Source organism: Sphingobium sp. AntQ-1, assembly GCF_028538045.1.
Lineage (GTDB): Bacteria > Pseudomonadota > Alphaproteobacteria > Sphingomonadales > Sphingomonadaceae > Sphingobium > Sphingobium cupriresistens.
Window position 1 is genome coordinate 3,562,408 of record NZ_CP117158.1, and the last position, 56,475, is coordinate 3,618,882.

Here is a 56,475-nt window from a genome sequence, read left to right on the forward strand (position 1 = left end):
ATGGTGAAACAGGCGCCCGGCGGATCAGCGGCATTGGCGGCCTGCGCGGTCGATCCCATGGCCTCGGCGAACCCCTTGACGATGGCGAGGCCCAGGCCGGTGCCATGTTTGGCGCGGTCGTTCCCCTCGATGCGGGTGAAACTGTCGAATAGCCGATATTCGGCGCCCGGCGGGATGCCCGGCCCCTGGTCGATCACCGACAGCCGCAGCGCGTCGGCGGTGCGAGCGCCGCGGATCGTGACGGGCGTGCCGGGATCGCCATAGCGCCCGGCATTGTCGAGCAGGTTGAGGAGGATATGGTGCAGCAACACCGGATCGACCCGGACCAGCGGAATGTCGGGCGGAATGTCGACCTTGACCTCTCGCCCGGCCAGCGTCTGGCGGCTGTCCTGCACCGCACTGGCGACAGCGTCGAACAGGTCGGTCGCCTCGATCCGCATCGGCAGCGCGCCGGCCTCGACCCGCGCCATGTCCAGCAGGTTGGCGACGAAGCGATTGAGCCGCAGCGCTTCCCCTTCGATCAGTTCGGCCAGCGGTAGAGCATGATCCCGGCGCAATTCCTGCGCCGCCGACAATATGGTGGTCAGCGGGGTGCGCAGGTCGTGACTGACCGACGACAGCAGCGCCGCGCGCAGCCGGTCGCGCTCGCGCACATGGCGCACGTCCAGCATCTGTTCTTCCAGCGCCATCCGATCGAGCGCGATCGCCGCCTGGTCGAGCAGGCTGATGAGCAACGGCATCTGGTCCGGGCGCAGCGCGAGGCCAGCATCGTCCCGCGCGATGCCCAGCACGCCCAGCACGCCGCGCTGGGTATGGAGGGGGTGGAACAGCCAGTCGGACGCGGTCAGGGTCGATGATCCGCGGCCCGCGGGCTGGACATTGTCCATTGCCCATTGCGCCGCCGCCTTCTCGATCTGCTCCATCCGGTCTTCGGGCGGAAAGGCGGCGCGCAAGGTCGGCCCAACGGCGGACGAGGTCAGCAGCACGGTGCGCACGTCCAGCAACCGGGCGATTTCGGCGCAGACGCCCTGCATCAATTCCTCTTCGCTGGCCGCGACGGTCAGGTGGCGGGAAAAGCCCGCCAGCGCCGCATTCTGCCGCGCGCTCTCGCCCGCAAGATTGGCTTGCGCCCGCACGCCCGCGGCAAATTGCGCGGTGACGATGGCGACGCCCAGCAGCACCAGGATGGAAATGATGTTTTCCGGGTTGCTGACGGTCAGCGTGCCGGTGGGCGGCAGGAAGAAAAAGTTATAGGCGAGGCTCGACGCCAGTCCGCCGAATAATCCCGCGCGCAAGCCATAGGAGGCCGCCGCGAACATGACGGGGACGAGGTAGAGCAAGGCGATATTGCCCAGGTCGATCGCTTCCACCATCAACCGGCCGATCGCCGTCATCGCCATGACCGCCAGCAAGGTCATGATGTAATCGGCTGGCTTGCTCCAGGGGCTCGCCATCGCCCTGGAACGGACCCGCACCGGCGCATCGTCGTCCGACGGCAGGACATGCACAGCCACCGATCCGGTATCGCGCACCAGCCGATCGACCACCGATCCGTGCCGCAGTTCGAACCACCAGGACCGGCTTGACTTGCCGATCACGATCTGGGTCGCACGCGCGTCGACCGCAAAGCGGCGCAGCCCTTCGACCACGTTGCGTGCGGGAATGCTGGCGGTCGCCGCCCCCAACCGAGACGCCAGCGCCAGCGTTTCAGCCAGGCCCTGCCGCTCCGCGTCGGACAGGATCGCGCTGCGCCGGGTTTCGATATGCACTGCGGTCCAGGGTGCCCGTAACGCATCGGCCAGCCGCTTGGCGGCGCGGACCAGCCCCGGCGCGCTCGGTTGCTCGCTGATCGCAACGACCACCCGCTCCCCCACCGCAAAGCTGCCGGCCAGCGCATGTGCGCGGACATATTCCAGCATCTGCGCATCCACCGCCTGCGCCGCGCGCCGCAGCGCCAGTTCGCGCAGCGCGGTCAGGTTCGATTTGGAAAAGAAATGGGTGAGCGCCCGGCTCGCTTCTTGCGGGATATAGACCTTGCCGTCCTTCAGCCGCTCGATCAGCTCGTCAGGGGGCAGGTCCACCACTTCGATCTCGGCATCCTCCAGAACACTGTCGGGCACCGTCTCGCGCACCCGGACGCGGGTGAAGGAGGCGACGACATCGTTCAGGCTTTCGAGATGCTGGATATTCAGCGTCGAATAGACGTCGATCCCCGCCGCCAGCAGTTCCTGGACATCCTGATAGCGTTTGGGATGACGGCTGCCCGGCGCATTGCTGTGCGCCAGTTCGTCCACCAGCGCCAATTGCGGCTGCCGCGCCAAAATGGCGTCGATGTCCATCTCGGTCAGGCTCTGATTCTGGTGCGGGACGATCCGGCGGGCGATCAGTTCATGCCCATGGACCAGCGCCTCCGTCTCGCGCCGGCCATGCGTCTCGACGATGCCGACCACCACGTCGCTCCCCGCCTTCGCGCGCTGGGCGCCTTCCGTCAGCATCTCATAGGTCTTGCCGACGCCTGGCGCGGAACCCAGGAAGATTTTCAGACGCCCGCGACCTTCCTGCGCGGCGGCGCGCAGAAAGGCTTCGGGGTCCGGGCGCGCTGTCTCGTTCACCGCGCCTGCTTAGCGCCAATCGCGTCCAGCCGTCGATTCAGTTCGAACAGATTGACGCGCGCATCGCCCAGGAAGCCCAGCAGCGGCCGGTCGACGCTGCCCGCTACCAGCGACCGGACCTGCCGTGGGTCCATGCCGCGCACCTTGGCGACGCGATCGACCTGATAAAAAGCCGCCTCTGGTCCGATATGGGGGTCCAGCCCGGAGGCGGAGGCCGTCACCAGATCGGACGGAACGGGGCGATCGGGTGTGGCAGTCTTATAACGGGCGATATCGGTCTTCACCCGGTCGACCAGCGCCTGGCTGGTGGCGCCAAGGTTGGAGCCGGACGAGGCAAGGCCGTCATAGCCCTTGCCCGCCGACGACGGGCGGCTGTGGAAATAGCGGTCCGATGTGAAGGCCTGGCCAATGACGGTGGAGCCGACGACGACGCCCCCATCCCGCACCAGGCTCCCGTTCGCCTGTGCGGGGAAGAGCGCCTGCCCTATCCCTGTCAGTGCCAGCGGATAGGCGATGCCCAGCAACAGCGCGAAGAGCAAGGTCATGACGATTGCCGGACGAACGGCGGATTTGAGATCGGTAAACATCGAAATATCCTTTTTCGATCAGACGAGGCCGAGGGTGTTGACGACCATGTCGATCAGCTTGATCCCCACGAACGGTGCAACCAGTCCGCCCAGACCATAGATGGCCAGGTTGCGCGCCAGCAGCGGCCCCGCGCCGATCGGCCGGTATGTGACGCCCTTGAGCGCCAACGGGACCAGGCAGGGGATGATGAGCGCATTGAAGATGATGGCGGACAGGATCGCGCTCTGCGCCGTGCCCAACGCCATGATGTTGAGCACGCCCAGACCCGGATAGAGCACCACGAACATCGCCGGGATAATCGCGAAATATTTCGCGACGTCATTGGCGACCGAAAAGGTGGTCAGCGCCCCGCGTGTCATCAGCAATTGCTTGCCCAGCCCCACCACCTCGATCAGCTTGGTCGGGTCGCTGTCCAAATCGACCATGTTACCCGCCTCGCGCGCCGCCTGCGTGCCGGTATTCATCGCCACGCCGACATCGGCCTGCGCCAGCGCCGGCGCGTCATTGGTGCCATCGCCGCACATCGCAACCAGCCGTCCGCCCTGCTGTTCCTTGCGGATCAGCGCCAGCTTGTCCTCCGGCGTCGCCTGCGCCAGGAAATCATCCACGCCTGCTTCGGCCGCGATCGATGCGGCGGTCAGTGGATTGTCGCCGGTGATCATGACGGTGCGAATGCCCATCTGCCGTAATTCGCCGAACCGCTCGCGGATGCCCGCCTTGACGATATCCTTCAGGAAGATCGCGCCCAGCAACCGGCCATCCTGCGCCACCGCCAGCGGCGTGCCGCCCGCGCGGGCGATCTCGTCGGTGATGCGGCGCAGTTCCATCTCTTCAGCAACCGGATTGTCGCCCAGAGCCCTGATGACCGAATCCACGGCGCCCTTGATAATCCGTGTGCCGCCTGTCTCGACGCCGGAAATGCGGGTCTGCGCGGTGAAGGGGATGACCTCCGCGCGTTGCGGCAGCGCCTGCGCCGTCTGGCCGAACCGCTCGCGCGCCAGCAGCACGATCGATCGGCCTTCCGGCGTCTCGTCCGCAAGACTGGCGAGCAATGCGGCCTCCGCCAGTTGCGCCTGGCTGGCGCCGCCTACGGTGCGAAACTCGGTCGCCTGGCGGTCCCCTACGGTGATCGTGCCGGTCTTGTCGAGCAGCAGCACATCGATATCGCCCGCCGCTTCGACCGCCCGGCCCGACTTGGCCAGCACGTTGAACCGTACCAGCCGGTCCATGCCGGCAATGCCGATGGCGGACAGCAGCGCCGCGATGGTGGTCGGGATGAGTGTGATGAACAGCGCCGCCAGCACCGCGACCGGGATCGCCCCGCCGGCATAATGGGCAAAGCTGGGGATGGTCGCCACCGCGATCAGGAAGATGATGGTCAGGCCGACCAGCAGCAGCGTCAACGCGATCTCGTTGGGCGTCTTCTGCCGCTCTGCCCCCTCGACCAGCGCGATCATCCGGTCGAGGAAACCCTGCCCCGGATTGACCGTCACCTGCACCTTGATTTGATCGGAAATGACACGGGTGCCCGCCGTTACGGCAGAACGATCGCCGCCCGCCTCGCGGATCACCGGCGCGGACTCGCCGGTGATGGCAGCTTCGTTGACCGAAGCGACGCCCCATATGACCTCGCCATCGGACGGGATCAGGTCGCCAGTCTCGACCAGCACGACGTCGCCCATCCGCAGCGCGCTGGCCGGGACGGCGTCAAAGGCCTCGCCGTCCTTCTTCAGCCGCTTGGCGGTCAGTTCGGCCTTGGTGGCGCGCAGCGAGGCCGCCTGCGCCTTGCCCCGCCCTTCGGCGAGCGCTTCGGCAAAGGTGCCGAACAACACCGTCAGCCATAGCCAGACGACCAGTTGCAGCTTGAAGCCAAGGGACAGGCTGTCCTGCCCCACCGCCAGCAGAATGGTGAGCAGCACCGCGACAATGGCGGTAGTGAACATCACCGGATTGCGAATCAGTTCGCGCGGGACAAGTTTGCGAAAGGCGTCGCCGATCGCAGGCAGGATCAGGTCGGCGGTGAAGAGCGATTTGGACGCGGTGCGTGCCATGAGGATGCTCCGATTCTTTGTTTGACGGATCGCTTGGGCGAAAAACCGGTGCCCACTTTTTCGCGCGATCCTTGTTCAAAACGTCTGGCCGTGGATCATCGCGAGATGATCGGCGACGGGGCCAAGGGCGAGGCTGGGCAGGAAGGTCAGGCCGCCCACCACCAGCACGATGCCGATCAGCAGCCCGGTCCAGAGCGGCCCGGTGGTGGGGAAGCTGCCGGCCGTCTCCGGCGTATGGCTCTTGGCTGCCAGCCCGCCCGCAATCGCCAGCATCGGCACGATGATGAAGAAACGGCCGATCCACATCGCGACCCCCAACAGGCCGTTATAGAAGGGCGTGTTGGCGGTAAGGCCTGTAAAGGCCGACCCGTTATTCCCGACTGCGCTGGTGAAGGCGTAGAGGATTTCGGTAAATCCGTGCGGCCCCTTGTTCAGTGGCCCGGCCAGGCCCGCCTGCGTGACGCTGGCGATCGCGGTCATGCCCAATATGACGAGCGGCAGCACCGCGATGGCCAGCACGGCCAGCTTCACTTCGCGCGCCTCGATCTTCTTGCCGACATATTCGGGCGTCCGCCCGACCATCAGCCCGGCGACGAACACCGCCAGGATGGCGAACAGCAAGAAGCCGTATATGCCCGCGCCGACGCCGCCGACGACGACTTCGCCCAACTGGATGTTGAACAGCGGGATCATGCCGCCCAGCGCTGTGAAACTGTCGTGCATCGCATTGACCGCGCCGCAGCTTGCCGCCGTAGTGACGACCGAGAAGAGCGCCGAGGCGGCGATGCCGAAGCGCACCTCCTTGCCCTCCATATTGCCACCCGTAGCGCCGATGCCATGCAGGATCGGGTTGCCGGCCGCTTCCTGCCAATAGGTGATGGTGACGCCGATCAGAAAGATCGTCAGCATTGCCGCCAATATCGCCCAGCCCTGCCGGGTATTGCCGACCGCCTTGCCGAAAGTGAAGGTCAGGCCCATGCCGATGACCAGGATCGACAGCATCTGGACGAAATTGGTCAGCGCGGTCGGATTTTCGAACGGATGGGCGCTGTTGGCGTTGAAGAAGCCGCCGCCATTGGTGCCCAGCATCTTGATCGCTTCCTGGCTCGCCACCGGGCCGAGCGCCAGCACCTGCTTCACGCCCTCCAGCGTCGTCACATCGACCGACCCGGCCAAAGTCTGCGGCACGCCGCTAGCGATCAGGAACAGCGCGTAGAGGATGCACAGCGGCAGGAGCAGATAGAGCGTCACCCGCGTCATATCGGCCCAGAAACTGCCGATCGTCGTGGCGCTCCGCCGGGCGAAGCCACGAAACAGCGCGAAGGCGAGCGCGATACCGGTCGCCGCCGACAGAAAATTATGGATCGCCAGCCCCAGCATCTGCGACAGGTTCGATAGCGTCGATTCCCCCGCATAACTCTGCCAGTTGGTGTTGGTGGTGAAACTGATGGCGGTGTTGAACGCCAGATGTTCGCTCGTGCCCGCAAAACCCATCGGATTGAGCGGCAGCCACCCCTGCAAGCGCAGCACCGCGTAAGTGAAGAGCGCCAGCACGAGGTTGAACAGCAGCATATGCACGGCATAGCGCCGCCAGCCCTGCTCCTGCGCCGGGTCGATCCCCGCCAGGCGATAAAAGCCCCGCTCGACCGGGCCGAATACCGTATGCAGCGGCGGGCGCCGCCCTTCATACAAAGCGAATAGCCACAGCCCGACCGGCTTCGTGAGCGCCAGCAATATGCCGACAAAGGCCGCGATCAGCAGCCATCCTTGGAGGGTCATGTCGTCCCTCCCCCTAAAAGCGTTCGGGCCGTGCGAGCACGGCGGCGAGATAGGCGAGAAGGCCTAGCGCAGCGATCGCTGCGAACCAGAGGTCGAGGGTCATGATGGCTGTCCCCTCATACATGGTCGCAAAGCGCGACATAGCCAAGGCTCGCCGCCGCCAGCCCCAGGGTGAGGCCGATCCAGAGGATGTCCTGCATGAAAATTCTCCCGCACGCCGTCGCCGCGGAAGGCGGCAGGATCGGCTACGGGACGTCAATTAGGCGGTCGGCGCGGTGGAATGCGAGAGGAGGAGCGCGTCGCCCGCATAGTATTTGCGTATGATTTTATGCGTCAGGCGCAGGCCGCGCCTTCAGGCGTAGGTGCCGGGGCCGATGCGATGCAGCGTGATCGGCGGATGATCGGCTGCATGGACGCGCGCTTCGGCGATGACGGCCAGCGGATCGACCGCGCGGCTGAGCAACAGGCCGCAGCGGTCCGGCCCTTCCCAGATCACTGTGCCGCATACTTCCAGCCCATCGGCGATCAGCGTGACCCGCTCCCCGATCGTCGGGAGCCAGGTTCCGGCGACGAGCGCCCCATAGATGGAGATATTGCGGATGGTCACAGGCTGGCTAACGCCATCCCAGTGCAACATTCCGCCGACTTCCGTAGCAAAGCGACTTTCGCGCCTGCGTTCGACCCGCGCCCGATAGGAAATGCTATCCATCGCCATCTCTCCCGGTATGCCCCCCGGAGTCAGGCCATTTTCGGCGGGCGAAGTTGCGAAAAGACTAAGCCGGCTGGTTAACGATCGGTTGGCCGCAAAGGGGCGGACCTTGCCCGCCCCGGTCAATTCAGGCCAGCGCGCCGTGGCAGTGCTTATACTTCTCGCCCGAACCGCAGGGGCAAGGGGCATTGCGGCTGATGTCGAGATTGGCGAACTCGCCGGGCTGGCCAGTACCCACTGGCGCACGCGGGATCGTGGTGGTGAGGCCGCCAAAGCTGCCGCCGTCGATGTCGGCGCTGTTATCCTCGCCCGAAAACGGATCGATATGAGTGGTGATAAAATCGGGCAGCACCGGCAGGTCGAACTGCGGCATGGGCGCTTCATCCATGCGGAACTGCACGCGCGCGATCGATCCGGTCACGTCCTCGCGGATATTCTCCAGCATCCGTTCGAACAGGGCGAAGGCTTCCTGCTTATATTCGTTGATCGGCGTCTTTTGCGCATAGGCGCGCAGATGCACCACCTGGCGCAGCGCGTCGAGCGTCGAGAGATGCTCTTTCCAATGATGGTCCAGGCTCTGGAGCAGGATCGACTTCTCGATCATGTGCCAGTCGGCCGAATCGACCTCCCTGACCTTGTCCGCCACCGCTTCGTCGGCCAGCGCCGACAGCCGCTCCTCGATCAGTTCGGGATCGACCGAATCCTCGGCGAGCCAGGCATCGAAGTCCGGCTCCAGGCCCAATATGTCAGCGGTGCGGGCCTTGAGCCGCTCGATATCCCATTGTTCGGGATAGGTGCCGGGCGGGCAGGATGCGCCAACCAGATCGTTCACCGTTTCATGGCGCATGTCGGCGACCACGTCATCGACCGTGTCGGCATCCATGATGTCGGCGCGCTGTTCGTAGATGACCTTGCGCTGGTCGTTCATGACGTCATCATATTCGACGACCTGCTTGCGGATATCATAGTTGCGCGCCTCGACCTTGCGCTGGGCCGTCTCGATCGCCTTGCTCAGCCATTTGGACGGGGGAAGCGCTTCGCCATCCTCCAGGTTGGACCGGATCATCTTGGCGAACATCGTGTCCGGGCCGAAGATACGCATCAGGTCGTCGTCGAGGCTGAGGTAGAAGCGCGACAGGCCCGGATCGCCCTGACGGCCCGAACGGCCGCGCAACTGGTTGTCGATACGGCGGCTTTCGTGGCGCTCGGTCGCCAGCACGAACAGGCCGCCCGCCGCCAGCACTTCGGCCTTTTCGGCGGCGATTTCGGCGCGGATGCGCTCGATCGCGGCGTCGCGCTCCGGCCCTTCGGCCATGTCGCGCAATTCGTCCTCAACGCGCAGTTCCAGATTGCCGCCCAACTGGATGTCGGTGCCGCGACCCGCCATGTTGGTGGCGATCGTCACCACGCCCTTGCGGCCCGCCTGCGCCACGATATGCGCTTCGCTCTCATGGAAGCGGGCGTTCAGCACCGCGTGGGGCACGCCGTCCTGGTTGAGGAACTCAGACAGCATTTCCGACTTTTCGATCGACACGGTGCCGACCAGCACGGGCTGGCCCTTCTCCGCATGTTCCTTGATCGTGCGGGCGATGCCGCGGAACTTGTCCTCGATATTCTTGTAGAAGCTGTCTTGTTCGTCCACCCGCTGCACCGGCTTGTTGGTCGGGATGGTGACGACGTTCATCTTGTAGATTTCGTAGAATTCGGTCGCTTCGGTCGACGCGGTGCCGGTCATGCCCGAAATCTTGGGGTACATTCGGAAATAATTCTGGAAGGTGACCGACGCCAGCGTCTGGTTCTCCGGCTCGATCTGGACGCCCTCCTTGGCTTCCACCGCCTGGTGCAGGCCGTCCGACCAGCGGCGTCCGTCCATCATACGACCGGTAAATTCGTCGATGATGACGACCTTGCCATCCTTGACGATATAATCGATGTCGCGGCGGAACATCACCACGGCGCGCAACGCCTGGTTCACATGATGCACGACCTGCGTATTTTCAAAATCATAGAGGTTGCTGCCCTGGAGCAGCCCGGCGGTTTCCAGCAGACGCTCGATTTTCTCGGTGCCGTCCTCGGTCAGCGTGACGGTGCGCTGCTTTTCATCCTTCTCATAATCTTCATCGACCAACTGCTTCACAATCGCGTCGACCGCGACATACAGCTCCGACTTGTCGTCGGTGGGGCCGGAAATGATGAGCGGCGTGCGCGCCTCGTCGATCAGGATCGAATCGACTTCATCGACGATCGCATAGTTGAACGGCCGCTGGACCATCGACGCGCGGTCATATTTCATATTGTCGCGCAGATAGTCGAAGCCCAGCTCGTTGTTCGTCGCATAGGTGATGTCCGCGGCATAGGCTTCGCGCCGCTGGTCTTCGCTGATGTTCGGCACGATGACGCCGGTGGTCAGACCCAGGAAGCGATAGACCTGGCCCATCCATTCGCAGTCGCGACTGGCCAGATAATCGTTCACGGTGACGACATGCACGCCCTTGCCCTCTAGCGCGTTCAGATAGGTGGCGAGCGTCGCAACAAGCGTCTTGCCCTCGCCCGTGCGCATTTCGGCGATTTCGCCGCGATGGAGGACCATGCCGCCCACCATCTGCACGTCGAAATGCCGCATCCCCAATACCCGCACGCCGGCTTCCCGCACCGTGGCGAAGGCTTCGGGCAGCAGGGCGTCAAGCGTTTCGCCATTGGCCAGCCGTTCGCGGAACTTCGCCGTCTGGCCGACCAGTTCCTCGTCGCTCATGGCCTGCATCGCCGGTTCGAAGGCGGCGATCTGGTCGACGGTCTTGCCCAGCGACTTCACATAGCGTTCGTTGGACGATCCGAAGATGGACTTGGCGAGTGCGCCGAACATGCGATTTCCTAATTTCGTAAGGGGCACGAACCCCCTCATCAGGAGCGCGCGCGGATATGCGCCGCGATTTAGGCACGGCACATCCTTTAGTCAATCAGACTGCGGCTTAACCCAGTCTGTCGCTGGGCCGTCACATAATCACGCCAGTGGGTATTAGTCAGGGGGCTTTGAACGGGCGGTGGCGTCATGCCAACGCGAAGGCTTTGCACTTCGCGCAAGCTGCGCCACAAGAGCGCGACAAGAGCAAGGGTCGCATAGTGTATCGTTCAATCGTCCTGGCGCGCGCGCCCAGCAGCGCTCTACCGGTCGCCACGCTGGTGGCGATGGCGCTGATCCTCTGGTTCGGCCTGACCGCGATCGCGACTCCGTTCGACCATGACGAAAGCCAATATGTCGCCGGCGCCTACTTTGGCGGTCGCCTGCTGATCTTCCACGATTTTCTGTATCTTCAGCCGCCTTTGCACAGCTGGACCTTCGCGCCGCTAACCTTGCTGTTTCCCGATCATATGGTCGTGGCGATGCGGCTGGCCACGGCTGCCACCGCCCTTTGCACTGTTGCAACTCTGTGGGCGGGCCAGCGTATCGCGGGCATTTCGCGCGATAGCGCCGCAATCGCAACCTTGCTCGTTGGGGCGACCGCCGCCTTCCAGTTCACCGGCGCGGTGGTGCGCAACGACATGCTGCCGACTTTGCTGTCGTCCATGGCGCTGCTTGTCAGCCTGCTTGCGCTGCGCCATTGCCCGCCCCGCTATTGGTTCGCGGCCGGATCGCTGTTCGGCCTCGCCATCGCGACCAAGCTGAATTTCGCCCCGCTGGGGCTGATGACCGGCCTGTTCGTCATCAGCGCGGGCGGCCGTTGCGGCCTGCGCGCCGCCTGCTGGCTGGCGGTGGGCGCGATGGCGGGCATGACGCCGATGCTGGTCGCCTGGGCGCCGGCCCCGGACGCCTTCTTCTATGGCGTGCTGACCTTCGGCGCGACCGCGCCGCACGCCTGGTACGCCGCCAACGGCGCGTTCGATGAACTGGCGACGATCGAAAAGCTGACCGACCTGCTCAAATATCTGTGGAAGGGACCGGCGCTCGCCGCGCTGCTGCTGCTATCGGCCAACTGGATCATGACCCGCCGGCGCGTGCGCTCGCCCGGACGGCGGCTGGCGATCTGGATGACCGCCGGCGCGCTGATCGGCGCGGCGCTGCCCACGCCCTCGCAGGTCCAATATGTCATGCCCCTGTTGCCGCCGCTGGCGCTGGCGCTCGGCTATCTGTTCGATGATGCGCGGCGCTGGCCCGTTGCGCCGCGTCAGGCGCTGCTCGGCCTGCTTTGCCTCGCCGCCATTCCCGGCATGTTGCCCGCGACCCGCCATGTGACCGCGATGCTGCGCACGGGATCGCCGGTGCTGGAGGCGGACGCCGCCGCGCGCTGGGCCGGGGCGAGCGTGCGCGCCATGGGCCAGGGCGACGACGTCGCCACCCTGTCGCCGCATATGATCCTGGGCAGCGGCCTCACCCTCGACCCGCGCTTCGCCACTGGCCCTTTCGCCTGGCGCACAGGCTGGACCATGGGACCGGTGCTGGCGCGGCAGGTCCATGCCATGATCCCGGCGACGCTGCCCGACATGGACCGCGATCCGCCCGCCGCCATACTGACCGGCTATGAAGGCGGCACCCGCAAACTGCCGCTCCGCCCCGACGACGCGCTGGTGGCCTATGCCCGCCAGCGCGGCTATCGCATGATGACGATGCCCGATGGGGTGGGTCGGTTGTACTTGCGCGATCTGACTGCGATCCCGTTGCGGAAAGATTGACCCATGCCCGATTTTGCCGCATTTCGCGCGCCATGACCGACCGCTCCCCCCTTGCTCCCGCTTCATTCCCGAATCTGCCCGCCATCGACGGCGTGACGCTGCGTGTCGCCCGCGCGCGATACAAGAATTGGGATCGCTGCGACCTTACCTATGTCGAGCTGGACGCGGGCACCGCCGTTGCCGGCGTCACGACCCAGAGCAAATGTCCCTCGCCCGAAGTCGAATGGTGCCGGGACGCCATTCCGCTTGGGCAGGCGCGCGCGCTGGTGGTCAATGCCGGCAACGCCAACGCCTTCACCGGCCATCGCGGCCGCGCCGCGGTGGAAGCGATCGCGGCCAAGGTCGCCAATCATCTCGCCTGCCTGCCATCGGACATCTTCGTCTCCTCGACCGGGGTGATCGGCGTGCCACTGCCGATCGACAAGGCCGAAGCCGGACTGGAAGCCGCCTTCACCGCCACGCCCTGCGGCTGGGAAGAGGCCGCGACCACGATCGGCACGACCGACACCTATCCCAAGGGCGCGCATGTGTCGGCGATGATCGGCGGCACGCGGGTCGAACTGGTCGGCATCATCAAGGGATCGGGCATGATCGCGCCCGACATGGCGACGATGCTGGGCTATATCTTCACCGACGCGGCGGTCGATCCGGCCCTGTTGCAACAGATGCTGTCGGCGGCGAACCGCAAGAGCTTCTCCTGCATCACGGTCGATAGCGACACGTCGACCAGCGACACCGTGCTGGCCTTCGCCACCGGCAAGGCGGGCCATGCGCCGATCGCCAGCATGGACGATGCCGGGGCGGACGCCTTCCAGGCGGCGCTGCAAGACCTTTGCCGCCAACTCGCCCATCTGGTGGTGCGCGATGGCGAAGGTGCGACCAAGTTCATCGACATCATAGTCGAAGGCGCGGACAGCGACGCCAGCGCCCATCGCATCGCCCTCTCCATCGCCAATTCGCCGCTGGTGAAGACTGCGATTGCCGGCGAAGACGCCAATTGGGGCCGCGTCGTCATGGCGGTCGGGAAGGCAGGCGAACCCGCCGACCGCGACACACTTTCGATCCGCTTCGGCGCGACGCAGGTGGCGACTGGCGGCCTGGCGGTCGAGGGCTATGACGAAGCCCCGGTGTCGGCGCATCTCAAAGGACAGGACATCCAGATCGGCGTCGACCTGGGGCTGGGCGAAGGCCGGGCGCAGGTGTGGACCTGCGACCTGACCCACGGCTATATTTCGATCAACGCGGATTATCGCAGCTGATGCTGGAACTGCATGATCCCGTCGTGGCGCTGATGCGATCGGTGGGCCGCGACATCGTCATGCCGCGCTACCAGAATCTGGCCAGCGACGAGATCAGCGAAAAGGCGACGAACGATTTTGTCACCATCGCCGACAAGGAAAGCGAAACGCGGCTGGCTGAAGGCTTGTCCGCCCTCCTGCCCGAAGCCGGGATCATCGGCGAGGAAGCCTGCGCCGCCGACCCGGCGATCCTCGACCGGGCGGGCGAAGGGCTGAACTGGATCATCGACCCGATCGACGGCACCGGCAATTTCGCCGCGGGCAAATCCCCCTTCGGCATCATCATCGCACTGGTCGATGGCGGCGCGACGCTGGCGGGCTGGATACTCGATCCGCTGACCGGGCGGCTATGCCATGCGATGCTGGGCGGCGGCAGTCATGTCGATGGCAGCCAGGTGCAGGCGCGCGAAACGGGCGGCGCGCTGCCAATCGCGGCGCTGGCGACCTTCTTCATGTCGGCCGAGGAACGCGCCGACATGGTGCGCAGGTCGGAGGCCAGCTTCATGCTGGTGGACATTCCCCGCTGCGCCGCGGAGCAATATCCGCGGCTGGTGCTGGGGCAGAACGACGTGTCGGTGTTCGCGCGGACCTTGCCCTGGGATCATGCGGCGGGCACTTTGTTCGTTAACGAAGCGGGCGGCTGCTGCCAGCGCACCGACGGCACGCCCTATGTCGTGGGCGACCTGCGGCGCGGATTGATGGGCGCTTCATCGGCCCGGCTGTGGGACAAGGCGGCGGCGACGCTGTTCGGTTAGAAGGATATGCGATGCTGACGATCTGGGGCCGGTTGAACTCGCATAATGTGAAGAAGGTCGCCTGGTTCGCGGACGAAATCGGCCTGCCCTATGTCCGCCACGATGTCGGCGGCGCGTTCGGCATGAGCGCGGACTATCTGGCGAAAAACCCCAATGCGCTGATCCCCACGATCGAGGATGGCGACGTCATGCTGTGGGAATCCAACGCGATCCTGCGCTATCTGGCGGCGCGTTACGCCCTTGGCTTGTGGCCCGCCAATCCGGCGGAGCGGGCGCAGGGCGACAAGTGGATGGACTGGCAATTCGCCTTCGCCGACGCCCAGCGCGATGCGTTCCTGCAATTGGTGCGGCGCACGCCCGAACAGCGAGATGGACAGTTGCTGGCCACGTCTGCGGCGGCATCGGGCGCGGCCATGAAAATCCTCGACCGCACGCTCGCAGTGCAACCATGGCTTTCAGGTGTCGCTTTCGGTGTCGCGGACGTGCCGATGGGCGTCTATGCCCACACTTTCTTCACGCTCGACATGGAGCGGCCCGACGTGCCGCATGTGCGTGGCTGGTACGACCGGCTGCGCACGCGACCGGCCTATGCCCAGTCGGTGATGATCCCGCTAACATAGGGCCGGCTGTGCCGGTCGTGCCAGACCGTTCGGCCCGGCACGACCGCATGAGCATTAGAGAACGCTTTCGATCCAGCCCTTAAGCGCGCTCTTGGGCGCCGCGCCGACCTTGGTCGCGGCCGCTTCGCCATTTTTGAACAGGATCATCGTCGGAATGCCGCGCACGCCATATTGGCCCGGCGCATCGGGATTTTCGTCGATGTTGATCTTGGCGATCGTCACCTTGTCGGCCAGTTCTTCGGAAATTTCTTCCAGTGCCGGGCCGATCATCTTGCACGGCCCGCACCATTCGGCCCAGAAATCGACGAGGACGGGCTTGTCCGAATTAATGACGTCATCCTGGAAGCTGAGGTCGGTAACTGCCTTGGTGGCCATGAGTATCTCCTTATGTTGCAGCGTATCTAGGACGGGTGCGCATCCCGCTCAACGGGTGAGAGCGGCAAATTCTCCTGCGCGGGCAGATAGTCGGGCTTCTGCGCCGCAAACGGCGCGAGGCCCGGCTGGTGCGCCGCCAGCACCGCGGGCGGCAGGATGATCAGTCGCGGCGCGCTGGTGTAGAGCAGCCCCGCCTCGATCGTCCGGTCGGGGAAGATCACGCCCAGCGCCGCGACATAGGCGGCCATCTGCCGGATATGGGCGGTTGGCACTTCTGCCAGGGTCAGCGGCGCGATCCGCCCGGTCTTGAAATCGACCAACTGGATGCGATCCGCGCCGATAGACAGCCGGTCGACGGTGCCGGCGATCACCGCCTCGCCCACCACGGCCGCGATCGGCGCTTCGGCCAGCGCATCGGGGCCGAACAGGGCCGCGAAATCCGGCGCTTCGATCACCCTGATCGCCTGGTCGATGAGGTCATGGCGCTGCGCCGCATCGCCCACGCCCTGCTGGACCAGCCAGCGATCCGCCGCATCGCGTCGCCGCTCGGCGGACAGGTCGGGCAGCCGTTCAAACAGCGCGTGGAGCCAGCGCCCGCGTTCGGCCGCGGCCCGCATCGCCTGCGTCGGTGGCGGATAGGGCATGTCATCCTCTACCGGGGCGGACGGCGCGAGCGGCCGGGGCGGGCGTGATTCGGCGGGGGCCGGTTCGCGCAGCCATGCGGGCTGGACGACCGGCATCGACGCGCGCGCCTCTTCCCCCTCCGCCTTGCGCGGCTCCAGTTGCTCCGTCCCGCGCCAGCGGCGCACCCCGCCCCATAGCGGATCGGCCTCCCAGTCTGTATCCAGCGATATCATCGCCCCTTCGACCGCCGCATACCAGCTTTCCGGCTTCACCTCCCCCTTGGCGCGGGGGCCGAGCGACCCGGCGACGATCAGCTTCTCTTCTGCACGAGTCAGCGCGACATAGAGCAGCCGCCAATGCTCCTCCCGCTCCACCTGTGCGGCCGCTTCGGCGACGTCGCCGATCGGCCCCTGCCGTTCGGGCTTGCGCGGGGCCAGGATCGGCAGGCCGTTCCACAGCAGCGAGTCCGACCGGTTGCCCGCATCGGGGTCGAGGCAGGCGTCGGCCAGGATGACGATCGGCGCCTGCAAACCCTTGGCGCCATGCACGGTCAGCAGCCGGAGCATGTCGCCCTGCGCCGCGGCATCGCGGACGATCTCCACCTCGCCCCGGTCGAACCAGTCGATGAAGCGCTGGAGCGAGGGATGATCGTCGCTTTCGAACGCAAGCGCGGCGTTCAGCAATTCCTCGATCGGATCGGCGGCCTCGGTCCCCAGCCGCTCGACCAGCCGCCGCCGCCCGTCCATATGCCCCGACAATATCGCCTCCAGATAGCGATAGGGCGTGGTGAAATCCGCCACCGCCAGCAGATCGCGCAGCGGTTTTAGCGTAGCATCGTCCATCGTCTGCTGGAGATGTCGCCACAGACCCGCACCGATCTTGCGGCCGATCAGCCGCACCATCAGTTCGTCCTGCGTCCAGCCGATCAACGGTGATACCAGCAGGGACGCCAGGTTCAGCTCATCTTCCGGCTGCACCGCAAAGCGCAATGCGGCGAGCAGGTCGCGCACGGCCAGCGGCGCGTTGAGCCGCAACCGGTCGATCCCGGCCACCGCCACCTTCTCCTCATAAAGCCGCGCGACGATAAGCCGCGCCAGTTCGCTGCGGCGGCGCACCAGGATCATGATGTCGCCCGCGCGCACCGGCCGCCCCCGGCTTTCGAGCATCAGCCCATCGTCGATCCACTGCTTGATCTGCCGCGCGATCTTGCCGGCCAGCACCCGCTCCTGATCGGCCGCCCAATCCTCCTCGCCTTCCGCATCTTCCGACAGACCCGCGACGACGGGCTTCCACAATTGCACTTCACCCGGATGCCGATTGGCGCTGACATGGCGCACCTCACCCGCGTCCATACCCAGCCGTTCGGCGCGCAGCGTGGCGATGGTGCGGTCCACCACCTCCAGCACGGCGGGCGTCGAGCGAAAACTCTGGTCGAGCGACAGGTTGAAGAAATCATGCCCAGCTTCATCTGCATATCGCGAAAAAGCTATGCGGGCCGCGCGAAACTCGGCGGGACTAGTCCCCTGAAAGCCGAAAATGGCTTGCTTGAAGTCGCCGACGGCGAAAACAGTTCTGACTTTGTCGCCCTTTGCGCCTTCGCCAGCGAAGAATTCAGACGTTAAAGCGGCTACAATCTGCCACTGTCGGATATTGGTGTCCTGCGCCTCATCCACCAATATATGGTCGATCCGCTGGTCCAGCTTGTAACGAATCCATTCGGCGATGCCGGGCTGTTCCAGCAAGGCGGCGGTGCGCGCGATCAGATCGTCGAAATCGACCGCGCCGGCCAGCCGCTTGGCCTTGGCATAATCACGCGCATAGGCCCGCCCGGCATGGAGCGCCTGACCCAGCAGCGCGGCGTAGTCGGCGCGCAACTTCATCGCGATCAGCGCGCCGCACCTGTCGTACAGCCGCGCCGCCATCTCGATGTAACCGTCGATCGGCGGCACCCAGCCCTTGGCGTCGATCAGGTCTCCGTCCGCCTTGCTCCAGGCACGATGGAGATCGCCCAGCGTCGCCGCCCGCCCGGCCGGATCGAGCGCGCGCCACGCAGCGATGCGATCGCACCGCTCCAGCCCCCGGCCCTTGCCCCATTCCACATTGGCGCGCACGATCCCGTCCAGCGTGCGCATGTCGAACATCGTGTCAGAACATTGGTCGGCAAGCCATTGATCGATATCGCCTTCGGGCAGCTCCAGTTCCTGCGCCAGCCAAGGCCCGATCGCCTCCGGTAGCGCATCGAGCGCGTCGCCCGTCGCCGCGCAGCGCAACAGAAACTGTTCGGCCCCGCCCTCGCCCAAGCGCAGGCTGATCGCCTGCAATGCGCCGATCAGCGCTGCGTCGTCCCCGTCATGCGCACGCACCGCCATGTCGGCCAGCGTCTGGCGCGCCAGGCTCGATTGTTCGCGCTGGTCGAGCGGGCGGAAGCCCGGCGTCAATTCGGCCTCCAGCGGAAAAGCGGTCAGCAATTGCTGGCAAAAACCATGGATGGTCTGGATGCGCAGCCCGCCGCCGGTCGATTCCAGCACTTCGGCGAACAGACGCCGGGCATAGTCGCGCGCCTCCGGCCCGGACTCTTCGCCCAGCGCCTCCAGGTCGTTGAACAGGTCGACCTCTTCCATCTGCACCCAGGCGGCCAGGCGATCATGGATGCGGTCGGCCATTTCCGCCGCGCCCGCCTTGGTGAAGGTGAGGCAGAGGATATTTTCCGGCCGCACCCCTTGCAGCAGCAGGCGAAACACGCGCGCGGTCAGCACATGGGTCTTGCCGGTCCCGGCCGACGCCGACAGCCAGACATGGGCGTCGGGCGCGGCGGCGCGCGCCTGATCGCCCAGCAATTTCTGAAGCGCGCGGGTCTTAGCCATCGTCGCGGCCATACCATTCCTCCAGCCGCATCAGCTGGTCATAATCGCCATAATTGGCGACTTCGGGGTTGATCTCCGCGCGGAAAGGGGTCGTGCCAAGCAGGAAAGCATCGGCCATCGCTTCGAAATGTTCATGGGCGTGGGCGGTGAACTGGTCGGTGACGATCTTGTCGCGCTTGCCCAGCGCATCGACCGGCCGTTCGCGATAGCCGAACTGATCGCCCTTCTTGGCGAGCGACCAATATTCGAAATCGCCCGCTTGCGGCCCTGGTCCCAGCCCCTCGAACCCGCCCAGCTCCGCGATGATGCCGAGCAGCCCCAGTTGCAGCGAAAAGCCCGCCTTGACCTGCCGCGCGCTGGGCGGCTTGCCGGTCTTGTAATCGATGATGCCGATACGCCCGTCGGCCAGCCGGTCGATCCGGTCGGCCTTGCCCATCAGCGTGACCCCGGCGATGTCGGCCCGCCCTTCCTTCTCCACCGCCAATATGGCGCGCCCCTCCGCCTTGTCGCTGGCGACCTGCGCCGCGATCCAGCGGATCGCCTCGATCAGGCGGGGTTGCCACAGCGCTTTGAGCAAGGGATGAACTTCGGGCTGGTCGAACATGGCGCGGGCGCGCGCTTCCAGATCGGCGGGGTCGAACGTCCCCGCCTCCGCCCAGCGCTGAAGAATGTCGTGGACCGCCGTGCCGCGCCACGCCGGTCCGGCATCGGCATCCACCGGATCGAGCCGATTGAGGCGCAAAACCCGCTTGGCGTAGAAGGCATAGGGGTCGGCCTTCAGCCGATCGACATCGGTGACCGGGATAACATTCGGCCGGACGGAAGCGGGCGGCGCGGGCGCGGGACGGTCGGCGGGACTATGCCGGCCCGGCGCGTCGATCGCCTGCGCCAGCGCCGCATAGCGGTCCGCCGTCTTCCATTGCGGCCCAGCCATCGCCTTCAGCCGCAGCCAGAAACGCGACGCCACCGCCGGCCCACCGCTGCCCCGCCGCGCGCGGGTGATGAGGACATGCGGCGCGCCCAGCGCCCCTGCGAAATCATGCGCGGCCAGGCCGATGCGCGTCTCCAGCCCAGGCAGCCCCAGTTCGCGCCGGATGCGCGGGGCGAGCCAGGGATCAGGCGAGGGCAGGCCCGGCCATGTGCCTTCGTTGAGGCCGCCCAAGATCATGAGGTCCGCCTGCATCAGCCGCGCCTCGATCAGCCCCAATATGCTGATGCGCGGATGACCGCCCTGGGGAGGGCGCACCGATACGCCGCCCAGCATATGGTCGAGCAGCACCGGCAGCGCGCGCGGATCGGCCTGCCGCGGGCCTTCGGGCGCGGCGGCTTCCATCTCGGCGAACAGGTCGGCGGCGGCATGGCCCTGATGACCGGCCCAGACGGCATCGTTGGTCAGGGCGCCGGCCTGTTCGCGCAGCGCCGCCAATTGTCCGCTCAGGTCGGCAGCAGCGGCAAAGGCGCTTTCCAGCGGCTCCAGCAGCGCACGCGCCGTCGGCCACCAGTCGCGCACCTGCTCGCGCAACACTCGCTGCCGGTCGTCCGCGCGCGGATGCAGCAGCAGGTCGATGCCGACCAACCCCGCCTGCGGCCGCGGCCCGCGCAACAGCAGGTCGAGCGCGCGCACCCCCTCCAGCCAGGCCAGCCGGTCCTCGCCCCGCATCACCAGCGGATGTTTGAGCAGGGTCAGCAAAGCCACCGGCGCGAACCGCTCCGCCACTGCCTGCGCCATCGCGATTAATAAGGTGCCGGATGGCAGGCGCGACAGCGGCAAGCCCGCCGAATCGTCCGCTTCGATGCCCCAGCGCCGCAGATGCGCCGACACCCGCGTCGCCAGTTGCCGGTCGGGCGTGACCAAAGCGGCGGTGCGTTCCGGCGTCTCCAGCGCCTCGCGCAGCGCGATCGCGATGGCCTGCGCTTCCTCGCCCGGCGTCGCCACTTCCAGCGCCTCTACCCCCGCTAGCGATCGGTCAGCGGTCTTCAGGTCGCGCCAGCGACTCGTCAGCCTGGGCGGCAACATGGCGTTGGAGATATTGCGCCCACGCACCGCCCGCGCATCATGCTCGCTGCCCCAGCGCCATGACGCGACATCGTCCCGCGTTGCGCTCATGCGGTCGAGCAGGCGCTTGAGCGCATATTGGGGATGGCTTTCATGGCCCTGAGGCGCGCGGCCCGTGATCGGATCGGGATCGAACGGCCCGATCGCCTGCCACGCATCATCGTCCATATGCTGGTCGAGGCCGGCGAACACCACCATGCCCTTGGGCATCGTGCCGATCCGCCGCAGCAGGTTGGCGACGGCGGGCGCGGTGGTCGACAGGCCCGCCGCGACGACGAAGCCTGACGGCGGATGGTCGTTCCAACGCGCCGCCAGCCGGTCGAACAGCCGGTTGCGCCGGTCCGCCAGGTCGATGCATCCGGTCCGCGCCAGTTCGCCGGGCCAGCGGGCGATCAAAATCTCGAACATCGTCAGCGACGTCTGCCAATGCTTTGACAACTCGTCCGACAGCGCCAGCGTGCGCAACGCCGTCATCGGCACGCGCTCCACCCGCATCTGGTCCAGCACCGCGCCCAGCGCCTGTCCCAGCAGCAGCGCCTGTCCGGCATCGATACCCGGCTGCGTATCCTGCACCATGCGGGCCAGGATCATCTGGCGGCGCATTGGCGCGATCGCCGGCGGAACGGGGTCGGCCTCCCCCAACGGATCGAGCACGCCGCCCACCTGCTCGCCCAGATCCGGGTCGCCGATCGCGACAAGCCGGGGCAGCAGCAGCCCGCCACCCGATTGGCGCACAAAGGCGTCGCTCACCGCCCGGATCGCGCGGTTGTTGGGCAGCAGGACCATGGCCTGCGCCAGCGCCATGGGATCGCCACGGTGCTGCGCCAGCAACCCCGCCGTCAGCGCATCGGCGAAGGCGCGATGCGCGGGGATCGTGAAGAGCGCGGGGCGCGTCTTCTCACCCATGAGCGAGCATCGACTCCACCACCGGAATGGCCTGGGGCGTCCCGACGTCGAACCACAGGCCCTGATGCGACACGCCATAAAGCCGCCCCGCTTCGATCGCGCGATTCCAGAAGATATTGGTGGAAAACACATCGCCCGGCGGATCGACCAGCAGCGACGGCGACAATATCTGAACCCCGGTAAAGACAAAGGGCGCGACATAGGCGGTCTTGCGCCGGCTCAACCGGCCGTTCGCATCCATATGGAAATCGCCCGGCCCTCTATGGCAGGTCGCGCGCGCCAGCGGCACCAGCAGCAGCAGCGCGTCCATCCGTTCCGGGTTCCAGATCCGCTGCATCATGCCCAGCGTCTCCTGCGCACCGTCGATCCACAAATTGTCGCTATTGGCGCAGATGAAAGGCTTGTCGCCCAGCAGCGGCTTCGCCCGGATCAGGCCGCCGCCGGTTTCCAGCAGCTTGGCCCGCTCGTCCGATATGGCGAAATCCAGCCCGCATTTCCGCGCTTTCAGATGCGCTTCGACCGTGTCGGCCAGATAATGGACGTTGACCACAACCTTCTTGATACCGCCCGCTTCCAGCCGGTCGAGCGCATGGTCCATCAACGGCTTGCCAGCCACCTTCACCAGCGGCTTGGGCCGGGTCGCGGTGAGCGGACGCATCCGCTTGCCCAGCCCGGCGGCCATCAGCATGGCGGTGTCGATCATGCGGGCGCGAACTCTTGCAGCGCGTCATGGCGCTGGTCGGCAGGGATGTTGGCGGCAAACCATGCGGCGACGGGCGCCAGCGCCGGATGGGTCAGGTCACGCTCCAGCAATCCCCACATGCGCGGCAGGAAAGAGAGGTAGCGCGGCTTGCCATCGCGCTTCCACAGCCGGGTGAAGATGCCGATGATCTTGGCATTGCGCTGCGCACCCAGCACCGCATATGCGGCGTCAAAATCGGCGGGCGGGTTGGCGATCGCCTTATAATGGGCCAGCATCGCCGCCTCGACCTCGATCGGCACATCGCGCCGGGCGTCCTGCAACAATGATACCAGATCATAGGCCGGGTGGCCCGCCAGCGCATCCTGAAAATCGAGCAGGCCCAGGCCATGCGAAGAGTCGCGATCGATCAGCATGATATTTTCGGCATGATAATCGCGCAGCACCGTCACCGTCGGGCTGATCGACTGCTCCACGAGCGGCAGCACCGCGTCCCAGGCGCTGACATAGCCATCGGCATCGACATCCAGCCCGATCGCCGGGCAATACCATTCCGTCAGCAACCCGACCTCGCGCTGATAGACGGCCCGGTCATAGGGCGGCACTTGCGCAGCGGGCAGGCGATGCAGGTCGGCGAGCAGGTCGATCGCACGGGCGTAGGTCGCCCGTTCCTCGGCCGGATCGGCGTCCAGATGTTCCTTGACCCGCAGGTCGCCGAAATCCTCGATCAGAACGAGGCCCTGCTCCAGATCGCGCGCCAATATCCGCGGTGCGGCGAAACCATCGGCCAGTAGATGTTCGGCGATGGCGATGAACGGGCGCGGGTCTTCATGCGGTGGCGGCGCATCCATCAGCACGGCGCGACGGCCGCCGTCCAGCACGCGAAAATAGCGGCGGAATGACGCATCGCCGGCGAGCGGTACGATGGCGGCGTCACTCCATCCCGCGTCGGCGAGGAAGGCGGGCGCGGCGGCGGGTGGGATCATATCTGTGACCATCGCTCCGTCCAAGCGTCCGGCACGTCCGCTGTCAAGCGCCGCGCGTCATCGCCTGCAAAGTCGATGCTCAACCGCAGGGCGTGGGGCCACAGGGCATCGCCCAGCCGGTCGGGCCATTCGATGATGAGGAGACTGTCCATCAGATAGTCGCCCAGCGCCAGTTCCTCGGCTTCGGCCGCATCGTCCAGCCGGTAGAGATCGACATGGGCAACCGGCAGGCGCACCTCCGGCACGTCATAGGGCTGGACGATGGCGAAGCTGGGACTAGGCGCTTCGCCCTCCAGCCCCAATGCTTCGAGGATACCCCGCGCCAGCGTCGTCTTGCCTGCACCCAGCCCTCCTTGCAGCGCGATCACATCGCCGATCCGGGCATGGACGGCGATCCGCCGGCCCAGGTCCAGCATCGCCGATTCACCGTCAAGGTCCACGACCGACTCAGCCACGCGGCAGTTCGATCACGGCCATGGTCCCCTGCCCGGCTTCCGACACCAGTTGCAACGTGCCGCCATGCGCTTCCGCCAATTGCCGCGCCAGCGGCAGGCCGATCCCCGCCCGGCCGCCGTTGCGCGCCTGTCCCGCGCGCGCCGCCGGATCGAAGATCGCCGCCTGCTGCCCGGCCGCAATGCCAGGGCCATTGTCCGACACGACGATCCGCGCCTTGTCAACTACGCCGTCTCCATGAAGGAGGATGCGGGCGCCCTTGCCGCAATAGCGGATCGCATTTTCCAGCAGATGATCGATCGCTTGGCCGATCCGCCGGGCGTCGCCCTGAACCGCGCCCAGACTGTCCTGCAACGTCATGTCGATGTCCATGCCCTTGGCGGTTGCATCCATCATCATCCGGCTGGCGCTGGCCCGCACCACGGTGGTCAGGTCGACGCGGACATGATCGATCGGCAGCGTACCGACTTCGCCCTGGGTCAGGTCCAGCACATTGTCGATCAGCATCGACAGGCGGGCCGTACTTTTGAGGATGCCATCGACATATTCGGCGGCCGACGGGCTAAGTTTCCCCGCATAACCTGCGCTCATCATCTCGGCGAACCCGGAAATGGTCGTCAGCGGGGTGCGCAGTTCATAGCTCATATTGGTGACGAAGGCGGTCTTGACCTTGTCCGCCTGCTCCAGCGCCTCGTTGCGGTCGCGCAGCACCTGCTCGACCCGGCGGCTGTCGGTGACGTCCAGCATGGTGAACAGCGCATTGCCATCGGGTAGAGGAATTGCAGCGAACTCGAAGATGCGCCCGTCTGCAAAGCCGACATGGCCCATGCGCTGCTTGCGCTCGACCGTCGCCGCCCGCACCAGTTCGCGCACCAGATTGGCCTGTTCCGGCTTCGCCAGCTTCGCCTGTACCGCACGCATCAGATCGTCGATGCGTGGGTGGCCGGCCAGCAACTCCTCATTCGCGCCCCATATGGTGCGGAAGCGGCTGTTCCACATCTGCAACCGCCCGTCGGACGAGAAGACGCCGATCGATTCGAACAAATTGTCGAAGGTCGCGGTGCGGACCCGCAACAGCGTGTCGCGGGCGCTCGACAGATTGACCTGCTCCGTGCGGTCCTCGAAGATCAGCAGCAGGCCACCATCGGGAAGCGGCTGGGCGTAGACGCGCAAATGGGTGCCGTCCTGCAGCAGCCAGTTTTCCTCCAGCGGCGCAGGCGACAGGAACCACTGCCGCCGTTCCGCGCGCCAGGCGGGGAAGTCGCGATGTTCAGGCAATCGCCGCGCGTCGCGCATCTGGTCCAGCACCCGCTCGAAGGGCGGCGCGTCGGCCAACGCATCCTGATGCAGGCCGAACAGGCTGATGAAGGGCTGGTTCCAAAAGCGTAGAGCGCGGTCGGGACCGAACCGGGCGACGCCGGCAGACAGACGGTCGAGCAGGTCGCGCTGCGCTGCTTCCAGACGGCGATGTTCGACCCGCGCCTGTTCCAGTTCATGCTGATCCACCGCATAGCCCGCCACGCCCGCGGCCCCCAGCGGCACATCGACCACGCGCATCGTCCGCCGTTCGCCATCGATCGTGGCGGGCACCATTCGTTCGACCGGCTCATCGCGGGCGATCGCATCGGCCGCGGCCGCTTCCGGCGTCAGGCCCGCGACGGTTTCGACCAGTTCGGTGCCATGCGCGATGACGTCCCCCGCCCCCTGCCCATCAACCGCACGGACATAGGCGCTGTTGACCAGGCTCAGGCGCAGGTCGGAGGTGCGGTGCCACATCGGAAACGGCGCAGCCTCGACCAGCCCCGCCAGCGCCTCCAGCGCGTCGCGCAATTGCTCGACATGGCCACGCAACGACTGGATTTCCGCCTGGCTGTCGGTCGCGTCGAAAATCCACAGGATGACGCCGCCGCTCTCCGCGATGCCCGGTCCCGCTGGCGCGCCGCGCACCAGCAGCAGGCGCGACGATCCAAGGCCCCGCACCGGCAGGGCGAAACTCTTGCCCGCGCGCTGGGCCGAAGCGATCTCCTGCGCCAGCGCCGTCGCGTCTTCCGGCTCCAGCCCGCCATCGGGCGCGGTCAATTCGGACGCGAAAGTCGGGACACGCGGCTTACCCAGCCATTTGGCCAGGCGATCAGCCGCTTCCAGCCGCCCGTCGGGGTGGATGATGATCGGCGCGGCGGGCGCGGACGCCAGCAACATGGTCAGCCGGTCGAGCTTACCCTGGGCATGGGTGCCCTCGCGCCGCATCCTCTGGCCGCTGACGAGCGCCCATACGGCCGCGCCCAGCCACCCGGCCAGCACCCCGCCGAAAATGATCGCGGCATAGGGGGACAATGTCGTCATGACATAACCCCTCCGGCCCGTCGCACCTGCATGTCCCTGTCCATAAGTCGATCCCGACTATCCCAAGTCGGCGGCAGCGGGAAGCGCGCGATGCAAAGATTTCGGTTGGACGGAATGAAAAAGGGGGAGGCGTCTTCGCCTGCCCCTTTCGATGTCGCTTGCGGGCCTCTCGGCTCAGTAGCGGTAGTGATCGGGCTTGAACGGCCCTTCCACCGGCACGCCGATATAATCGGCCTGGCGCTGGCTCAGCTTTGTCAGCTTCACACCCAGCTTTTCCAGATGCAGTTCGGCGACCTTCTCGTCCAGATGCTTGGGCAGGACATAGACGTCGTTGCCATACTGCTCGCTCTTGGTCCACAATTCGATCTGCGCCAGCGTCTGATTGGTGAAGCTGGCCGACATCACGAAGCTAGGGTGGCCCGTGGCGTTGCCCAGGTTGACCAGGCGGCCCTTCGACAGAACGATGATCTTCTTGCCGTCGGGAAATTCGACTTCGTCGACCTGTGGCTTGATCTCGGTCCATTTCATGTTGGCCAGGCCGGCAATCTCGATCTCGCTGTCGAAATGGCCGATGTTCGACACGATCGCCATATTCTTCATCGCGCGCATATGATCGACGGTCAGCACGCCTTCATTGCCGGTCGCGGTGACGAAGATGTCGGCGCGCGGCGCGGCCTCTTCCATCGTCACGACTTCATAGCCTTCCATCGCCGCCTGCAACGCGCAGATCGGATCGACTTCTGTCACCAGGACGCGCGCGCCGCCGTTGCGGAGCGAGGCCGCCGACCCCTTGCCGACATCGCCGAAGCCCGCGACGCAGGCAATCTTGCCCGCCAGCATGACGTCGGTCCCGCGGCGGATCGCGTCGACCAGCGATTCCTTGCAGCCATAGAGGTTGTCGAACTTCGACTTGGTGACGCTGTCGTTCACGTTGATCGCCGGGAAGGGCAGCTTGCCCTTCTTGGCCAGTTCATACAGGCGATGGACGCCGGTGGTGGTCTCTTCCGACACGCCCTTGATGGCGGCGACCGTCTTGGTCAGGAAACCGGGACGTTCGGCCAGCACCCGCTTGAGCACCGAGCAGAAGATTTCCTCTTCTTCGTTCGTCGGCGTGAACAGCTCTTCACCGGCCTCGACCCGCGCGCCCCACAGCGCGAACATGGTGGCGTCGCCGCCATCATCCAGGATCATGTTGCAGACGCCGGATTCATCGCTGTGCCAATCGAAGATGCGCTCGACATAGTCCCAATATTCCTGGAGCGTCTCGCCCTTGATCGCGAAGACCGGTACGCCCGAAGCGGCGATCGCGGCGGCGGCATGGTCCTGCGTCGAATAGATGTTGCAGGTCGCCCAGCGTACCTGCGCGCCCAGCGCCGTCAGCGTCTCGATCAACACGGCGGTCTGGATCGTCATGTGCAGCGACCCGGTGATGCGCGCGCCTTTAAGCGGCTGCGACGGACCAAATTCCGCGCGCAACGCCATCAAACCGGGCATTTCGGTTTCGGCGATGTCCATTTCCTTGCGGCCAAAGCCGGCAAGGCCGATGTCGGCAATCACATAATCCTGCGCCTGAGTGGCGGGTGCGGTGGCCACGAGCGTATCTCCGTCAGCTTAGAATGGAACCCCGCCAGCGACATGCCGAGCGGCGGCGATGCGATGCGCTTTACCAATGGGCGATGCGCATGGCAACTTATATAAAGATTTCTTTATGTGCCCTGACTCAGGCAGATCCCGCGCCGGAGACGAGGTGCGACGCATCCACGCCCGCCGCGGCATAGGCCGCCGCCCATTTGCGCCGGGTCGGCACATCGAACAGCAGGTCGGCATCGCCATCGGCCAGGAACCAGCTTTCGCCGTGCATTTCCTGCTCCAATTGTCCCGCGCCCCAACCGGCATAGCCCAGCGCGACGAGGTAACGGCTTGGTCCACGGCCCTCCGCGATCGCCTTCAATATATCCAGCGATCCCGACAATCCCCATCGGCCGCCGACATGCACCATGTCCTGCCCGCCCCAGTCGAGCGAATGGAGCACGAAGCCGCGCCGCGGTTCGACCGGGCCGCCGCGCAGTACCGGCATGTCGGACACCTGGCTGCCGTCGATATCGAAACTTTCGAGCAGTTCGCGCAGGGTGATGCCCTCCATCTCCTCGCCCACCGCAATGCCCAATGCGCCTTCTTCGTCATGGACGCACAGCGCCACCACCGAATGATCGAACCGCATGTCCGCCATGCCGGGAAGGGCGAGCAGAAAATGCCCGCCATAAAAGCGCGTCTGGGTCATGATACTGAATATAGCCCGCCGCCGCGTCTTGCCAAGGACACATGGTCGCACCGACGGGGCGTCGTGACATATAAGTGGGTCCGCGTCTTGACAGCGGCCCTAGCAGCGCCGACCTCCCGCCCGTCATTAGGCCAGGAGACAGACATGACCATTTCCAAGGGCGATCGCCTTCCCAGCACCACCTTCACCCAGATGACGGAGAACGGCCCCGAAGCAGTGCTGTCAGACGAGTATTTCGCCGGCAAGACCGTCGCTATCTTCTCGGTACCAGGCGCCTTCACGCCGACCTGCTCGGCCAAGCATCTGCCCGGTTTCATTGACAAGAGCGAAGCGCTGCAGGCCAAGGGCGTGGACGAAATCGCCTGCACCGCGGTCAACGACGCCTTCGTAATGGGCGCCTGGGGCAAATCGGCTGGCGCGGAGGGCAAGGTCACGATGCTCGCCGACGGCAATGGCGATTTCGCGCAGGCGGTAGGCCTGATCATGGACGGAAGTAAATTTGGCCTCGGCCAGCGCGGCCAGCGCTTCTCGATGATCGTCAAGGATGGCGTCGTCGCGGAACTCAATGTGGAGGCACCCGGCGACTTCAAGGTTTCGTCTGCGGAACATATGCTCGAACAGCTCTGATTTTTCAGCGAGATGCGCAGCGGATTTCAGGTCTGCTGCGCATCTTTCACGCGGCGTCTTCCTTCCGTCATGCAAAGACGGTAACAGGGGGCGATGACACAAAGCATCGGCAGCGCAACGGTCACGCAACTTGACCGTATTTACCGGACATCCATCGAAAATCTGCGCGAGGCCATGCGCGCTTATGCTCGCGACGGCAGCGTCCCGTCGGCGACCGCGAAGGCCGACCGGCGTTATTGTTATCCTGAATTGCGGATCACTTATCATGGCGACAGCGACGCGCCGCCGCCGGGCCGCTCCTTCGCCCGCCTGTCCAAGCCGGGCCGTTACGCCACTACAGTCACCCGACCCGCCATGTTCGCCGATTATCTGGCCGAACAGATCGACCTGCTCGTCCGCGACTATGGCGTGGATGTGGAAGCGGGATTGAGCGAACAGCAGATTCCTTTCCCCTATGTGCTCGACGGGCTGGACATGAGCGCGCTCGACGGCACGCCGCCGACTGAACTGGCGCGCCATTTCCCCGCGACCGAACTGGCCGAGATCGGGGACGAGATCGCCGACGGACTCTTCACTCCCGATGCCGACGGAGACCGGCCGCTCGCCCTGTTCGACGGGCTGCGCACCGACTTCTCGCTGGCGCGCCTCAAACATTACACCGGCACCCCGGCCGACCATGTGCAGCGCTACATATTGTTCACCAACTATCACCGCTATGTCGATGAATTTGTTGCCTGGGCCTGCGATGAATTGCAGCAGGAGGGGAGCCGCTACACCGCCCTGTCGGGCGCAGGCGGCGTCTATGTGACCCCGGAAACCGCCGATCCGGCGCGGATGATCGCCGACAGCGCCTGGCGCAGGCATCAGATGCCGGCCTATCATCTGATCGCGCCGGACCGCAGCGGCATCACTCTGGTCAATATCGGCGTCGGCCCCTCCAACGCCAAGACGATCTGCGACCATCTGGCCGTCGTGCGTCCCGAAGCCTGGCTGATGATCGGCCATTGCGGCGGCCTGCGTCCCAGCCAGCGGATCGGCGACTATGTGCTGGCCCACGCCTATCTGCGCGACGACCATGTGCTGGACGAAATGCTGCCGCCGGAAATTCCGGTGCCGGCCATCGCCGAAGTGCAGGTCGCCATGGCGCAGGCGGCCGAGGCCGTTTTGGGACAGGGCGACCCGGAGGATTTCAAGCGCCGCCTGCGCACCGGCACCGTCGTCACCACCGACGACCGCAACTGGGAATTGCGCTATTCCAGCTCCGCCCTGCGCTTCAGCCTCTCGCGCGCGGTCGGCATCGACATGGAATCGGCCACCATCGCCGCCCAGGGATACCGCTTCCGCGTCCCCTACGGCACCTTGCTGTGCGTGTCCGACAAGCCGATCCATGGCGAATTGAAGCTGCCGGGGCAGGCCAATCGCTTCTACGAAGAAGCCATCGCCAGCCATTTGCGCGTCGGCATCATGACCTGCGAACTGCTGCGCGAGGAAGGCGCCAAGCTGCACAGCCGCAAGCTGCGCGCCTTTAACGAACCGCCGTTCCGTTAAGTGATCTAAGCCGCTTCCTGCCAGATGCTGATGCGGTCCTTGCCGTCCTTCTTGGCGGCATAAAGGGCCGCGTCCGCCCGTGCGACCATATCCTCCAACTGCGTGTCGGCGGCGGTCATTTCGGCCACGCCGAAACTGGCGCGCAGCCATACGTCGGGAAAGCCCGGCAGCGCCAGATGGCCCACTTCCACGCGCACCCGCTCCATCACCTCGGCAGCGGCGGCGGCGCTGCTGTTCATCAACAGCAGCCCGAATTCGTCGCCGCCCATCCGCCCCACCACATCGCCGCGGCGCACCGCGCTGGTCAGCAGTTGGGCGAATCCCTTGAGCGCCTGGTCGCCCGCAATATGGCCATGGCCATCATTCAGCGCCTTGAACCCGTCGAGGTCGCACACGACCAGCGCCAGCGGCAGGCTCTGCCGCCGGGCCAGGGCCATCGCCCGACCCGCGGCCTCGTCCAGTCCGCGGCGATTGAGCACCTGGGTCAGCGGATCGTGGCGCATCTGCGTGCGCAGTTGCTGGGCCAGGTCGCCCGCGACCACCAGCACCGCCGTGACGGCGGTGGCCACATAGATGGTCGGCATGAAGATGCTGAAGATCAGGCGGTAGAGATCCTTGCCGATTTCAGGACCGCGAATCAGCATGGCCGACCCCGCCAGCGCGAACTGGACGATGACGAAGACCAGCAGCGCAAGGAAGAACACCAGCTCCGGGGGCGTGAAGGAGCGATCCCTGGGCCAGAGCGACACGGCACTGACCGCCAGCAACCCGCCGACATAGGCGGGAATGATCAGGCCCTGCATGATCTGGCTACCGACCGGGCCGATGGCGAAGGCCATCGCCAGGATCACCAGCATAGCCGGGACAACGAAACCGGCCAATCGCAAAGGCTTGCCGGATCTTTGGCGGATACCTATGGCCAGCAAAGATCCGCTTATGATCAATCCCACGCCGGTGACGATGAACCAGCCGGGACTTTTCAGAAAAAAGCCGCAGGCATTGGCCGTCCATTGCACCATGCCCATGGCATAGGAGGCGGTCCATGTCAGGACATGGCGTTGCCGCCCGAAATGCAGCCACGCCACAGTCAGCGCGACAGTCATGACGGCAGCGGTGCCGAATAACAGGGATAGGAGAATGGCTGCCGCGTTCATGCGGCAGCCATTTACCAAGATTTACTCCGGCTTACCAGCCACAAGACTTGCCTTTATTTTGCGTAATCAACCACTTCTGCAATGGCGCGAAATAATTGACCAGCGCCTTGCCTGACATTTCGCGGCTGCCGGTAAAGGCCTGGAGCGCATCGGGCCAGGGCTTTGACGCGCCCATCTGCAACATCGCGTCAAGCTTCGCGCCTACAGCCTTGTTTCCATAGAAAGAACAGCGATGCAGCGGCCCTTTCCAGCCCGCCTGCTTGCACGCCGCCTCATAGAATTGAAACTGCAACACCCGCGCCAGGAAGTAACGAGTATAGGGCGTGTTGCCGGGAATATGATATTTGCCGCCGGCGTCGAACTTCGTCTCGTCGCGGGACACGGGCGGGACGATGCCCTGATATTGCAGGCGCAGGTCGGTCCAGCCCTTTTCATACTCGCTCTGCGGAATCGATCCGTCGAACACGCCCCAGCGCCATTTGTCGATCAGAAGGCCGAAGGGCAGAAACGCGACCTTGTCCATCGCCTGCCGCAGCAGCAGGCCGGTATCCTTGTCCGCGCCCGGCATCTTGGCGGGATCGAGCAGGCCGATCTTCACCAGATAATCGGGCGTGATCGACAGAGCGACGAAATCGCCGATCGCCTCATGGAAGCCGTCATTGGCGCCGTCCAGATAAAGCGGCTTCTGCACCTGATAGGCGCGCTGATAATAATTATGCCCCAGTTCATGATGGATGGTGACGAAATCGTCGCCATTCACCTTGGTGCACATCTTGATGCGGATATCGTTCTTGTTGTCCAGATCCCAGGCCGAAGCGTGGCAGATCACTTCCCGGTCGCGCGGCTTGGTGATCTGCGATCGATCCCAGAATGTCTGCGGCAGCGGCTCGAAACCGAGCGAGCTATAGAAGCCCTCGCCCGCCTTCACCATCTTGACCGGGTCATAGCCCTTGGTCTTGAGCAAGTCGGTGGTGTCGAAGCCCAGATCCCCTGCGCCCGCCGGCGCCACGACATCATAGATATTGCCCCATTCCTGCGCCCACATATTGCCCAGCAAATCGGCGCGGATCGGGCCGGTTTTGGATTGCACCGCATCGCCATATTTTTCGTTCAGCTTGGTGCGGGTATAGCAATGGAGATCGTCATAGAGCGGCTTCACTTCCGCCCAGATCTTGTCGGTCAGCTTGGCGAAATCGTCGGCGGGCATGTCATATTTGGATCGCCACATCGCGCCGGTATCCGCAAAGCCCAATTCCTTGGCCCCGGCATTGGCGATGCCGACCAGCTTGGCGTAGTCGGTCCGCATCGGCGCGCCGACATTGTCGTGCCAACTAACCCACATTTCCTTCAACTCTTGGGGATTGCGGTTCTCCCCCATCTGCTCTTCGATATCGCTGCCGTTGATCGGCTGGCCCTTGAGCGTTCCCTTCCCCTTGCCATAAGCGGACTGGAGCTTGGTCGCGAGATCGTTCAGTGCCTCGGCTGCGCCCGGCGTCGTGGGTGCAGGCAGCGTCAGCGCGGTGCGCAGCAGCGTCAGCCGCCGCTTGGTTTCCTCGCTCAGCCCCGGCGCGGTCGCGAACTTCGCGGCCTCCAGCGCATAATCGACCCGCTGTTTTGTATCGATCGCGCCGAAATAGGACGCCATCGCGTCGGTATCGTCAGTGATATAGGTCGCGTTGATCCACGCCGCCCGGCCGCTGACGATCGATTGGTCAAACAGGGTCTTTTCCGCATTGGTCAAAAAGGCTTCCGCTTCGGCCGCGGTCGGCGTGGCGGCTGCGTTCGCGGACGCGGACGCGGACTGCTGCGCCATCACCGGCGAAGCAACGAGGGCGGCCGCAAGCGCGGCCATCGATATAACGATTTTCATGGATATCCCCTGATCGGTTATGGCGGGGAAGGTGACTTGGCTTGGCGATACAGTCAAGCGGTCAGGAAATCGACCATCGCCTGCCCCAACTCTTTGCGCGTGACGGCGTTCATATGATTGCCCGGCACTTCGACATAGTGTCCATGGGGCAGCACCTCCGCCAGTTCCTGCGCCACGCCATTATCGCGATCGTCCGCGCCGCAGATCACCACGCTGGGCTGCTGGAAGCCCGCGATCGTCGCCTCGTCGGTATCGACGAAGGTGTTGAGGATATGGAGCAGCGCCACCGGATCACCCTTGGTGGTCTTCAGGAACGCCTCGGTCATCCATTGCGACGTGCCCCGCTCGAACGTGCCGAGGTTGGTCAGGACATTGCGATAATAGCCGCCATTGTCGAGCGCCTTGACCAGCCCCCGCAGCCCCATCCCCGCCAGGATCACGCGCCGTGGCGTGGCCCCCCGCGCCAGCATCCGCACCGTCGTCCGCGCGCCCAGCGAATAGCCGCCCAGATCATAATCGGTCAGGCCAAGTTGCGCGATCAGCCCCAGATTATCGTCGGTCAGCGCATCGGCCGGATAGGCGGCGGGATCATGCGGCTTGGCGCTTTCCCCATGGCCGCGCAGGTCCGGCAGGATCAGGCGGAAACCCGCCTCCACCAGCTTTGCGGCATGGCCGTAGCGGATCCAATTGGTGAAGGCGTTGGAGAAATAGCCATGGATCAGGACGAGGTCGCGGGCGCCCTCTGTCTTGGCCCCCACCATATGCACCGCGATCGGCAGTCCGTCGAAACCCTTGATCTCATGGCGTTCGATCGGCAGGTCGGTCATCGGGGCATTCCTCTTGGGCTGGGACGCCTTGCCGATATGGCGTCATCCCCGGCGGCGCAAGAGCGCGATCTGTCAGTCGGAGCAGGATGGTCGATCCGTCAAACCTGCGATCAACGGGGCAAAGGGCGTGTCGGCGCAACGGCGGACCAATTTTCTGTCCGCCGACATCAGTATCGTTTCCAGCATTTCGGCCGAAGCAAGAAAGAAGCAGTCATAGGCGGGATGATCGAGCGCCAGACTGATCTCCATCGCGCGATCGGCAAGTCCAGCCGTCGGGATCAGATCGATAATGTCGGGTAATATGGCGACAGCTTCCCGCGCCTGCGCCGCATCGATTTCACGCGCGCACCTTCTTCCACATGACATTTGCAAATTCGGGCACCAACAGGTCGGGCGCCATCAGTCGGCGGGGCAAGAGCGTCAGTGCAATGGCTGTTTCGTCGGGCAGCGCGGAATCGTCGCTGCCGATCACCCAGCGGGCCGCAACGCTGGTATCCACCACCAGCATCAGGGGCGATCGTCATCCCGGAGCAAATCTTCAGCGGGTGTCTGCCGCACAAGTTTTGGCGTCATGGCGCGGATGGTTTCCAGCCGCGCCAACATGCCGCTCAGGCGCTCGCCCGTCATCGGCTTTCCGCGCGTCAGAGCATCACGTAATTCCGCTTCCAGCGAACGCTGGTTGCACACAGCCAATTCGCGATACGCCGCGATGACATGATCGTCGAGATTGCGGATCAGCACCTGTCCCATATCGCCATGCTATCATGATGATAGCATGGCGGCAAGGAAGCCGAATTAGCCCTTCTTGAGGTGGCGACGGCCGAGCAGTTCGGCGATCTGCACCGCGTTCAGCGCCGCGCCCTTGCGCAGATTGTCGCTGACGCACCACAGGTTGATGCCGTTTTCGATCGTCGAATCCTCACGCACGCGGCTGATGAAGGTCGCGAAATCGCCCACGCATTCGATCGGGGTGATATATCCGCCGTCCTCGCGCTTATCGACCAGCATGATGCCCGGCGCTTCGCGCAGGATATCCTGCGCTTCCTTCGCCGAAATCTCATTCTCGAACTCGATGTTGATCGATTCCGAATGGCCGACGAACACCGGCACGCGCACGCACGTCGCGGTGACCTTCACCTTGGGATCAAGGATCTTCTTGGTTTCCGCGACCATCTTCCATTCTTCCTTGGTCGACCCATCGTCCAGGAAAACGTCGATATGCGGGATCACGTTGAAGGCGATCTGCTTGGTGAACTTCTTCGGCTCGGCCGGATCGCCGACGAAGATGTTGCGGCTCTGCTCGAACAGTTCGTCCATGCCCGCCTTGCCAGCGCCCGACACCGACTGGTAGGTCGAGACAACCACGCGCTTGATCTTCGCGGCGTCATGCAACGGCTTCAGCGCCACGACCATCTGCGCGGTGGAGCAGTTGGGATTGGCGATGATGTTCTTCTTCTTGTATCCGTCGATCGCGTCCGGGTTCACTTCCGGCACGATCAGGGGGACGTCCGGGTCCATGCGATAAAGCGAGCTGTTGTCGATCACGACGCAACCGGCCGCCGCCGCCTTGGGCGCATAGATTTCGGTCGGGCCGCTGCCCGCCGCGAACAGGGCGATGTCCCATCCGGCGAAGTCGAAATGCTCGATATTCTGGCATTTGATGGTCTTGCCGGTCTCACCAAAATCGATGGTCAGGCCCTGCGACCGCGACGATGCGACCGCTGCAATCTCGTCAATCGGGAACTCGCGCTCGGCGAGAATGGTCAACATTTCGCGGCCCACATTACCGGTGGCACCAACGACGACGACCCTATAACCCATGACTAAACACTCCACTCCAACGGAAATATTGCGGAGTTGGCGCCATAGCGATACTGGGCGCGTTGTCCAGAAAGAAGGGCTTGTCCGTTCGTAAAAGCCTCTTCTTGTTTGCAGAATAACTGAAAGTATCAGCCCGCTCCATGTCGCTCACCTCCTTGCCGCCCCTGCCCGACCAATGGTTTCACAGCTTCGCCTTTCCCGATGGTGCGCGTGTCGATGGCATCAAGCCGCTGGAATCCTTGCAGGAGGAAGCCGACCTGATCTTTCCCACCCCACTGGCCGGTAAGCGCGTGCTCGATATCGGCGCGTGGGACGGCTTCTTTTCCTTCCAGGCCGAACGGCGTGGCGCGGCCGAAGTGCTGGCGACCGACCATTTCTGCTGGTCGGGTCAGGGATGGGGCGACAAGCGGGGCTTCGACCATGCCCACGCCCGTTTCGGGTCGCAGGTCCGCTCGCGCGACCTCGACGTCGCCGACCATCGCGTCGCTGACCTTGGCCAGTTCGACATGGTGCTGCTGCTGGGCGTCCTGTATCATGTCACCGACCCCTATCGCACGCTGGAGGCCGCCGCCGCGATGAGCCGCGATCATCTGGTGATCGAAACGGTGACGGCGCTGCGACATGAACCGGTGCCCGCGATGCGCCTGTTCACTGAACTGGAGCTAGACCGCGATCCAACCAATTTCTGGGCGCCCAACATCCTGGCGCTGCGCGAAATGTGCGTGCGCTTTGGCTATTCGCGTTTCCAGGTGCTGCCCGAAGCGCTCGACAATCAGGGCTGGCGGAAGTTGGCGATGCCATTCCGCAAAAAGGACCGCTATCGCCGGGCGATCTTCCACGCCTGGCGATAGCGTCTGGCGTCATCAATCGGCCGGGCCACCCGCATGTTCAGCCAGGAAATGCCCGATCGTCTTCCACAGGTGGACGCTGATGCCCGGCCCGCCGACGCGATGGGTCTGACCCGGATAGGCCATCATCTCGAACGGCGCAGCTGCGCTCTGCATCTTCGCCATCAGCGCGGTCGCATTGTCGAACACGACATTATCGTCGGACATGCCGTGGATCAGCAGCAGCGGATCGGCGATCTTTACCGCCTCATCCACCGCGCCCGACGCGGGATAGGCGCTGGCCTTGTCCTGCGGCTGGCCCAGATAGCGTTCGGTATAATGGGTGTCGTAAAGTTCCCATTTGGTCACCGGCGCGCCCGCCACCGCCGCGGCGAACACGCCCGGCGCCTTCTCCAGCAGCTTCAAGGACATATAGCCGCCATAGGACCAGCCATAGGTCGCGATCCGCTGAGGGTCCACGAACGGCTGCGCCTTGAGCCACTCCACGCCCTTCAACTGGTCATCCACCTCGACCGTACCCATCGCGCGATACAGATGATCCTCGAACGCCTTGCCGCGATCAGGCGTACCGCGATTGTCGATGGCGAACACGATCCAGCCACGATCCACCAGATATTGGTTGAGCGCGCCTGACCATATGTTCGTCACCTGCCGCCCGCCGCCCGGACCGCCATAATGGATCATGAACACCGGGTAGCGTTTCCCCGCCTCCATCTTAGGCGTCATGATCTTGGTGTACAGCGTCGTCCCGTCCGCCGCCTTCACCGTGCCGAACACCGTCTGCACATGGCCCGCGACATAGGGCGCATAGGGGTGGCTGCCCGTCAGCGCATTTTCCGACAGCCATTGCAATTGCTTGCCGCTGCTGTCGGCCAGATAGACCTGCTTGGGCTGGTCGCTATTCTGGCGCGTCACCACCACCCGGCTCGCCGCGCCGTCCATCACCGCATCGTTCCACCAGCCCTCGGCCGTCAGCGCCCGCGCCTGCCCCGCCTTGCCCAGTGGCGCGACATAGAGTTGCTGCTCCAGCGGCGTTTCGCGATTGCCGGTGAAATAGACCAGCCCCTTCTCCTCATCCACGCCCACGACATCGCGCACTTCCCAGTCGCCGCTGGTCAGCGCAGTCCATTTCGCGCCGCGCACCCGGTAAAGATGCCCATGGCCGCTCTTTTCCGACCACCACAGGAAGCTGCCGTCCTTCAGTGCATGGAAGTTGTTAGACAGGTTGATCCAGCTTTTCGCCGTCTCGGTCAGCACCACCCGCCCCTTGCCGGTAGCGGGATCGACCGCCAGCAGGTCGAGACGCTTTTGGTCGCGGCTCTCCCGCTGCACATATAGCGTCTTGCCGTCCTTCGACCAATCGACGCGGGCGAGGTAGATGTCCTTCTCCGCGCCCAGATCGACCTTCACCTGGCCCGACCCATCGGGCTTCATGACATAGAGGTCCACGATCGCGTTGGGCGTGCCGGCGGCGGGATAGCGCTGTTGATAGACTTTCGTCCCCTCGCCGCCGATCGCGGTGCGGGTTACGATGCCGACCGGGCTTTCATCGACGCGGGCGACCGCGATCCGCGCATCGTCGGGCGACCACCAGTAACCGGTGCGCCGGTCCATTTCCTCCTGCGCGACGAACTCCGCCGTACCCCAGCTCAGCGTGTCGCTGGCGCCCTGCGTCAACTGCCGTTCCGCGCCGCCGATCGGCTGGGTGAACAAATTGCCACCGCGCACGAAGGAAACATAGCCGCCCTTGGGGCTGACCACGCCATTCAGTTCTCCATCGGGCGTATCTGTGAGCCGCGTGACCTTCCCGTCCAGTCCGGCGAGGTACAGGTCGCCATCCACCGGCACCAACAGGCTCTTGCCGTCCGGCGCCCAGTCATAGCTGGTGATGCCCGTACTCCCCGCGACGCTCCGATCGCGTTCTCGCTGCATCTTCTCCGCTTCGGAAAGCTCGGCGCCGCTGCCGGTCTTCTTCGAATCGACCAGCATCCGTTCCGCGCCGGTCTTGCTGTCGATCGCCCACAGGTCGAGCCGTTCCTTCTCGTCGGCGCGGGGCTTGAGCAGCGTCACCAACGATCCATCCGGCGACAATTTCAGCGCGCGCGGCAGCGGCCCGGCCAGGTCGGGGCTGGCGAACACGCGCTCCAGCGTGAGCTGTTCCTGCGCGCTGGCGGGAAGTGAGGAGAGCAGCAGCGCACCAAGCGCTGCGCCGGCTTTCAGATAGGGGGGCATGATCGTCCTTTCCGGTCGGCGCGCAAACGCGCCGCATGATGGCGCAGATTTAGCGCCACACATTAGAAAAGATCAATGCCGGGAAATTATCTGTCCTGCCATGATCGCCTGGATCATGGTGGGCGCGGCAGGGATTGAACCTGCGACCCCACCCGTGTGAAGGGTGTGCTCTACCACTGAGCTACGCGCCCCCTGTAAGGAGGAGGCGGCCTTTGGCATCGGCCGCGCGCCCTGTCAATATCCGCACATCGATTTGACGCAAAAGCGTTTCCGCCCGGCCGCATCGCACTCTATAAGGGGATGTAGAAATTAAGGAGCTCAACCTTCATGTCCAAAAGTCTCGCCCTGCTGATCGCCAGCCTGCTGCTCACGACGCTGGCTGCGTGCAATACGGTGCAGGGCGTGGGCCGGGATATCGAATCGGTGGGACGCGCTGGCAAGGACGCCATGCACTGAGAGACTACTGAAGAATACGGTTTATCGCGGTCATATTCTTGCGCAGGCGCACGCCATCGCAATCCGGCTCGCCACATTCGCACGCTTCGATGGTGTACCGCACGCCACACATGACCAGTATGTCATGGTCGAACGAATAGTTGGAGATACCCGCCCGCTCGACCTTTTCCTGTGCTCTGGCCTTGAGAGTCATGCATGTCCTCCCCCTGATCTTGGGATATGGATAATTGATGTTGCGATGCACAATGTCAATTGATGGACATTTGTTCCTGAACAATTTGTAAGAATATTGTCGCTGAAATGACACGCTTCGCCCCATCGCCACCCCTGACTTGCACGCGACGGCGCAGCGGCCCATATGCCGCGTCATGAACGACCAACGCAGCTCGTCCATGCCCGTCTGGCATGGCACCACCATCATGTCAGCCCGCAAGAATGGAAAGGTCGTCGTCGCCGGCGATGGCCAGGTGTCCATGGGCCAGACCGTAATGAAGCCCAATGCCCGCAAGGTCCGCCGGCTGCACGACGGCAGCGTAATCGGCGGCTTCGCCGGCGCCACCGCCGACGCCTTCACCCTGTTCGAACGGCTCGAAGCCAAGCTGGAACGCCATAACGGCCAGTTGATGCGCTCGGCGGTGGAACTGGCCAAGGACTGGCGCACCGACAAATATCTGCGCAACCTGGAAGCGATGATGATCGTCGCGGACAAGGATGTCACGCTGATCCTGACCGGCAATGGCGACGTGCTGGAGCCGCTGAACGGCGTTGCCGCGATCGGTTCGGGCGGTAATTTCGCCCTCGCCGCCGCGCGCGCGCTGATGGAATATGAGGAAGACGCCGAAACTCTCGCCCGCAAGGCGATGGCCGTCGCGGCCGACATCTGCGTCTACACCAACGACCAGTTGACCATCGAAACGCTGGACAGCGCCGCCTAAACTAAAAAAGCCCCTCCCTTGAAAGGGAGGGGGGAGTCTTTTAATGAACGACAACCTGACCCCCAAAGCCATCGTCGCCGCGCTCGACGCACATATCATCGGCCAGCAGGACGCCAAGCGCGCCGTTGCGGTCGCGCTGCGCAACCGCTGGCGCCGCCAGCACCTGTCCGCCGATTTGCGCGACGAGGTGACACCCAAGAATATCCTGATGATCGGGCCGACGGGCTGCGGCAAGACCGAGATCAGCCGCCGCCTCGCCAAGCTGGCCGACGCCCCCTTCGTCAAGGTCGAGGCGACCAAGTTCACCGAGGTCGGCTATGTCGGCCGCGACGTCGAACAGATCGTCCGCGATCTGGTCGAGGAAGCTGTGCGGCTGGAGAAGGACCGCCGCCGCGAAGCCGTGCGCGAAGCCGCCTCCGAAGCCGCCATGGCGCGGCTGCTCGATGCGCTTACCGGCAAGGAAGCGAGCGAAGCCACACGCCTCTCCTTCCGCCAGAAGATCGAAGCCGACCAGATGAACGAGGTCGAAGTCGAGGTGGAAGTCGCCGACAGCCCCTCCATGCCGATGGAAATCCCCGGCATGGGCGGACAGGTCGGCATGATCAACCTGTCCGACATGATGTCCAAGGCGTTCGGCCAGCAGCAGAAGAAGCGCCGCAAGATGCGCGTCGCCGAAGCCTGGGACAAGCTGGTCGAGGAAGAGCAGGACAAGCGGCTGGACCAGGACGACGTCGCGCGCACCGCGATCACCAGCGCCGAGCAGAATGGCATCGTTTTCCTCGACGAGATCGACAAGATCGCGGTCAGCGATGTGCGCGGCGGCTCCGTCAGCCGCGAAGGCGTGCAGCGCGATCTGCTGCCGCTGATCGAAGGGACGACCGTATCGACCAAATATGGCCCGCTCAAGACCGACCATATCCTCTTCATCGCGTCGGGCGCCTTCCATGTCGCCAAGCCCAGCGACCTGCTGCCCGAACTCCAGGGCCGCCTGCCGATCCGCGTCGAGTTGAAGGCGCTGACCGAGGAGGATTTCGTCGCCATCCTCTCCGATACCAAGGCCAGCCTCGTCGCCCAATATCGCGCGCTGCTGGCGACCGAGGAGGTGACGATCGACCTGACGCCCGACGGCATCCGCGCCGTCGCGAAGATCGCCGCCGACGTGAACAGCGAGATCGAGAATATCGGCGCCCGCCGACTCCAGACGGTGATGGAAAAGCTGCTGGAGGATGTCAGCTTCGAAGCCGAAGACCGCCGTGGCGAAACGCTCGTGATCGATGCGGTCTATGTCGAGAAGCAATTGTCAGCGGTCGCTCACGACACCGACCTCAGCAAATATGTTCTGTAATTAGGCGAAAACGGGATGAGAGGGGAGACCATCCTCTCATCCCGCTCCGATTTACCAAATCTCCGTTCGCTCGAAACGAACGACCTACTGATTAAAAGTCAGTTGCTCAGTAACTGCGCCCAACCAGCACGCGCTCCACGGCCTGCCCGCCGGTGAAGATACACGCGCCGTCCGCCGCGTCCGCATCCAGTGGCACGTTGCGCAGCGTCAGCTTCTCGCCCTTGAGCCACTGCACCACCTTTTCCAGCGCCTCGCCGGTCGGCCTGGCCCACTGGACCAGCGCCCAGCCGGGCCTGGCGCTGGCGTTGAAATAGGCTTTCAGCGCGTCTAGCGTGCCGATCGAGCGATCGATGCTGCCGTCCAGCCGGCCTTTGGCGTCGGCGAAGAGGGACGCCTGAATATCCTCCAGCATGGCGGTTGCGCCCGCCACGAAATCGCCCTTGGCGACGATCTGGCTGTCGAGCTTGCCATCCTCGCGATAGAGGCGATCGCGGCGGATCACCGACACATTCCCGCCGGCGACGTCACGCCCGCCGACCTCGATCACGATCGGCGCGCCCTTCTTCACCCAGCCCCAGCGCTTGGTCGCGGCCTTGGCGGGCCGCTTGTCGAGCAGCGCGCGCACCGGCTCGCGGAAGGCGTCCAGCTCATTGAGGGACGCCACCAGTTCGCCGCAATAATCCAAAATCGCGGCGTCCTCGTCATTGTCGCGCAGCATCGGCACCACGACGACCTGATAGGGCGCGACGCGCGGCGGCACGCGTAGGCCATCATCGTCGCCATGGACCATGATGAGGCCGCCGATCATGCGGGTGGACATGCCCCAGCTGGTCGTCTGCGCCAGCTCTTGGCTACCTTCGGCATTCTGGAACTTGATATTCTGCGCCTGGCTGAAAGTCGTGCCCAGGAAATGCGACGTGCCCGCCTGCAACGCTTTGCCGTCCTGCATCATCGCCTCGATCGAATAGGTCGCGACGGCGCCGGGGAAGCGCTCATTCTCCGGCTTCTCGCCCGCGACCACCGGCAGGCCGACGCACTCCTCGGCGAAGCTGCGATAGACTTCCAGCATCTTCATCGTCTCTTCCATCGCCTCATCGACGGTGGCGTGCGCGGTATGACCCTCCTGCCAGAGGAACTCGCTGGTGCGGAGGAACATGCGGGTGCGCATTTCCCAGCGCACGACATTGGCCCACTGGTTGATGAGAACCGGCAGGTCGCGCCAGCTCTGCACCCAGCGGCTGAACGCCGCGCCGATCACGGTTTCGGACGTCGGCCGCACGACCAGCGGCTCCTCCAGCTTGGCTTCGGGGTCCGGCACCAGCTTGCCATCCTTCTGAATCAGCCGGTGATGGGTGACGACCGCCATTTCCTTGGCGAAGCCGTCGACATGCTCGGCCTCCTTCTCGAAATAGGAAAGCGGAATGAACAGCGGGAAATAGCAATTTTCATGCCCCGTCGCCTTGATCCGGGCGTCGAGCAACGCGTGGATACGCTCCCAGATGCCATAGCCCCAGGGACGGATGACCATGCAGCCGCGCACGCCGCTTTCCTCGGCCAGGTCGGCCTCCGAAATGACGGCCTGATACCAGGCGGAAAAATCCTGTTCGCGGGTGACGGAAAGGGCGTGTTTCACGGGATCGAAAACCTGACGTAAAAAGGGAATGGCGCGCCATAAGCCAGAGGCGGCGTCCCTGTCGACCCCCGACGACAGGGCGCGTGCCGATCGGCGGCGCGTCAGGCGGTCGCCGCGCCCATCTCTTCCAGCCAGGCCTTCGCCTGCCTGGGTTCGCCGACCGCATCGGCCGCGGCGGGACCGCGCGCCGCCATGAAGCGCTGATGCAGCGCAAAGGGCTCCAGCCCCAGCGTATCGCGCATCCCGTCAATCTCGTCCGCCAGTTCCCCCAGCGCCGCTATGACGGGCGCGACGCGCGTGCGCGCGACCTTGTCCTTCTGATGGTCGAACAGGCCCCATTGCCCGCTCGCCGCCACCCGCAGGGCCGCGATCAACGCATCGCGATACTCAGCCTCCACCTCTTCTCGGCGGACGTCCAACCGTTCCAGCCTGTCCGCCTTCGCCATCGCTTCAGGTCAGCTTGTCGATCTTGGCGTTGAGCGCGGCGAGCTGGGCCTTCAGATCGTTGATCTCGTCGTCCTTGCTGCCATCGGTCGCCGCCGGGGTGACGACGGGGGGTGGCGTCATGCCTGGCATCCCAGGGATCCCCGGCATCCCCGGCACGCCATTGCCGAAGGCGCTGGCCGCCGCTTCGAACATTTGCATGTTGCGCTTGGCGATATCGGCCAAAGGACCGCCGCCGAAGGCGCCCTTCATAGCTTCCTGAAACTGCTGCTGGTTTTTGCGGAATGCGTCCATCGACGCCTCCAGATATTGCGGCACCATCGATTGCATCGAATCGCCATACATGGCGATCAACTGGCGCAGGAAGTTGACCGGCAGCATATTCTTGCCGCGCTGCTCCTCCTCCATGATGATCTGGGTCAGGACATTATGGGTTATGTCCTCGCCGGTCTTGGCGTCGACCACGGTGAATTCGCGTCCTTCGCGCGTCATCTGCGACAAAAGGTCCAGCGTGATATAGCTTGAAGTTTCGGTATTATAGAGCCGCCGATTGGCGTACTTCTTGATAACGACCGGCTCCGATTCATTAGCGGTCTTAGATTTGGCCATGGATTCCTCTCCCACACCTGAACATCTCGCATTAGCACAGGGCGATGCCGCACCGCAACATGGGCCGCGGCCATTACCCCTTTTTCTCAATATTTTATGGCGCGAAACGGAGGGAAATCCTGACCTGCGCCGCCGCGCGTTTCAGGGGTTGCGTAAATATCAGGACGCCGCCCGCCCCGCCGCCCCGCCGTCCGCGCCTTGCGTCGCCACCGCCGGCCCTGCCCGATTGCTGCAGCATGGTGCGGAAAATGGCCGTTCCCCGGTTGTTTTCATCCCTTCGCTCATCAATCCGCCGCGCGTGCTGGACCTGTCGCAAAGCCGGTCCTTGCTGCGCCACATGGTTGCAGCGGGCCATGACGCGCACCTGATCGATTGGGGCACCCCCACATCGCAGGACGCTATGCTCGGCCTCGATGGCCATGTCATCCATCGGCTGCTGCCCCTTCTCGCCACGCTGCCCCGCCCGCCGATCCTGGTCGGCTATTGCCTGGGCGGCAGCCTGGCGCTGGGCGCAGCAGCCATGGCCGCCTTTCCCGCGGTAGCGAGCATCGCTGCACCCTGGCGGTTCGATGCCTTCCCCGCCGCTGATCTGCAATTGATCGGAGGCTTGTGGAACGGCGCGCGGGCGATGAGCGAGCGGATCGGCTATGTCCCCATGGAGGTGCTCCAATCGGGTTTCTGGGCGATGGACCCGGCCCGCACCATTCGCAAATATGCCGCCTTCGCCGACATGGAAGCAGGGTCGGACGCCGAACGCGCCTTCCTGGCTGTGGAGGATTGGGCCAATGGCGGCGCGCCGCTGACCTTCGCGGCGGGGCGCGATCTGTTCGATCATTTCTACGCCGGCAATGTCAGCGGCCGTGGCCAATGGCGCATCGATGGCCGCCCCGTGGACCCTGCCGCGCTCGATTGCCCGACCCTGTCGATCGTGTCGACCAGCGACCGCATCGTGCCCGCCGCCGCCGGCCCTCGCTTGCGCGAAGAACGCAGCCTTTCGCTCGGCCATGTCGGCATGGTGGTGGGTGGCGGCGCCCGCGAAACGCTTTGGGAACCGCTGTCCCACTGGCTTTTCAGCCATGGCGGTTGATGCTATTGCGCCTGCGAAAACAACCACCGGAATCGAGGATCAAGCCTTTGTCAGACATCGTCATCACCGCCGCCAAGCGCACCGCCGTCGGCAGCTTCATGGGCGCTTTCGGCTCGACCCCTGCGCACGAACTTGGCCGCCAGGCGATCATCGCCGCGCTCGCGCAGGCGGGCGTCGCGCCCGATGAAGTGGACGAAGTGATCCTGGGCCAGGTATTGGCCGCCGGCCAGGGCCAGAACCCCGCGCGTCAGGCCGCCGTCAACGCCGGCATCCCGGTCGAACGCACCGCCATCGGCCTCAACCAGCTATGCGGTTCGGGCCTGCGCGCCGTCGCGCTCGCGGCGCAGGCGATCCGCGCCGGCGACGCCAACATCATGGTCGCGGGCGGCCAGGAAAGCATGTCGCTCGCTCCCCATGCGCAATATCTGCGCGCCGGCAGCAAGATGGGCAATGTCAGCCTCATTGACACGATGATCCATGACGGCCTGACCGACGCCTTCAACAATTATCATATGGGCATCACGGCCGAAAATCTGGCCGAGAAATATCAGATCAGCCGCGAAGCGCAGGATATCTTCGCCGTCGCCAGCCAGAACAAGGCCGAAGCCGCACGCGCATCGGGCCGCTTCGCCGACGAAATCGTGCCGGTTACGATCAAGGGGCGCAAGGGCGACACCATCGTCGATGCCGACGAATATATCCGCGCCGGCGCCACCATCGAGGCGATGGAAAAGCTCAAGCCCGCCTTCAAGAAGGACGGCACCGTCACCGCCGCCAACGCCAGCGGCCTCAATGACGGCGCCGCCGCGCTGGTGCTGATGACCGCCGATGCCGCCGCCAAGCGCGGCGCGACCATCCTGGGTCGCATCGCCGGCTTCGCTACCTGCGGCGTCGATCCGGCGATCATGGGGATCGGCCCCGCCCCGGCCAGCCGCAAGGCGCTGGAAAAGGCCGGCTGGTCGGTCGCGGACCTCGACCTGATCGAAGCCAATGAAGCCTTCGCCGCGCAGGCTCTGTCGGTCGGCCAGGAACTGGGCTGGGACGCCGAGAAGGTCAACGTCAATGGCGGCGCGATCGCCATCGGCCACCCGATCGGCGCGTCGGGCGCGCGCGTGCTGACCACTCTTCTCTACGAAATGGCCAAGCGCGACGCCAAGAAGGGCCTCGCCACCCTGTGCATCGGCGGCGGCATGGGCGTCGCCATGTGCATCGAACGCTGATCGCCTGACCTGCCAAAAAAAGGCGGTCGCTCCCACCAGAGCGGCCGCCTTTTTTTTCATGTCAGCCATTCTTCGCGCCGGCTCGACACCGATCGGAACAATAGACGACATTGTCCCAATCGCGCTCCCACTTCTTACGCCAGGCAAAGGGGCGCTGACACACAGGGCACATCTTGGTCGGCAGATCGCGTTTGGCAACTCCGCGTGGCATATGGTTCGTTCCCTTGGAGCCTTATGGCTTTACATTCAGCCGTTCGCTTCGAGCGAAGTCGAGAAGCCTGTAGCGCCATACCCACCTTGCTCGACTTCGCTCGAAACGAACGGAACAAGATGGTTCGACATAACGCCGTCAAGGCCTAGGTGCTGTCTGCATTTAGAGGATTCCGTTTGCTGATGAGTTCTCTTCAAGGTCGTCGATGCGATCGGCCTGCCGCTGCGAATCCATCCAACATCGGGGCAATATGGCGATTGCCCACAGTCCGAGGCGCTCCTGTCCGGTTTGCAGGTTGGCCATGTCATCGCCAATGACCTCGGTGCAACCGCATGCGTCGCGGGTCCATGCACTACATCATTATGAACCCCGGTGGCGCACTCTGCCTCCATAACGGCGGCCTGTTGCCGCCGCCGGGGGCGGTGCGTACCGGGGCTGGCGGCCTGCCGACGATGCCGGACTGGACGCCGGGCGAGGAGGGCGCGCGCCAATGTTGCGAATTTTGTCGATGAGGCCAGCTATTATCCGACCGCCCGCAACCTGCCCTCGATCGAGGGGACGTCGCGATAACCTTGCCCGGCTGGATGAAAGTCTGCGCGATATGCGTGCTGGTAGCGGACCGCGACCCTCGCGGTGATCTCTGACACCGACGGTCTCTCTGCGGCAAAACGCCGTATGTCAGCGAATGGCGCATCACATTATAAGCCGCGCCAGTTGACGTCCATACGCTTAAACTCCCATTCAGACGGAAAGCGATAAAGGCGCATGAGCGGCAGAAAGGCCCAAGCCCCGCCGTTTCATCTTTCAAGGGAAACTTTTCATGCCGCTTGCGATCGTATCGAGACTGTTCGTCCTGACTGCCCTGTGCGCAGCCAGTTCCCCTGCAATCGCGCAGGCGGGCGATCCGGTCAAAGGGAAGACGGTGTTCGCACGCTGCGCGCTATGCCATGATGTGAAGGCAGGGCCGAAGAAGATGGGTCCGTCGCTCGCCGGGATATTCGGCCGCACGTCGGGCACCATGGCGGGCTTCACCTATTCGCCCGCGATGCAAAAGGCGAAGATTCGCTGGGACGCCAAGAGCATCGATACCTTCCTGACCAAGCCGAGCGGACTGGTGCCGGGCAACCGCATGGCCTTTGCCGGCGTGCCCAACCCGGTCGACCGCGCCAACCTGATCGCCTATTTGAAGGCCGAAGCCAAGTAAACGACTGCTAGATCCCGCCCGCCGTCACGGTCCAGCCGCCGCGTTCCAGCGCGGCGCCGAGATCGGCGGCGCAGGCGTTTAGCGTCGTCGCATCGGTCGAACGAATCACGAAATTGGCGCCGGTGCGGCCTTCGCGGAAAAAGGGATAGCTGCCGATCTGGCAATCCTCATGCGCGCGTTCGGTCGAGGCAAGCAGGTCGGCGATCTCGCTTTCGGCCACCCAGCAGCCGATCGTCGCGGACAGCAGCGGCAGGCCGCCTTCCAGCGTGCCGGTCAGGCTGTCGAGCATACCAGCGGTGATATAGGGCACGCCGGCCATGATGAAGATATTGCCATGGCGGATGCCGGGCGCGCCGGACATGTGATTTTCGATCAGGTCCGCGCCAGCAGGCACCCGCGCCATACGCAATCGCGCCTCGGTCAATCCGCCGCGGGTTTCATAATAGCCGGACAGAATGGCGCGCGCACCTTCGTGGATTTCCACCTCCACACCCAGCGCCGCGGCAATCGCGTCCACCGTGATATCGTCATGAGTCGGGCCAATGCCGCCGGTCGTGAACAGATAATCGTTGCGCGCGCGCAGAGCGTTGACCGCCTCGACAATCGCGTCCTGCACATCGGGCACGACGCGCACTTCGCGCAGGCGAATACCCTGGACGCCCAGCCAACTGGCGACTTGGGCGATATTCTTGTCCTGGGTGCGGCCAGAAAGGATTTCGTCGCCGATCACGATCAGCGCTGCGGTCCAGATGCGGGTCGGATCGGCCATGCGCCAGCCCATAGCCTGCCCCGGACGCCCTGCCTAGTCGCCCTCTCGCATTATGCCGCTATTACGCCTATAAATAGGGCATGACCGACTATATGACGATGACGGCCGATGCGCCGATTTCCCGCTCCGCTGCGATCAAACTGTATGACGAATCCGGTTTCGCCGGTATGCGCAAGGCCGGGCGGCTCGCCGCAGAGATATTGGACGCGCTCGTACCGCATGTCGTGCCGGGCGTCACCACCGGCGAACTGGACGACATCGTGCGCCGCATGTCGCTGGACGGCGGCGGGGTGCCAGCGACCCTGGGGTATCGCGGCTATACCCATAGCTGCTGCATCTCGCTCAATAATGTGATCTGCCATGGCATTCCGGGCGACCATCGACTGAAGGACGGCGATATCCTGAATATCGACGTCACACCGCTGGTCGATGGCTGGCATGGCGACACCAGCCGCATGTTCATAGTCGGCGACGCCGCGATCAAGGCGCGGCGGCTGGTCGAAGTCACCTATGAATGTCTGATGCTGGGCATCGAGCAGGCCAAGCCCGGCAATCATCTGGGCGACATTGGCTATGTGATCCAGCGGCACGCCGAAAAGCACCGATATGGCGTAGTGCGCGATTTTTGCGGCCATGGCCTGGGCCGAGTGTTTCATGACAGCCCCGAAGTCGTCCATGTCGGCCGTCCCGGCACCGGCCCTGAACTGCGCCCCGGCATGTTCTTCACGATCGAGCCGATGATCAACATCGGCAAGCCCGGCGTGAAGATGATGGACGATGGTTGGACCGCGGTGACGCGCGACCGCACTCTGTCGGCCCAATTCGAACATAGCGTCGGCATCACCGAAACAGGCTGCGAGATATTCACCAAGAGCCCAGCGGGCCTGGACTGTCCGCCTTACGCGCTCTGACGATCGGAACACTGCCCAAAAAACGGGCAGAGAGTTATGATATTGCCCTGAATCCGGGCAATATGGACAAAGATTGCTGCATCGCCGAAAGCATGTCCTAGCGATTCGCCACTTGGCACGGTAATTGATTGTTAAGGGGAACGGCGCCGGCCTTGGGGGGCATGACGATCGTTCCCTCAAGGAGAGAGGAATGCGGGTCGCCCCCGCATTCTGTGCGTGCGTCATGGGTTGGGATTACGAGTGATGAAAAAGGTCGAAGCGATCATAAAGCCATTCAAGCTGGACGAGGTGAAGGAAGCGCTCCACGAAGTGGGCGTGTCTGGCATCACCGTAACCGAGGCCAAGGGCTTCGGCCGCCAGAAGGGGCATACCGAACTGTATCGCGGCGCAGAATATGTCGTCGATTTCCTGCCCAAAGTGAAGCTGGAGGTCGTTGTCGACGATTCGCTGGCCGACCGCGTGGTCGAGGCGATTTGTTCTGCGGCGCAGACCGGTCGCATCGGCGACGGCAAAATCTTCATTTCCGCGGTCGAAGGCGCTGTGCGTATCCGCACCGGCGAGCGGGACAGCGACGCGATCTGATTTAACCAATTTTCGCCGAGCCGGGCGGGAACAGACTTCAACTGCCCCTTCGGGGGGGTATTTTTGAGAGAAGGGCAAAAGCACATGGCCAATACGCCAAAAGACATCCTGAAGATGATCGAAGAAAAGGAGATCGAATGGGTCGATGTCCGCTTCACCGATACGAAGGGCGCCTGGCACCATCTGACCATGTGCGCAGGCGTCATCGGCGAAGATGAACTGACCGATGGCCTGATGTTCGACGGCTCCTCGATCGAGGGCTGGAAGGAAATCAATGAATCGGACATGATCCTGAAGCCGGATCTGGACGCGGTCTATGTCGATCCGTTCAGCGCCACGCCGATGCTGATCCTGGTTTGCGACATCGTCGAACCCGAAGATGGCTCGCTTTATGCCCGCGACCCGCGCTCGACCGCCAAGCGCGCCGAAGCCTTCCTCAAGACCACCGGCCTTGGCGATACTGTCTATATCGGCCCGGAACCCGAATTCTTCATGTTCGACGACGTGAAGTTCGAGAACAGCTACAACTCCAGTTCGTACAAGCTGGACGACGTTGAACTGCCAACCAACTCGAACACCACTTATGAAGGCGGCAATATGGGCCACCGCCCGCGCGCCAAGGGTGGTTACTTCCCGGTCGGCCCTGTCGATGTCACCACCGACATCCGCGCCGAAATGGTGTCCACCCTGCTGGAAATGGGTCTGCCCATGGACAAGCATCACCATGAAGTCGCGGGCAGCCAGCACGAGTTGGGCCTGACTTTCGGCAAGCTGGTCGAAACCTGCGACCGCATCCAGATCTACAAATATGTCGTGAAGATGGTCGCCCAGGCCTATGGCAAGACCGCGACCTTCATGCCCAAGCCGATCAAGGCCGACAATGGTTCGGGGATGCACACCCACATCTCGATCTGGAACGAAGGCAAGAACACCTTCGCCGGTGACGGCTATGCCGGCCTGTCGGAAACCTGCCTGTTCTTCATCGGCGGCGTCATCAAGCACGCCAAGGCGATCAACGCCTTCACGAACCCGACCACCAACAGCTACAAGCGCCTGGTGCCCGGCTTCGAAGCCCCTGTGCTGCTCGCCTATTCGGCGCGGAACCGTTCGGCATCGTGCCGCATCCCCTATGGCGCCGGCACCAAGGCGAAGCGCGTCGAATTCCGCTTCCCCGATCCGCTCGCCAACAGCTATCTCGCCACCTCGGCGCTGCTGATGGCCGGCATCGACGGGATCGAGAACAAGATCCACCCCGGCGGTCCGATGGACAAGAATCTGTACGACCTGCCGCCCGCCGAACTGAGCCAGGTGCCGACCGTCTGCGGTTCGCTGCGTGAAGCGCTGGACAGCCTCGCTGCCGACCACGATTTCCTGCTCAAGGGCGGCGTGTTCACCAAGGACCAGATCGATGCCTATATCGAACTGAAATGGCCTGAGGTATATGCCTGGGAAATGGCGCCGTCGCCGGTCGAATTCGACATGTACTATAGCGGCTGATCCTTTCAGCGCTGTTTTTGGGGAAAAGGCCCGGTCGCGACAAGCGGCCAGGCCTTTTCCTTTATGAGCGATGCGCCCAAATAGGGCGCATGAACCCGCTCGCCATACTTGGCCTTGCCCACCCGATCGTCCAGGCGCCGATGGCCGGCGTGTCCACGCCGCAAATGGCGGCGGCCGTCAGCAACGCTGGCGCACTGGGATCGATCGCCGTGGGCGCCGTCGATGCCCCCGCCGGGCGCAGCATGATCGACGCGGTGCGCATGCAGACGGATCGCCCGTTCAACGTCAATCTCTTCGTCCATGCGCCCGCCAGAGCAAGGCCGGATTTGGAGCGGCGCTGGATCAGTACGCTCGCGCCGCTATTTGCCGAACATGGCGCACAGCCACCGCCAACGCTCCGCGAAATCTATCGCAGCTTTGCGGAGAACGAGGCGATGCTGGACATGCTGGTCGATACGCGGCCAGCGGTCGTCAGCTTCCATTTCGGATTACCCGACCGCCGAAAAATCGACCTTTTGAAGTCTGCGGGCTGCCTGCTGCTGGCCAGCGTGACCAACCTCGATGAAGCGCTGGCGGCCGAGGCGGCAGGCATCGATGCCGTGGTGGCGCAGGGTTTCGAAGCGGGTGGCCATCGCGGGATGTTCAATCCTGATGGGCCGGACGATAGCTTGGGCGCCGTTGCGCTGACCCGTCTGCTGATCGAACGCTCCGGCCTGCCCGTCATAGCGGCGGGCGGCATCATGGACGGTCGGGGCGTGCAGGCGGCGATCGATCTGGGGGCTGTGGCTGCGCAATTGGGCACGGCCTTCATCGCCTGCCCGGAAAGCAGCGCCGACGCGGCCTATCGCGCGGCGCTGTTCAGCCCGGCCGCGGCGCATACGGTCATGACTCGTGTCGTATCAGGACGGCCCGCCCGCTGCCTCGCCAATCGCTTCACCGCCTGGGGGCGGCAAAGCGACCGACAGCCGCCCGATTATCCGATCGCCTATGATGCGGGCAAGGCGCTCAACCAGGCGGCAAAAACGGCCGGCGAAGGCGGTTATGGCGCGCAATGGGCCGGACAAGGCGCGCCGCTCGCCCGCGCATTGCCCGCCGCCGATCTGGTGGCTCTGTTGGTCGCGGAAATGCGACAAGCGCGGGGCGACGGATAGACAGAGCAGGCGCTGAGACAGCGACTGCGACAGTTGTACGCGATTATCGCGTACGATCGGGGATCGACGCACCGAACAGCAGTACGGGCTCGCCCGGCGGCGACAGGGCGATCTCGCCGCCCGATTCGGCCACCATCTGGCGTATCATCCAGGCGGCGGCGGTGCGGGAGGCCAGCCCTTCGATCGGCAGGGTGCCGGCCAGCGCGGCCCGCAGGTCCGGGTCGAGCACGACCTTGGGGCCTTCGCCGCGCACAACGATCTCGGTCAGGCCCGGCCGCTTTTCCGCGCCGATATCCAACTGCCCGCCACGCACCAGAGCGTCGCCGGCGATCAGCGCCAGGTTAAGCAAGATTTTGGCCGCCAGTTTGTCGAGCATCTGTTCTTCGACCAGCCAACCGACTTTGACCCGGCCCGTGGTCGCAAACATGCCTTCGATCGCCACCTTCGCCTCATGCGGCGGCACGGCGTCGCCAAAGCCGCCAGCGGAGCCGAAGGCGAGGCGGAAGAATTTCAGTTTGTTCGCCGAAGTGCGGGCGCTGTCGCCCAGCAGGTCCAGGCAACGCTGGCGCATTTCCGGATCGGTTTCATCCGCCATCAGTTCCAGACCATTGTTGAGCGCGCCGACGGGGCTCAGCAGGTCATGGCACAGGCGCGAACAAAGCAGGCTGGCAAATTCGATGCTGTCGGTCGGGTTGGTCATGCGAGGTCTGGGTCACCGGATTGTGGAGGAAATAAGCGGGTCTTTGGCTAATGCGCCGCGCCGCGCGCCGATGCAAGCCCGGCTGGCCGCCTTTCGCTCACCGACTGTCGAGATGCATTTTGGTGAAATGGACGTTAACCGCCGTCCCCGGCCCTGCCCGCCATATAGTCGCGTCCCCCGCCCCGACGATCAGCCATAAATTTCCATCGGGTGCCGCGCAGGCCGCATCGGTCGCGGAAGGCGCGGCGATGCCCGATGGATGCGAATGATAATGGCCAATGATCTTGGGCCCACCCGATCGCGCCGCCCGATGCGCGGCGATCAGGGTCGCTGGGTCCAGTTCGAAATGGCGCGCGGGATCGGGCGCCACATTGACCGCGGGCGCGATCGCCTCGATCCGGTCATCGGAGCCCAGCAAAAGGCCGCACACCTCATGAACATCACCGGCCGCCAGGGCCATGATCTGTTCCAACAGAATCCTTGAAATTTCGACCCGCATTCCTACATCCCTAGCCAATGGGTCCGGGGGTTTCCATCATTGAAGCAGCCATTGGCGAAGCGCAGCAAGGCTGGCGCCTCGATCGTGCGCTGGCGGACCTTTTGCCCGATCTGTCGCGTGAGCGGTTGAAGGGGCTGATCGGCGAGGGACAGGTGCAGTCCGCCAACGTCGGCAAGATCAGCGTGTCGATGAAGGTCGCGGCCGGACAGATGTTCATCATCACCCTGCCCCCGCCGGTGCCGCTGGACACGGTGGCGCAGGATATTCCGCTCACCATCGTCCATGAGGACGCCGACCTGATCGTGATCGACAAGCCCGCGGGGTTGGTCGTCCATCCCGCCGCCGGCAATCTGGACGGCACGCTGGTCAACGCGCTGCTGCATCATTGCGAGGGACGCTTGTCCGGTATCGGCGGCGTCGCCCGGCCCGGCATCGTCCATCGCATCGACAAGGATACGTCCGGCCTGCTGGTGGTCGCCAAGTCGGACAAAGCGCATGAGGGGCTGGCCCGCCAGTTCAAGGATCACAGCATCGATCGGCTTTATGCCGCTATCGTCTATGCCGTGCCCAATCCGGCGGCCGGGACGGTCGATATCTGGATCGGCCGATCCGACGCTGATCGAAAGAAGATGGCGGTTCATCGGGAAGGACGCGGCAAGCACGCCGTTACCCATTATCGCACGACACAGAGATTGCGCGACGCGGCGCTGGTGGAATGCAAGCTGGAAACCGGCCGCACGCATCAGGTTCGCGTCCATATGCACCATATCGGACACCCCTTGATCGGTGACCCGGTTTACGGTAGAGAAAGAAAAGGTTTCAAATCAATACTGGAAACGCTGGGTTTCAAAAGGCAGGCATTGCACGCCAAAAGCCTGGGGTTCATACATCCGGTAACGAGCGAACGGCTTATGTTCCAAAGTGCACTGCCCACCGACATGCAGGAACTGTTAAGCCAGCTCCACGTATAGAGATTAACAAATTTGCGACGGCGCCTGTGACGCCTCTTCTGGGTCCCGCCGCGCAATGAAAGGGAAAGGTGACGACATGGCCAAGAGCAATGTCCCCGCGGTTCCGGCGCTGGGCGGTGAAGCCAGCCTCAATCGCTATCTGTCGGAAATCCGCAAGTTTCCGCTGTTGACGCCTGAGCAGGAATATATGCTCGCCAAGCGTTACGAGGAACATCAGGACCCTGAGGCCGCAGCCCAGTTGGTGACCTCGCATCTGCGTCTGGTGGCGAAGATCGCGATGGGCTATCGCGGCTATGGCCTGCCGGTCAGCGAGCTGATTTCCGAAGGCAATATCGGCCTGATGCAGGGCGTTAAGAAGTTCGAGGCCGAACGCGGTTTCCGCCTGGCGACCTACGCCATGTGGTGGATCCGGGCATCGATCCAGGAATTCATCCTGCGTAGCTGGTCGCTGGTCAAGATGGGCACCACCGCGTCGCAGAAGAAGCTGTTCTTCAACCTGCGTCGGATGAAGAACAATATCGAAGCGTTCGAGGATGGCGACCTGCGCCCCGAAGACGTGACCAAGATCGCGACCGACCTGGGCGTCAGCGAGCAGGACGTCGTGTCCATGAACCGTCGGATGGCGATGGGCGGCGACACGTCGCTGAACGTCCCGA

51 protein-coding genes, 1 tRNA gene and 2 pseudogenes (2 of these 54 cut by a window edge) are annotated in these 56,475 nt (G+C 64.3%); 21 read left to right on the forward strand and 33 right to left on the reverse strand.

Annotation, left to right across the window (positions count from 1 at the left end):
- The 7 genes from sphantq_RS17850 to secA form a co-directional block, all read right to left on the reverse strand.
- On the reverse strand, positions 1-2,612 hold the 5' portion of the coding sequence (locus tag sphantq_RS17850; protein WP_272799154.1) for a sensor histidine kinase. It extends 55 nt beyond the left edge of the window; the window shows 2,612 of its 2,667 coding nt (coding positions 1-2,612); its start codon is at positions 2,610-2,612; its stop codon lies off the left edge, out of view.
- A complete protein-coding gene (gene kdpC / locus sphantq_RS17855) occupies positions 2,609-3,199 on the reverse strand; it encodes a potassium-transporting ATPase subunit KdpC (RefSeq protein ID WP_272799155.1) in 591 nt (196 codons plus the stop codon). The genes sphantq_RS17850 and kdpC overlap by 4 nt, the downstream gene beginning before the upstream one ends.
- A gap of 18 nt (positions 3,200-3,217) precedes the next feature.
- Entirely contained in the window at positions 3,218-5,251 is a 2,034-nt protein-coding gene (kdpB, locus tag sphantq_RS17860; RefSeq protein ID WP_272799156.1) for a potassium-transporting ATPase subunit KdpB, read from the reverse strand.
- A gap of 75 nt (positions 5,252-5,326) precedes the next feature.
- The gene (gene kdpA / locus sphantq_RS17865; RefSeq protein ID WP_272799157.1) at positions 5,327-7,030 is read right to left on the reverse strand and encodes a potassium-transporting ATPase subunit KdpA; all 1,704 of its coding nucleotides are present in this window, start codon (positions 7,028-7,030) and stop codon (positions 5,327-5,329) included.
- Between the two features lie 13 nt (positions 7,031-7,043).
- A complete protein-coding gene (locus tag sphantq_RS17870) occupies positions 7,044-7,133 on the reverse strand; it encodes a potassium-transporting ATPase subunit F (protein WP_082679110.1) in 90 nt (29 codons plus the stop codon).
- A 249-nt stretch (positions 7,134-7,382) separates the two neighbouring features.
- Entirely contained in the window at positions 7,383-7,739 is a 357-nt protein-coding gene (locus sphantq_RS17875; protein WP_272799158.1) for a PilZ domain-containing protein, read from the reverse strand.
- A gap of 127 nt (positions 7,740-7,866) precedes the next feature.
- Positions 7,867-10,602 (reverse strand): preprotein translocase subunit SecA, encoded by a 2,736-nt coding sequence (gene secA / locus sphantq_RS17880; protein WP_272799159.1) that lies wholly within the window; start codon positions 10,600-10,602, stop codon positions 7,867-7,869.
- Between the two features lie 257 nt (positions 10,603-10,859).
- Here secA and sphantq_RS17885 point away from each other — a divergent pair, with 257 nt between their 5' ends.
- From sphantq_RS17885 to sphantq_RS17900, 4 genes are read left to right on the forward strand one after another with little or no spacing between them, the layout of a single operon-like run.
- On the forward strand, positions 10,860-12,407 hold the full coding sequence (locus sphantq_RS17885; RefSeq protein WP_272799160.1) for an ArnT family glycosyltransferase: 1,548 nt from the start codon (positions 10,860-10,862) through the stop codon (positions 12,405-12,407).
- 32 nt (positions 12,408-12,439) lie between these two features.
- A complete protein-coding gene (gene argJ, locus sphantq_RS17890) occupies positions 12,440-13,666 on the forward strand; it encodes a bifunctional glutamate N-acetyltransferase/amino-acid acetyltransferase ArgJ (protein ID WP_066602043.1) in 1,227 nt (408 codons plus the stop codon).
- Positions 13,666-14,460, forward strand: a complete 795-nt coding sequence (locus sphantq_RS17895) for an inositol monophosphatase family protein (RefSeq protein ID WP_422917735.1) — start codon at positions 13,666-13,668, stop codon at positions 14,458-14,460. The genes argJ and sphantq_RS17895 overlap by 1 nt, the downstream gene beginning before the upstream one ends.
- A gap of 11 nt (positions 14,461-14,471) precedes the next feature.
- Positions 14,472-15,080: a glutathione S-transferase family protein gene (locus sphantq_RS17900; protein WP_129926958.1), complete on the forward strand. Its 609-nt coding sequence runs from the start codon at positions 14,472-14,474 to the stop codon at positions 15,078-15,080.
- A 54-nt stretch (positions 15,081-15,134) separates the two neighbouring features.
- Here the strand turns inward: sphantq_RS17900 and trxA are convergent, their stop codons facing one another.
- From trxA to sphantq_RS17945, 9 genes are all read right to left on the reverse strand, one after another.
- Positions 15,135-15,455 carry a thioredoxin TrxA gene (trxA, locus tag sphantq_RS17905; protein ID WP_066602036.1) on the reverse strand — a complete coding sequence of 107 codons (321 nt, stop codon included), beginning with the start codon at positions 15,453-15,455 and terminating at the stop codon, positions 15,135-15,137.
- 26 nt (positions 15,456-15,481) lie between these two features.
- The gene (gene addA, locus sphantq_RS17910) at positions 15,482-18,955 is read right to left on the reverse strand and encodes a double-strand break repair helicase AddA (RefSeq protein ID WP_272799161.1); all 3,474 of its coding nucleotides are present in this window, start codon (positions 18,953-18,955) and stop codon (positions 15,482-15,484) included.
- On the reverse strand, positions 18,936-21,905 hold the full coding sequence (gene addB, locus sphantq_RS17915) for a double-strand break repair protein AddB (RefSeq protein ID WP_272799162.1): 2,970 nt from the start codon (positions 21,903-21,905) through the stop codon (positions 18,936-18,938). The genes addA and addB overlap by 20 nt, the downstream gene beginning before the upstream one ends.
- A complete protein-coding gene (locus tag sphantq_RS17920; protein WP_272799163.1) occupies positions 21,898-22,608 on the reverse strand; it encodes a nucleotidyltransferase family protein in 711 nt (236 codons plus the stop codon). Before sphantq_RS17920 ends, addB begins: the two co-directional genes overlap by 8 nt.
- On the reverse strand, positions 22,605-23,591 hold the full coding sequence (locus sphantq_RS17925; RefSeq protein ID WP_066602027.1) for an aminoglycoside phosphotransferase family protein: 987 nt from the start codon (positions 23,589-23,591) through the stop codon (positions 22,605-22,607). Before sphantq_RS17925 ends, sphantq_RS17920 begins: the two co-directional genes overlap by 4 nt.
- Complete coding sequence (tsaE, locus tag sphantq_RS17930) at positions 23,588-24,046, reverse strand: tRNA (adenosine(37)-N6)-threonylcarbamoyltransferase complex ATPase subunit type 1 TsaE (RefSeq protein WP_129926954.1); 459 nt, start codon at positions 24,044-24,046, stop codon at positions 23,588-23,590. Before tsaE ends, sphantq_RS17925 begins: the two co-directional genes overlap by 4 nt.
- Positions 24,039-26,387: a sensor histidine kinase gene (locus tag sphantq_RS17935; RefSeq protein ID WP_272799164.1), complete on the reverse strand. Its 2,349-nt coding sequence runs from the start codon at positions 26,385-26,387 to the stop codon at positions 24,039-24,041. The genes tsaE and sphantq_RS17935 overlap by 8 nt, the downstream gene beginning before the upstream one ends.
- A gap of 174 nt (positions 26,388-26,561) precedes the next feature.
- On the reverse strand, positions 26,562-27,980 hold the full coding sequence (ahcY, locus tag sphantq_RS17940) for an adenosylhomocysteinase (RefSeq protein ID WP_066602017.1): 1,419 nt from the start codon (positions 27,978-27,980) through the stop codon (positions 26,562-26,564).
- A gap of 127 nt (positions 27,981-28,107) precedes the next feature.
- A complete protein-coding gene (locus sphantq_RS17945; RefSeq protein ID WP_066602015.1) occupies positions 28,108-28,668 on the reverse strand; it encodes a YqgE/AlgH family protein in 561 nt (186 codons plus the stop codon).
- A gap of 144 nt (positions 28,669-28,812) precedes the next feature.
- Between sphantq_RS17945 and sphantq_RS17950 the strand changes: the two genes are divergently transcribed.
- Positions 28,813-29,295, forward strand: coding sequence for a peroxiredoxin (locus tag sphantq_RS17950; protein ID WP_066602012.1), 483 nt, complete (start codon positions 28,813-28,815; stop codon positions 29,293-29,295).
- 93 nt (positions 29,296-29,388) lie between these two features.
- Positions 29,389-30,843, forward strand: a complete 1,455-nt coding sequence (locus sphantq_RS17955; RefSeq protein ID WP_066602010.1) for an AMP nucleosidase — start codon at positions 29,389-29,391, stop codon at positions 30,841-30,843.
- Positions 30,844-30,848: 5 nt separating this feature from the next.
- Here the strand turns inward: sphantq_RS17955 and sphantq_RS17960 are convergent, their stop codons facing one another.
- The 7 genes from sphantq_RS17960 to sphantq_RS17990 all read right to left on the reverse strand — a co-directional run bounded on the left by sphantq_RS17960 (position 30,849) and on the right by sphantq_RS17990 (position 36,515).
- Complete coding sequence (locus tag sphantq_RS17960) at positions 30,849-31,997, reverse strand: GGDEF domain-containing protein (RefSeq protein ID WP_272799165.1); 1,149 nt, start codon at positions 31,995-31,997, stop codon at positions 30,849-30,851.
- Between the two features lie 31 nt (positions 31,998-32,028).
- Entirely contained in the window at positions 32,029-33,867 is a 1,839-nt protein-coding gene (locus tag sphantq_RS17965) for a M2 family metallopeptidase (RefSeq protein ID WP_272799166.1), read from the reverse strand.
- A gap of 53 nt (positions 33,868-33,920) precedes the next feature.
- On the reverse strand, positions 33,921-34,694 hold the full coding sequence (locus sphantq_RS17970) for an alpha/beta fold hydrolase (RefSeq protein WP_272799167.1): 774 nt from the start codon (positions 34,692-34,694) through the stop codon (positions 33,921-33,923).
- A gap of 72 nt (positions 34,695-34,766) precedes the next feature.
- Positions 34,767-35,060, reverse strand: coding sequence for a type II toxin-antitoxin system VapC family toxin (locus sphantq_RS24425; protein WP_443021508.1), 294 nt, complete (start codon positions 35,058-35,060; stop codon positions 34,767-34,769).
- Positions 35,032-35,202: a type II toxin-antitoxin system VapC family toxin gene (locus sphantq_RS17980; RefSeq protein WP_272799169.1), complete on the reverse strand. Its 171-nt coding sequence runs from the start codon at positions 35,200-35,202 to the stop codon at positions 35,032-35,034. Before sphantq_RS17980 ends, sphantq_RS24425 begins: the two co-directional genes overlap by 29 nt.
- On the reverse strand, positions 35,202-35,444 hold the full coding sequence (locus tag sphantq_RS17985) for a FitA-like ribbon-helix-helix domain-containing protein (RefSeq protein ID WP_272799170.1): 243 nt from the start codon (positions 35,442-35,444) through the stop codon (positions 35,202-35,204). Before sphantq_RS17985 ends, sphantq_RS17980 begins: the two co-directional genes overlap by 1 nt.
- Positions 35,445-35,489: 45 nt before the next feature.
- Complete coding sequence (locus sphantq_RS17990; RefSeq protein ID WP_066601999.1) at positions 35,490-36,515, reverse strand: aspartate-semialdehyde dehydrogenase; 1,026 nt, start codon at positions 36,513-36,515, stop codon at positions 35,490-35,492.
- Between the two features lie 140 nt (positions 36,516-36,655).
- On the opposite strand from sphantq_RS17990, the gene sphantq_RS17995 reads away from it, so the two are divergent.
- Positions 36,656-37,366, forward strand: coding sequence for a class I SAM-dependent methyltransferase (locus sphantq_RS17995; RefSeq protein WP_129926947.1), 711 nt, complete (start codon positions 36,656-36,658; stop codon positions 37,364-37,366).
- Between the two features lie 12 nt (positions 37,367-37,378).
- On the opposite strand, the gene sphantq_RS18000 is transcribed toward sphantq_RS17995, so the two are convergent.
- On the reverse strand, positions 37,379-39,595 hold the full coding sequence (locus sphantq_RS18000) for a S9 family peptidase (RefSeq protein WP_272799171.1): 2,217 nt from the start codon (positions 39,593-39,595) through the stop codon (positions 37,379-37,381).
- A 116-nt stretch (positions 39,596-39,711) separates the two neighbouring features.
- Positions 39,712-39,786 (reverse strand) — tRNA-Val (locus sphantq_RS18005).
- A 136-nt stretch (positions 39,787-39,922) separates the two neighbouring features.
- Between sphantq_RS18005 and sphantq_RS18010 the strand changes: the two genes are divergently transcribed.
- A complete protein-coding gene (locus sphantq_RS18010; protein ID WP_169574155.1) occupies positions 39,923-40,051 on the forward strand; it encodes an entericidin A/B family lipoprotein in 129 nt (42 codons plus the stop codon).
- A gap of 4 nt (positions 40,052-40,055) precedes the next feature.
- On the opposite strand, the gene sphantq_RS18015 is transcribed toward sphantq_RS18010, so the two are convergent.
- Positions 40,056-40,244, reverse strand: a complete 189-nt coding sequence (locus tag sphantq_RS18015; RefSeq protein ID WP_272799172.1) for a hypothetical protein — start codon at positions 40,242-40,244, stop codon at positions 40,056-40,058.
- 175 nt (positions 40,245-40,419) lie between these two features.
- On the opposite strand from sphantq_RS18015, the gene hslV reads away from it, so the two are divergent.
- Positions 40,420-40,986: an ATP-dependent protease subunit HslV gene (gene hslV / locus sphantq_RS18020; protein ID WP_066601983.1), complete on the forward strand. Its 567-nt coding sequence runs from the start codon at positions 40,420-40,422 to the stop codon at positions 40,984-40,986.
- Positions 40,987-41,029: 43 nt separating this feature from the next.
- The gene (gene hslU / locus sphantq_RS18025) at positions 41,030-42,331 is read left to right on the forward strand and encodes an ATP-dependent protease ATPase subunit HslU (protein ID WP_129926085.1); all 1,302 of its coding nucleotides are present in this window, start codon (positions 41,030-41,032) and stop codon (positions 42,329-42,331) included.
- A gap of 106 nt (positions 42,332-42,437) precedes the next feature.
- On the opposite strand, the gene sphantq_RS18030 is transcribed toward hslU, so the two are convergent.
- From sphantq_RS18030 to phaR, 3 genes are all read right to left on the reverse strand, one after another.
- The gene (locus tag sphantq_RS18030; RefSeq protein WP_272799173.1) at positions 42,438-43,964 is read right to left on the reverse strand and encodes an aminoacyl--tRNA ligase-related protein; all 1,527 of its coding nucleotides are present in this window, start codon (positions 43,962-43,964) and stop codon (positions 42,438-42,440) included.
- Positions 43,965-44,065: 101 nt separating this feature from the next.
- Positions 44,066-44,410: a hypothetical protein gene (locus sphantq_RS18035; RefSeq protein ID WP_066601977.1), complete on the reverse strand. Its 345-nt coding sequence runs from the start codon at positions 44,408-44,410 to the stop codon at positions 44,066-44,068.
- Between the two features lie 4 nt (positions 44,411-44,414).
- Entirely contained in the window at positions 44,415-45,017 is a 603-nt protein-coding gene (gene phaR, locus sphantq_RS18040) for a polyhydroxyalkanoate synthesis repressor PhaR (protein WP_272799174.1), read from the reverse strand.
- Here phaR and sphantq_RS18045 point away from each other — a divergent pair.
- Positions 45,016-46,104, forward strand: coding sequence for an alpha/beta hydrolase (locus sphantq_RS18045; RefSeq protein WP_244884346.1), 1,089 nt, complete (start codon positions 45,016-45,018; stop codon positions 46,102-46,104). The genes phaR and sphantq_RS18045 overlap by 2 nt on opposite strands.
- Positions 46,105-46,151: 47 nt before the next feature.
- Positions 46,152-47,324, forward strand: a complete 1,173-nt coding sequence (locus tag sphantq_RS18050; RefSeq protein WP_066605265.1) for an acetyl-CoA C-acetyltransferase — start codon at positions 46,152-46,154, stop codon at positions 47,322-47,324.
- Positions 47,325-47,385: 61 nt separating this feature from the next.
- Here sphantq_RS18050 and sphantq_RS18055 read toward each other — a convergent pair whose 3' ends face one another.
- On the reverse strand, positions 47,386-47,535 hold the full coding sequence (locus sphantq_RS18055) for a DUF2256 domain-containing protein (RefSeq protein WP_272799175.1): 150 nt from the start codon (positions 47,533-47,535) through the stop codon (positions 47,386-47,388).
- A gap of 189 nt (positions 47,536-47,724) precedes the next feature.
- On the opposite strand from sphantq_RS18055, the pseudogene sphantq_RS18060 reads away from it, so the two are divergent.
- The 3 genes and pseudogenes from sphantq_RS18060 to sphantq_RS18070 form a co-directional block, all read left to right on the forward strand.
- Positions 47,725-47,850: pseudogene (locus sphantq_RS18060) on the forward strand (IS5-like element IS711 family transposase); the annotation flags it as partial.
- Positions 47,851-47,869: 19 nt separating this feature from the next.
- A pseudogene (locus sphantq_RS18065) lies at positions 47,870-48,102 on the forward strand (deoxyribodipyrimidine photo-lyase); the annotation flags it as partial.
- A 253-nt stretch (positions 48,103-48,355) separates the two neighbouring features.
- The gene (locus tag sphantq_RS18070) at positions 48,356-48,739 is read left to right on the forward strand and encodes a c-type cytochrome (protein ID WP_129926089.1); all 384 of its coding nucleotides are present in this window, start codon (positions 48,356-48,358) and stop codon (positions 48,737-48,739) included.
- A 7-nt stretch (positions 48,740-48,746) separates the two neighbouring features.
- Here the strand turns inward: sphantq_RS18070 and sphantq_RS18075 are convergent, their stop codons facing one another.
- Positions 48,747-49,508, reverse strand: coding sequence for a competence/damage-inducible protein A (locus tag sphantq_RS18075; RefSeq protein ID WP_066601964.1), 762 nt, complete (start codon positions 49,506-49,508; stop codon positions 48,747-48,749).
- A gap of 80 nt (positions 49,509-49,588) precedes the next feature.
- On the opposite strand from sphantq_RS18075, the gene map reads away from it, so the two are divergent.
- From map to sphantq_RS18095, 4 genes are all read left to right on the forward strand, one after another.
- A complete protein-coding gene (map, locus tag sphantq_RS18080) occupies positions 49,589-50,419 on the forward strand; it encodes a type I methionyl aminopeptidase (protein ID WP_272799176.1) in 831 nt (276 codons plus the stop codon).
- Positions 50,420-50,662: 243 nt separating this feature from the next.
- Positions 50,663-51,001: a P-II family nitrogen regulator gene (locus tag sphantq_RS18085; RefSeq protein WP_272799177.1), complete on the forward strand. Its 339-nt coding sequence runs from the start codon at positions 50,663-50,665 to the stop codon at positions 50,999-51,001.
- A gap of 84 nt (positions 51,002-51,085) precedes the next feature.
- Positions 51,086-52,498, forward strand: coding sequence for a type I glutamate--ammonia ligase (glnA, locus tag sphantq_RS18090; protein WP_066601954.1), 1,413 nt, complete (start codon positions 51,086-51,088; stop codon positions 52,496-52,498).
- Positions 52,499-52,587: 89 nt separating this feature from the next.
- Positions 52,588-53,649: an NAD(P)H-dependent flavin oxidoreductase gene (locus tag sphantq_RS18095; RefSeq protein ID WP_272799178.1), complete on the forward strand. Its 1,062-nt coding sequence runs from the start codon at positions 52,588-52,590 to the stop codon at positions 53,647-53,649.
- Between the two features lie 43 nt (positions 53,650-53,692).
- Here sphantq_RS18095 and sphantq_RS18100 read toward each other — a convergent pair whose 3' ends face one another.
- Together sphantq_RS18100 and sphantq_RS18105 are read right to left on the reverse strand one after the other, a co-directional pair.
- A complete protein-coding gene (locus sphantq_RS18100; protein WP_066601950.1) occupies positions 53,693-54,349 on the reverse strand; it encodes a histidine phosphotransferase family protein in 657 nt (218 codons plus the stop codon).
- Positions 54,350-54,446: 97 nt separating this feature from the next.
- Positions 54,447-54,848 (reverse strand): M67 family metallopeptidase, encoded by a 402-nt coding sequence (locus sphantq_RS18105; protein ID WP_129926091.1) that lies wholly within the window; start codon positions 54,846-54,848, stop codon positions 54,447-54,449.
- A 17-nt stretch (positions 54,849-54,865) separates the two neighbouring features.
- Here sphantq_RS18105 and sphantq_RS18110 point away from each other — a divergent pair, with 17 nt between their 5' ends.
- Together sphantq_RS18110 and rpoH are read left to right on the forward strand one after the other, a co-directional pair.
- Entirely contained in the window at positions 54,866-55,819 is a 954-nt protein-coding gene (locus sphantq_RS18110; protein WP_272799179.1) for an RluA family pseudouridine synthase, read from the forward strand.
- Between the two features lie 76 nt (positions 55,820-55,895).
- Positions 55,896-56,475, forward strand: partial view of an RNA polymerase sigma factor RpoH gene (gene rpoH / locus sphantq_RS18115; protein WP_066605261.1) — the 5' portion only. The gene runs 332 nt beyond the window's last position; 580 of the gene's 912 nt are visible here — the first part of the coding sequence; its start codon is at positions 55,896-55,898; its stop codon lies beyond the right edge, outside the window.

What these genes read in the sequence shown, in the direction of transcription:
- kdpC (WP_272799155.1), bottom strand. Translation starts at nt 3,199, where the DNA reads ATGTTTACCGATCTCAAATCCGCCGTTCGTCCGGCAATCGTCATGACC.
- kdpB (WP_272799156.1), bottom strand. Translation starts at nt 5,251, where the DNA reads ATGGCACGCACCGCGTCCAAATCGCTCTTCACCGCCGACCTGATCCTG.
- kdpA (WP_272799157.1), bottom strand. Translation starts at nt 7,030, where the DNA reads ATGACCCTCCAAGGATGGCTGCTGATCGCGGCCTTTGTCGGCATATTG.
- sphantq_RS17870 (WP_082679110.1), bottom strand. Translation starts at nt 7,133, where the DNA reads ATGACCCTCGACCTCTGGTTCGCAGCGATCGCTGCGCTAGGCCTTCTC.
- sphantq_RS17875 (WP_272799158.1), bottom strand. Translation starts at nt 7,739, where the DNA reads ATGGATAGCATTTCCTATCGGGCGCGGGTCGAACGCAGGCGCGAAAGT.
- secA (WP_272799159.1), bottom strand. Translation starts at nt 10,602, where the DNA reads ATGTTCGGCGCACTCGCCAAGTCCATCTTCGGATCGTCCAACGAACGC.
- argJ (WP_066602043.1), top strand. Translation starts at nt 12,440, where the DNA reads ATGACCGACCGCTCCCCCCTTGCTCCCGCTTCATTCCCGAATCTGCCC.
- sphantq_RS17895 (WP_422917735.1), top strand. Translation starts at nt 13,666, where the DNA reads ATGCTGGAACTGCATGATCCCGTCGTGGCGCTGATGCGATCGGTGGGC.
- sphantq_RS17900 (WP_129926958.1), top strand. Translation starts at nt 14,472, where the DNA reads ATGCTGACGATCTGGGGCCGGTTGAACTCGCATAATGTGAAGAAGGTC.
- trxA (WP_066602036.1), bottom strand. Translation starts at nt 15,455, where the DNA reads ATGGCCACCAAGGCAGTTACCGACCTCAGCTTCCAGGATGACGTCATT.
- addA (WP_272799161.1), bottom strand. Translation starts at nt 18,955, where the DNA reads ATGGCCGCGACGATGGCTAAGACCCGCGCGCTTCAGAAATTGCTGGGC.
- addB (WP_272799162.1), bottom strand. Translation starts at nt 21,905, where the DNA reads ATGGGTGAGAAGACGCGCCCCGCGCTCTTCACGATCCCCGCGCATCGC.
- sphantq_RS17920 (WP_272799163.1), bottom strand. Translation starts at nt 22,608, where the DNA reads ATGATCGACACCGCCATGCTGATGGCCGCCGGGCTGGGCAAGCGGATG.
- sphantq_RS17925 (WP_066602027.1), bottom strand. Translation starts at nt 23,591, where the DNA reads ATGATCCCACCCGCCGCCGCGCCCGCCTTCCTCGCCGACGCGGGATGG.
- sphantq_RS17935 (WP_272799164.1), bottom strand. Translation starts at nt 26,387, where the DNA reads ATGACGACATTGTCCCCCTATGCCGCGATCATTTTCGGCGGGGTGCTG.
- sphantq_RS17945 (WP_066602015.1), bottom strand. Translation starts at nt 28,668, where the DNA reads ATGACCCAGACGCGCTTTTATGGCGGGCATTTTCTGCTCGCCCTTCCC.
- sphantq_RS17950 (WP_066602012.1), top strand. Translation starts at nt 28,813, where the DNA reads ATGACCATTTCCAAGGGCGATCGCCTTCCCAGCACCACCTTCACCCAG.
- sphantq_RS17955 (WP_066602010.1), top strand. Translation starts at nt 29,389, where the DNA reads ATGACACAAAGCATCGGCAGCGCAACGGTCACGCAACTTGACCGTATT.
- sphantq_RS17960 (WP_272799165.1), bottom strand. Translation starts at nt 31,997, where the DNA reads ATGAACGCGGCAGCCATTCTCCTATCCCTGTTATTCGGCACCGCTGCC.
- sphantq_RS17965 (WP_272799166.1), bottom strand. Translation starts at nt 33,867, where the DNA reads ATGAAAATCGTTATATCGATGGCCGCGCTTGCGGCCGCCCTCGTTGCT.
- sphantq_RS17970 (WP_272799167.1), bottom strand. Translation starts at nt 34,694, where the DNA reads ATGACCGACCTGCCGATCGAACGCCATGAGATCAAGGGTTTCGACGGA.
- sphantq_RS24425 (WP_443021508.1), bottom strand. Translation starts at nt 35,060, where the DNA reads ATGTCATGTGGAAGAAGGTGCGCGCGTGAAATCGATGCGGCGCAGGCG.
- sphantq_RS17980 (WP_272799169.1), bottom strand. Translation starts at nt 35,202, where the DNA reads ATGCTGGTGGTGGATACCAGCGTTGCGGCCCGCTGGGTGATCGGCAGC.
- sphantq_RS17985 (WP_272799170.1), bottom strand. Translation starts at nt 35,444, where the DNA reads ATGGGACAGGTGCTGATCCGCAATCTCGACGATCATGTCATCGCGGCG.
- sphantq_RS17990 (WP_066601999.1), bottom strand. Translation starts at nt 36,515, where the DNA reads ATGGGTTATAGGGTCGTCGTCGTTGGTGCCACCGGTAATGTGGGCCGC.
- sphantq_RS17995 (WP_129926947.1), top strand. Translation starts at nt 36,656, where the DNA reads ATGTCGCTCACCTCCTTGCCGCCCCTGCCCGACCAATGGTTTCACAGC.
- sphantq_RS18000 (WP_272799171.1), bottom strand. Translation starts at nt 39,595, where the DNA reads ATGCCCCCCTATCTGAAAGCCGGCGCAGCGCTTGGTGCGCTGCTGCTC.
- sphantq_RS18010 (WP_169574155.1), top strand. Translation starts at nt 39,923, where the DNA reads ATGTCCAAAAGTCTCGCCCTGCTGATCGCCAGCCTGCTGCTCACGACG.
- sphantq_RS18015 (WP_272799172.1), bottom strand. Translation starts at nt 40,244, where the DNA reads ATGACTCTCAAGGCCAGAGCACAGGAAAAGGTCGAGCGGGCGGGTATC.
- hslV (WP_066601983.1), top strand. Translation starts at nt 40,420, where the DNA reads ATGAACGACCAACGCAGCTCGTCCATGCCCGTCTGGCATGGCACCACC.
- hslU (WP_129926085.1), top strand. Translation starts at nt 41,030, where the DNA reads ATGAACGACAACCTGACCCCCAAAGCCATCGTCGCCGCGCTCGACGCA.
- sphantq_RS18035 (WP_066601977.1), bottom strand. Translation starts at nt 44,410, where the DNA reads ATGGCGAAGGCGGACAGGCTGGAACGGTTGGACGTCCGCCGAGAAGAG.
- sphantq_RS18045 (WP_244884346.1), top strand. Translation starts at nt 45,016, where the DNA reads ATGGATTCCTCTCCCACACCTGAACATCTCGCATTAGCACAGGGCGAT.
- phaR (WP_272799174.1), bottom strand. Translation starts at nt 45,017, where the DNA reads ATGGCCAAATCTAAGACCGCTAATGAATCGGAGCCGGTCGTTATCAAG.
- sphantq_RS18055 (WP_272799175.1), bottom strand. Translation starts at nt 47,535, where the DNA reads ATGCCACGCGGAGTTGCCAAACGCGATCTGCCGACCAAGATGTGCCCT.
- sphantq_RS18070 (WP_129926089.1), top strand. Translation starts at nt 48,356, where the DNA reads ATGCCGCTTGCGATCGTATCGAGACTGTTCGTCCTGACTGCCCTGTGC.
- sphantq_RS18075 (WP_066601964.1), bottom strand. Translation starts at nt 49,508, where the DNA reads ATGGCCGATCCGACCCGCATCTGGACCGCAGCGCTGATCGTGATCGGC.
- map (WP_272799176.1), top strand. Translation starts at nt 49,589, where the DNA reads ATGACCGACTATATGACGATGACGGCCGATGCGCCGATTTCCCGCTCC.
- sphantq_RS18085 (WP_272799177.1), top strand. Translation starts at nt 50,663, where the DNA reads ATGAAAAAGGTCGAAGCGATCATAAAGCCATTCAAGCTGGACGAGGTG.
- glnA (WP_066601954.1), top strand. Translation starts at nt 51,086, where the DNA reads ATGGCCAATACGCCAAAAGACATCCTGAAGATGATCGAAGAAAAGGAG.
- sphantq_RS18095 (WP_272799178.1), top strand. Translation starts at nt 52,588, where the DNA reads ATGAACCCGCTCGCCATACTTGGCCTTGCCCACCCGATCGTCCAGGCG.
- sphantq_RS18100 (WP_066601950.1), bottom strand. Translation starts at nt 54,349, where the DNA reads ATGACCAACCCGACCGACAGCATCGAATTTGCCAGCCTGCTTTGTTCG.
- sphantq_RS18105 (WP_129926091.1), bottom strand. Translation starts at nt 54,848, where the DNA reads ATGCGGGTCGAAATTTCAAGGATTCTGTTGGAACAGATCATGGCCCTG.
- sphantq_RS18110 (WP_272799179.1), top strand. Translation starts at nt 54,866, where the DNA reads ATGGGTCCGGGGGTTTCCATCATTGAAGCAGCCATTGGCGAAGCGCAG.